Here is a 56,293-nt window from a genome sequence, read left to right as displayed (position 1 = left end):
TTCAGCCAGAATTGAAACGAGAGCCGTGAACGTTGATATTCCGGCAACGGCAGCGACCATAGCCACGGCACGGCCGGCTTCTGTCTGGGGCGTTATATCCCCGTACCCTATCGTGGCCATCGTTATGACTGCCCAGTAAAAAGCCGTGTAAAAGCCCACATTCTCAAAGTACATAAACAGGAACGCGAAAACAACCGCCAGCAGGAGCACAAGCGCCGCTATTTGGAGGAGGCGATTCCTGCTGACCTTGACCTTCATTCTGAGAAGTTTTCTGACCACCGGTACCGGAATCATGGTGTACACTACGATGCCTGCTTTAAAAAATTATCACTCATGCCCCTACACATCCACGGATGGACTCATTTTTCCAGTGGAAACAGAGGTCTTTTTCGATGCCCATCTGAAAGACCCCCCAGAGTTTCATTTCCACTGGAACCCAGTTTTGGAGATGGAAGGATTTAGTCAGAGGATTTATGGAAAGGGGAATTTATAAAGCATCTTACAAACGCCAAATCCATGGCTTTTAAATAGTGGCGGATTCCTATTGGACTAATTTTCATCATTTTCTATGATTGCATTATTTTTATGAACATTGTTCATGAAAATCTATAAATATCAGAAGTTGTAGAAAAGACGGGAGAGTTTCACCAAGAACACAAAACAGTTATGGGAGTAGCCAAAGCCGTGCTCCACAGGAAATGAAACTCCCTGGGGGTATTGTTTGTTAACCTACCTGCCGTGATGTTAACACATCTATTTTCCTAAAATGTCCAGAAGATTACTCTAACGTACTTGTGTGGATATCCATAAACGTGCATTCCTCCTTCAGTTGAAATGACCGAATGTATTCATAGATTCCTTTACGAATTGAAACTTCCAATGTATATTGCTGTACTTAGAACCCCTCTGCTTCCTGTGGAAACCTCCGCTTCGGGTGCAACGTTATTAACCCCTTTGACCAATTTGTGTTGGTGGTTCGCATGGAGGACATTGAGAATATGGTTCTGGAGTGGTTGCGGGCCGGCAACGATAAGGCCGAAGACATCGTTGACCTCCCCTGGTCAGTTAAGGAGATGAGGCCTGGTATGTACGTGGCGGAGCATCCAAGGATGCCTTTCTCCCTGCTGGTGGTCTTCTCGGAGGACTTTATCCACCTGCTGGTGCCGCTGGGTTTGGAGACGTTCTCCATGACAAAGGACGAGAAGCTCAAGGTGTATCACACTCTCCTGCGCCTCAACGACCAGGTGAACCTGATGAAGTTCACACTCTCGGGCATGGACGATGACGTTTACCTTCGCGTTGATCTGGACAAGAAGACCCTTGGCAAGGAGGAGTTCAACGACGCCCTAACATCTCTCCTCATAGGGCTGATGTCTGCCGTTTCAGAGCTCGGTCTTGAGGAGGCATTTGCAAGGGAGATTTTTGATCGCATCGTTGGGATGGTTCTGGAGAGGGTTGATCACGGTGCCAGCCGGGAGGAGCTGATGAGGTTCCTCACTGTCAAAGTTGGAATGAGCGTTGAGGACGCCAAGAACCTGCTCGACGAGGTATTCTCGGCCAAGAAAGAAATGGAGGAGCGGGGAAAGGACGTTGGCTACTTCTGATTTTTATCTTTCTGCTGGTTCTTCGGGTCCTGTTCATGGGTAGTTTGTGTACCCTGGTTGGGCTCTGTGGCTGCACAACTGTCATGCTCCCTAAGATGGTTCTGGTGGGTATCCTTGGAGTAGCCTGTGGGTGCAGAGAAAGGCGCCAGAGAGCTTCTCGGCGCCGCCCTTGGTGCTGTGATAGGGCAACTACGCGACAAAGAAGGATGATTTTGCCTTCTTTTTCCTGGTTATCTCCCCTATTTTCCGCTTGCCTTTTTACATCCACCTGTTCAACAAGGCATATAAACCCCTCGGCTCGATTATCTATGCTTTCCTCTGCATCCGGTGCTTCCTCTGGAGCACATGTTTGATGTTCAGGATCTCTTCGATAAAATTGGCTAATTGACAACTATGGGATATAGAATTATCACGTGTTCAACAAATAAGGGATTTCATGAATAAAAATCAACGATGGGGCTGGATTTCCAGTGGAGTGGGTGGTGCCCATGGACGACAGTTATCTTGATTCAATCTTTGAGAAGTACCTTCACGCCAAGAAGATCTTTAAGAATAAGGAGGTCCTCAGGCACAGCTACACGCCCAAGGAGCTTCCCCACAGGCGTGAGCAGATTGAGAACCTCGCTCATATTCTGGTTCCCGTTCTACGCGGTGAGACTCCCTCCAACGTTTTCGTTTATGGAAAAACCGGAACTGGTAAGACTGTAACGATCAAGTTCGTGACAGAGGAGCTCAAGAAAATATCCCTGAAGTACAATGTTCCAGTGGATGTTATCTACGTCAACTGCGAGATAGTCGATACTCAGTACCGTGTCCTGGCGAACATCGTGAACTATTTTAAGCTGGAGAGCGGTGTCGAGGTTCCCCTCGTCGGCTGGCCGACCGATGAGGTCTACGCCAAGCTCAAGGAGGTTATAGACGCCAAGGAGCGCTTCGTTATAATCGTCCTGGACGAGATAGACAAGCTCATCAAGAAGAGCGGCGACGATATACTGTATTCCCTCACAAGAATAAACACGGAGCTTTCCAGGGCAAAGGTCAGCATAATCGGCATATCCAACGACCTCAAGTTCAAGGAGTACCTCGATGCCCGCGTCCTCTCAAGCCTGAGCGAGGAAGAGGTTGTCTTTCCTCCATATGACGCCAACCAGCTCAGGGACATACTCATGCAGCGTGCCGAGAGCGCGTTTAACGAGGGCGTTCTGGATGATGGGGTCGTGCCCCTCTGTGCAGCTCTGGCTGCAAGGGAACACGGCGACGCGAGGAGAGCCCTTGATCTGCTCCGCGTCGCCGGCGAGATAGCCGAGCGCGAGGGGGCCAGCAAGGTAACTGAGAGGCACGTCTGGAAGGCCCAGGAGAAGATAGAGCAGGACACCATGGAGGAGGTCATAAAGACGCTCCCCCTGCACTCGAAGGTTCTCCTCTACGCGATAGTCCTGCTCGATGAGAACGGCGAGCTTCCGGCCAACACCGGTGACGTTTACTCGGTTTACAAGTCCCTCTGCGACCACATTGACCTCGAACCCCTCACCCAGAGGCGCGTCAGCGACCTCATCAATGAGCTCGATATGCTGGGCATCATCAACGCGAAGGTCGTCAGCAAGGGGCGCTATGGGAGGACCAAGGAAATCCGCCTGAACGTAACTCCTTATAAGGTGAAAAACATATATCGCCATGACCACCAGCTCCAGACCGTGCTCACCGTGAGCATGTCCCGCCAGAGGAGGCTGCTCTGATGGGTCTGATCGAGGATTTGATGTCCAACAACTATCTAATCACTCCATTGGCTTACTACCTTCTCGTTGACGCCTATAAGAGAGACTTCACGCTCGCGGAGCTCATAAAGTTTGCAAAGTCAAAGGGAACCTTTGTGGTAGACTCAGCACTGGCAAAGGAGTTCCTGTCATGGAAGGGTGTCTCTCCAATGGAAAGTTCCACAGAGTCTTCCCCCCAAGAAGCGCCTTCTATTGAAGGATACCTCTCGCCGGAGTCAACCCCCGCTGTGGAAATCTCTGAGGAATCATCTGATTTCGGCGAATCTGGTGTGTTGACTGGTTCTTCAACGGAAATGGGCAAATCAACGCCTTCTTTAGTTAGTGCTTCTCAAACGTCCATTTCCACTGGAACTGTCCTTGAAAGCAGTGAGGAAACCCATGAAATTTTGCAATCTGGAGGAGAAGAAGGCAGTTTTTCCGGGGGGGAGAGTTTCATTTCCACTGGAGATGTCGAGACCTCAGAGGTCGGGGGGGACTTCGAATCCGAAACCAAAGTTGAAGAGCCCATATTATCGGAGGCCTCAGATGAAAGCCTTCCCGTGGAAAGTGAAGCCGTCGTTGAGGAAGCTCCCCCCGAAAATGGCAACGGATACAATAACGGCTACGTTAACGGGGAGGAGAACGGAAACGGGATTAAACCCAAGGTGGTCTACGGTGACTATGGGGTGCCCATCGCATACGTGGGTGAGGAGGTTCCCGAGGAGGAGAAGAGCTACTCGGTCTACTCCGATTTCAAAATCTCGCCCAAGGCGGGCTTCCACTACCTGGCAAAGGAAATACCCAATGATTATGAGATAACTTTTGATGTGAAGAACGTTAAATTTGCCCTCCCCAAGGCCAAAAACGCCGCCGGCAAGGAGGGTGACCTCATAGTCAAGGTCTACTCCGACTACTTCAGGAGCAGGCTCAAGAAGATGCGCAGAATCCTCCGCGAGAACCCTGAGATTGGTGGGGTGATAGACATAGCCAAGCTGGGCTATGTGAAGAGCGACGATGAGGTGACGATAATCGGCCTTGTGAACAGCAAGCGCGAAACCGCAAAGGGCTTCATGTTCGAGGTGGAGGACAATACCGGTGTCATCAAGGTCTTCATAAACCGCAACAACGAGGAGAGCAAGAAGTTCTTTGAGATAATGCCCGATGCAGTGGTGGCCTTCAGGGGCCGCTACTCTGGACGGGGAATATTCTTTGCGAACAGGATTTACCTCCCGGACGTCCCCAAGTTCAAACGCGAGAAGCCGCCCCTTGAAGAGAAGGTGTACGCCGTTCTTCTCAGCGACGTTCACGTCGGTTCAAACAAGTTCTGCGAAAAGGCATTCATGCGCTTCCTGGAGTGGCTCAACGGCGACGTTAACAACAAGGCTGAGGAGGAGTTCGTCAGCAGGATTAAGTACATGATAATCGCCGGTGATGTTGTCGACGGCATCGGTATCTATCCCGGCCAGTACAACGAGCTCGCCATTCCTGACATCTTCGACCAGTACGAGGCACTCGCGAATCTGCTGAGCAACGTGCCGGATCACATAACCATGTTCATCGGCCCGGGCAACCACGATGCGGCCAGAACTGCCCTACCGCAGCCGGGCTTCTATGAAGAGTATGCCAGGCCCCTTCTAAAGCTAAAAAACGCGATCATCATAAGCAATCCGGCCGTGATACGGCTCCACGGCAGGGATTTTCTCATAGCTCACGGTAGGGGGATAGAGGACGTCGTCACGGCCCTTCCCAACAGAAGCCACCACCGGCCGGCGGAGGCGATGCTGGACCTGCTCAAGCTCCGCCACTTAGCCCCGACCTTTGGGGAGAAGGTTCCCATCGCACCTGACTCGGAGGATACGCTCGTCATAGAGTCCGTTCCGGATCTGTTCCAAGCCGGCCACGTCCACGTCATGCAGTACAAGATGTACAACGGTGTTTTCCTGATAAACACTGGAACATGGCAGGCACAGACCGAATTCCAGAAGATGGTGAACATCGTTCCGACCCCGGCGAGGGTTCCGATAATAGACATCGAGACGGCCCGGCTGAGGGCCGTTATCAGATTCGATGAGTACTGCGAGGGTGTCTGAAATGACCGAGATTTATTCTCCCGAGATGAAGGCTTACTTTGAATCTCTCCAGCGCGAGATAGACAGGGCCTACGAGATAGCGAGAAAGGCCCGCGAACAGGGTAAGGATCCCAGCCTGGAGGTTGAGGTTCCCCAGGCCACGGACATGGCCGGCCGTGTTGAGAGCCTCGTCGGACCCAAGGGTGTCGCCGAGAGAATCCGGGAGCTCGTCAAGGAGTACGGTAAAGAACTGGCCGCTCTGAAGGTGGTCGATGAGATTATAGACGGTAAGTTCGGCGACCTCGGAAGCAAGGAGCGCTACGCCGAGCAGGCCGTCAGGACAGCACTGGCCATTCTCACGGAGGGTATAGTCTCCGCTCCCCTGGAGGGAATAGCGGACGTTAAAATCAAACGCAACATCTGGGAAGATAACTCCGAATATCTCGCCCTCTACTACGCGGGGCCGATAAGGAGCTCCGGCGGAACGGCGCAGGCTTTGAGCGTCCTCGTGGGGGACTACGTCAGGAAGAAGCTCGGCCTCGACCGTTTCAAGCCCAGCGAGAAGCACATAGAGAGAATGGTCGAGGAGATAGACCTCTACCACCGCGCTGTTACACGCCTCCAGTACCACCCGGAGGCCGACGAGGTAAGGCTCGCCATGAAGAACATCCCCATCGAGATAACCGGTGAGGAGACGGATAAGGTAGAGGTTTCCCACAGGGACGTTCCCGGCATTGAGACCAATCACCTTCGCGGTGGTGCGATTCTCGTTCTCGCCGAGGGTGTCCTTCAGAAGGCCAAGAAGCTCGTCAAGTACATAGACAAGATGGGTGTTGACGGCTGGGACTGGATAAAGGAGTTCGTCGAGGCCAAGGAAAAGGGCAAGTCTGCCGAGGAAAAGCCTTCCGAGGATTCCAAGGCCGAGGAAGCGGGCAAAGCGGAAGTAGGGGAGAAGGTTGAGAAAGGCTTCTACTACGAGCTCTACGAGCGCTTTCGGGCAAACATAGCCCCAAACAAGAAGTATACAAAGGAGATAATCGGTGGTAGGCCCCTCTTCGCCGAGCCCTCAAAGAACGGTGGCTTCCGGCTCAGATATGGCCGCTCCCGCGTCAGCGGATTCGCAACATGGAGCGTCAACCCCGCGACCATGCTGGTCTTGGACGAGTTCATAGCCATTGGGACCCAGATGAAGACGGAGAGGCCCGGCAAGGGCTGCATAGTGACACCGGCAACCACCGTCGAGGGACCGATAGTCAAGCTCAAGGACGGAAGCGTCATACGCGTGGATGACTACAAGACCGCCCTCAGAATCAGGGACAAAATCGAGGAGATACTCTATGTCGGCGATGCTTTGGTGAACTTCGGCGATTTCGTCGAGAACAACCAGACCCTCCTCCCGGCCAACTACGTCGAGGAATGGTGGATTCAGGAGTTCGTCAGAGCTGTAGCCGAAACCTACGAGGTCGAGCTCAGGCCCTTCTCCGACAACCCGCGCGAGGCCGTTGAGGAGGCCGCTGAATACATAGAACTCGACCCGGACTTTCTCGAAAGTCTGCTGAAAGACCCACTCCGCGTGAGACCTGACGTTGAGGTTGCCATACACCTTTCAAAGGTTCTGGAGATCCCGTTTCACCCCTACTACACCCTCTACTGGAACACGCTCAAACCGGAGGAAGTGGAAGGGCTCCAGATGGCTTTGCTGGGAGCCCAAATCGAGTGGGACGAACACATGAAGAACAAGTTCGCGAGGAAAGTGGTCCTGGAGAACGACCCCCGGATCAAGCGCTACCTTGAGCTCCTCGGCCTCCCCCACAGGCTTGAGAAGACTGAGGATCGGAAGAAGGTCATAGTAATCGATTACCCGTGGAGCGCCGCCCTGTTAACACCCCTCGGCAACCTTGAATGGGAGTTCAAGGCCAGGCCGTTCTTCACCGTCATAGACATTATCAATGAGAACAACCGGATAAAGCTCCGTGACAGGGGAATAAGCTGGATCGGCGCGCGCATGGGCAGACCTGAGAAGGCCAAGGAGAGGAAGATGAAGCCGCCGGTTCAGGTTCTCTTCCCGATCGGCCTCGCTGGTGGCTCCAGCAGGGACATCAAAAAGGCCGCCGAGGAAGGAAAGGTAACGAGTGTTGAGATAGCCTTCTTCCGCTGTCAGGAATGCGGTCACACCGGGCCGGAGCACATCTGCCCGCGCTGCGGCACCAGAAAGGAACTCCTCTGGCACTGCGCCAAGTGCAACGTTGACTATTCCAAGAACGAGGCCGAGGGCTTTGACTTCCACTGCCCCAAGTGCGGAATGGAGCTGAAGCCCTACGCGAGGAGAACCATAAAGCCCTCGGAACTTCTCCGCGCCGCCATGGAGAACGTGAAGGTCTATGGTATCGACAAGCTCAAGGGCGTCCAGGGCATGACCTCCGGCTACAAGATGGCCGAGCCGCTGGAGAAGGGCATTCTCCGTGCCAAAAACGACGTCTACGTCTTTAAGGACGGCACCATTCGCTTCGACGCCACCGATGCCCCGATAACCCATTTCAAGCCGAGGGAGATCGGCACGAGCGTTGAGAAGCTCCGCGAGCTCGGCTACACCCGCGACTTCGAGGGCAGACCGCTTGAGAGGGACGACCAGATACTGGAACTCAAAGTCCAGGACGTCATACTGCCCTACGAGGCCGGTCGCTACCTCCTCAAGGTGACCCGCTTCATAGACGACCTCCTGGAAAAGTTCTACGGCCTACCGAGGTTCTACAACGCCGAGAAGATGGAGGACTTGGTCGGCCACCTTGTCATCGGCCTCGCCCCGCACACCTCGGCCGGAATCATTGGCAGGATAATCGGGTTCTCAGATGTGCTTGTGGGTTATGCACACCCGTATTATCATGCGGCAAAAAGACGCAACTGTGACGGAGATGAGGATAGTGTAATGTTACTTATGGATGCACTTTTGAACTTTTCACGTTACTATCTGCCAGAAAAGCGCGGCGGCAAGATGGACGCACCTCTGGTCGTTACCACGCGCCTCGATCCAAGGGAGGTTGACAGCGAGGTCCACAACATGGACGTCGTCCGCTACTATCCGCTGGAATTCTACAGCGCCACCTACGAGATGAAGTCGCCTAAGGAGATTAAGTTCATCGAGCGCGTTGAGGACAGGCTCGGTAAACCTGAGATGTACGAGGGGCTTAAGTTCACCCACGATACCGATGACATCGGCCTCGGCCCGAAGATGAGCCTGTACAAACAGCTCGGCGACATGGTCGAGAAGGTCGAGAGACAGCTCGCCCTGGCGGAGCGCATAAGGGCGGTCGATGAGCACCACGTGGCCGAGACGATAATCAACTCTCACCTCGTCCCCGACCTGAGGGGCAACCTCAGGAGCTTCACCCGCCAGGAGTTCCGCTGTGTGAAGTGCAACACCAAGTACAGGAGGCCTCCGCTGACCGGCAAGTGCCCCAAGTGCGGCGGAAAGATCGTTTTGACCGTCAGCAAGGGTGCCATAGAAAAGTACCTCCCCACTGCAAAGATGCTCGTTACGAAGTACAACGTGCTCGACTACACGAGGCAGAGGATATGCCTGACAGAGAAGGACATAAAGTCCCTCTTTGAAAACGTCTTCCCTGAAAGGCAGAGGACGCTGATGGGCTTCTCCGCCGATGTCTGCGAGAAGATGATAAAGGCCCGCACCGGCAAGTCCAACGGCAAAAACGGTTACCTCGACGAGCTCAAGGCGAACGGAAAGCTCAAGCAGAAGTCCAGGACGGAGAAAAAGAAGGAATCCAAGGCTTCCAAGCGCTCGGAGAAAAAGATAAAGCCATCACAGGGACTGGAGAAGGCGGTCAAGAAGGAAAAGTCTTCCATGAAGAAGAAAAAGAAGGGCATAAGCCTCGACGAGTTCTTCGGCTCTTAGCTTTTCCGTTAATCATATATACCATTATGCCGCTCTCTCTTTGATGGGAATGAATCCCGGGTTCAAATTGCTCCCCAGCGTGGCCTACCTGCGGGTTCAGAGGCAGGCGTTCATAGGCTATTCTATGCCCCTAGCCGGGTGGATAGGTGAGTATCTGGTGAACTACCAGCGGCTCCCGAGGCCGAACTTCCTTGGGAGGGCGATGAGCAAGATTGGTTTTCGTCTCGCCGGTGAGGAGAGGGATGAAAGATACATAACCCAGTTCTTTACCCGGGGGAGCGTTTCAATAAGCGCCAGCTGGGACGTTGAGAGGGAGAACCTTTTCCTCCAGCTCATACCGCTCCGCTCCAAGCTATCCCGCGGTCTGACAGTCAGGGCTGAGCACATAGAGTTCTACGACCAGTATGTGGTGAGCATAGAGCCCGCCGGCAAGCTACCGCCAGGAATTCGGGGGATTGGGATAAACGCCCTCATCCTCGATGATTTCTATCCGGTTGAGACCCCCTACTGGGGAATGCTCCACGAGGACTGGGAGGTCGAGCTCAACCTAATCGTCATGAAGGACGAGGTTTACGAGGGGCTGAGCCGCGATGAGTACCGCTGTCCGGTCTGCTTTTCCCCGCTCCATGAAGAGAACGGTGTCTTAAAGTGCTCTTCCTGTGGCTTCACCTACGCACCTGAGCACGACTTCGAGAGGGTTATTGAGGAGTTCAGCGTGGAGGAGTTTGTGTTCTGAATCTTTTGGAAAAAGCTTCACCAAAAGTCAGTAGCTTTCCTAAATTGACCACTTGGAGCTTGATTTCTCTAAATATTCTTGTGCTCCACACCGGGAGAACAAAGCTTGATTGCAAGCTCTCTTGTGGGTTTGCACTCTTCTGACGCCCTTCGGGCGTTTTGCAAGGCAAACCTACAAAAAGAACTCCTAGCAAGAGATTCTCCATGATCAAGGCCTGAATTAAGAGAAATCCCTTCCAAGGGGCATTTGGGAAAGAGCTACGAACTCTGATAAACCTCTATCGAGGAACTTTGAGTAGGCAAATTTCACTAAACTTTATAAGTCCCCTCTCGGCTTTTTCTATCGGGCAGCCCCGTGGTGTAGCGGCCAAGCATGCGGGACTTTGGATCCCGCGACCCGGGTTCGAATCCCGGCGGGGCTACCAATACAAACTTCGCCTTCGCGAAGTTTGATCAAGGTTCATAGCTCCTTCTCAAAATCCTATTCCAGAGCGTGATTGCTGTTAGATTGGTCTCTGGAGTGTTGGAATTCATTAAAGCCTACCCTTTTGTGAGGAGTTAACTTTCAACCGACGCCCGAAGGGCGTCAACGGAAAGAAACTCCTTTTAACTCGCAGGTTGAGAAGATTCCAAGTTAAGAGCGTCCTATCAAGAAGTAATCACACTCAAATACCCCAAATTTTCCAAGAGCTACAAACTTTTGGTGAAGCTTTTCCCAAAAGCTTCGGCGCTGGCGGAAAAATTCTAACTGCTTCTAAAAATGCTGATTTTTGAGTGTGCACTCTTTCAAAAAGGCGATTTTAAGTTGGATTTCTTCTTAACTGGCCAATTTTCAAGAAGTCTCTCAAAGTACGACGCCCAAATGGCGTCAAAAAGAAAAGCAGACTCCAAATTAAAGTCTCTGTTAAATGGAAATCCTCTCGAACTTGCAGAATTTAGAGGGGCACTCATCCAAAGAGACATTTTATCAGGCAGTTTCAACTTTGGTCAAGCTTTGCTTTGCAAAGGTTGTTTGCCTCTTCGAGTTTTTAGATCATCAAGACATAATATTATTTTCAGTGAGTTTACTCTTGTACTTTAGAATAGCCCTCTCGTATTGTCTAGAACAGAGCAAAATTCTTATAATTCGTGATTGTTATATCATTTCTGCAGCGTGAGACAAGTCTTTGGGGTGAACCTTTAATGGGTTCTACTGAGCTGGATCGTCTAGCTCAATACGCTGAATATCCAGATATGTTACTGACTATTCTAGATAGTCTTTCTCAAGAAATTCTGACGAAGCATGAGGCTTATAGGGACAGCACTATCTTGTTAGCCGCTCTTTATACTAAGATTCGTTCATCGGATACCTCTGTGTCTATTTTTTCTTCATTACCTGTTAGTGACAATTATTTGAATCTTCCCTCAAGACCTTCACTAGATAAGTTTTACTATGCTTCCATTTTGTATTTAGTTCGTGGAGATAGTAGTAAATTAAAAGAGCTTGTTCCAATTATCAGAAATCAAATTTTTGATATGCTTGAACGATCATCACATTTTAGAGTTTATGAGACATTGAAATATTGGGTAGGTAGATACTTGTTCTTAGATGTTATACTTAGATACAACAGAATTGACCTGGAACTTCTGACGGATTCTCTTCTTCACGAATTAATAAACAACAGATACCTAAAATCTATGCCTCTGGAAAACATCCTTAGATTATTTGGTAGTATCATATGGAAATTTGATTTTACCTCCTCACCAGAAACTGTTTTGCAAGTTTTAGACGATACTGATTTTGAAAATCTCCCGATCATGGCGTATTTATTGTGGAAGAAATACACAAAAACAAAAGATCCCTTATTTTTGGTGCTTCACTATACCGCAATAAAGAAAATTCTAGAAACTCTGAATAGCTCTATTTCCTTTGTTAGGATATCTAGTTTAGACGAGAGTATCATAGAAATTCTTTTTGAAATAGGCATCCTTTTGCACTATGTGGGATATGCCAACTCATTGTCTCTCCCAGAAACAGAGCGGAGGAAATATATCGCATCTATAGACAAAACTCTAGCATTAAGGATGATTGAGCAGTACATCAATGAAGCTCTTCTCGTAAGTATCGAAGATATAATACCAGAGTCAATTTTATCTTGGATTCCGAGATCTATTAAAGACTTCAAAATGCCCTTATGGACAATATTGCTTGGGAATGTTGTTATTGCAGTAATTTCAATATTTTTCCCCCGAGTCTATCAATCCTATTGGATGCCTTTGCTTGCTATATACTTTGGTTCAGTCGTAGTCATACTACGTTCACTTTACACTCTCAAAAATAAGATTACAAGTAAAGTCAAGGAGGTATTATAGATGAGACATACAGAATTTGGCACTACCCTATACATATCAGATATACCTTTTGAAAAGTTTCCCAACAAGGGAGACTTAAAAACCGCAGTATTTATGGATATGATAAGAATTGTGTCCTCACAGGACCCAGAAAAATTCCGGATAGATCTAGAAAACAGAACAGTAGATTATTATGTCACTAATGTTGGATGGGTGCGGGTTGTATATACTTTAAACTATCTTCCCCGTGACAGAAAGATACTGCTTAGTATATTTCCTGGATGGGCTAAACCGTACGGATCACAGCCTAGGAGATGGACTTCAGACCAGTGTCTGAATGTAGCTTTAGAATTTCTCCAGTTATGTGATACTTTAGGAGATACCTTTAGTGTCAATATTCACAGCTATGGCACGCTACAATTCGAAAGACAATACCTGGAAGATTATATTGATATTTCCAACTGGAGGATGTCTATCTTTAACAGATGGGAAACTACATTAAAAGACATTTTCGAGTACAAGGAAAACTTCAAAGAAAGTGGTATGTACAAGGTATACGTCTCTCTAATAAAATACAGCAAACATACTAATTATGTGTTTATCGTTTTCTCTGATGAAAATAATGGCATTCTTGATCAATTATTCGAAAAATTGAAACCCTTTGGAGAAATTGAAGGCCCATATCCTCCAAAATTATACAAAGTAGTATTAGAAAGCCATGCCCCAGCCAGAATTGCTGCAATTTTTGTTGGGGAGAAAGAGACAATCGGCTCATTATATAAAGATGCTAAAAAATATTTGGATGTCCATGGTATACCTAGCCAATTCATCTCCGTTGAAACAATAACTAACAAATTCAAGAAGTATCGCGGAGTTGTCCTGAACTTCTTAATTGAACTATTTACAAAACTAGGGCCAGCCAAACCCTTGACATTAAAACCACCGAAATCTTTCCAGGATATCACTGGTGTTCTCTGCTTATCAGACATTGAGATGGGAAGAGAGCTCCAGAAGTTGTTTGGAGCGTTGTTCCTATACGTAACACCTCAATCCTTAGAAGAAGAGATTCATATCTACGAGGACATTAACTATTCAATTACTAGATATGGCAGACTCTATTTTGAAGATGAGAACGATCTCAATACACTTACGGGATATGTGTATCACCTTTGTGGTCCAGACGCTATAAAAATGGATATTATTATAACAAGGCGCTGGAAAATAAAAGACATTAAAAAACTCGTTAGAAACCTAGAAGCTAATGGATATCAGATTAATAGAATATACTACGTTTCAACGAGAGTTGCAAGGTTTCTAGATGAAAGTTTGATAAATGACAAAATCAAGCGAGGTAAAATTGACTACAAAGTTCCTCCTAAATATCGCCCGTATCTAGGAAAATATCTCCACCATTACATTATAGTGAGCCCTAGGGCAGCATTTATTAGAGGAGCAACATCTCTCAAAATATACCCTAATTTATCCAGCGTGTATGTAGAACTAGTATGGCCTTATGAGGCTAGATTAACTTATGAGGATTTAGAAAAGGTCTTATGGCTAATCAAAAAAAGGGCGTATCGTTTCCAAGAGTTTTTTGTCACTAAAACTCCTGAGCCAGTATGGATATTTAGAACCAATTTACGAAAAATCTATCTGGGAGAGATCGACGAAAAAGTGAAAATCCCTCTTAGGTTGCTGATATAAATCTCTATTTCATTCTTGTTGTTTCTTACGAATTATCCCCAGATCCCGAATAGGGAAATAATAGGAGTTAAGATTAACAAGTTGAAATTGAAAAGCCTCAAACAATCAGCGACACCAGGTCCCTTATCGCCTTCTCCGGGTCTTTGGCCTTCGTAACCCCGCTCGCGAGGAGAACGCCGACGCTTCCGAGCTCAAGGGCCTTCTTGACGTCCTCGCCGGTGGAAATTCCCGCGCCCGTGAGAACCTTGACGTCCGGGTTGACCCTTTTAACGAGCTCAACTGTGTTGGTGATGACCTCCGGCTTGGCCTTGCTCACGGGGATTCCAGTACCTATCAGTTCGGGCGGCTCGACGGCGACGTAGTCCGGCCCGAGTGCCGCCACCGCCGCGCTGACCGCTGGGTTGTTGGAGCAGACCATCGTCATGAGCCCGACTTCCTCAGCACGCCTTATGCTGGCCTCCAGGTCTGCGAGAATCATCCTGTTCTCCGAGTGGTTGAGGAGCGTTCCAACAGCTCCGGCCTCCTTAACGGCCTCCGGAAGGACGTGGCCGGTGTGGCTTCCCGGCGTTATCGGGTCGATGTGCTGCGCAAAGACCGGAATCTCTACCTCCTGGGCTATTCTGTAGAGGTCGGCCAGCTGTGGCGCGACCACGATTGTTATCCCGGTTTCCTTCCACACCTTCTCAGCGGCCCTGGCTATCCTCAGAGCGCCCTCGCCCGTGGCCTGGGCGTAGGTCTTGAAGTTAATCGCTATAATCGGCTCCTTCAGCTTCGACATTGGTATCACCGTAGGTGTTACGTTTTTGTTCCTTAAACGCCTTTCCCTTCGGAGCTTTATTTCCAGTGGAGAGAGGCCTCCCGAAGGGGTCTATGAGGCCGGCCCTTATCAGGGACGAGCTGATTTTAGCCCCCAACGAACTCCTCACGAGGCCGATGGTGACTATTTCCAGGGGCTTCAGGCCTTTTTCCTTTCTCGCCCTGTTCACGATAAGCGCTCCCTTGTAGGTCTCCTCGCTCACGACTATGGCTTCGAGGCTTTTCATATCGCCGGCGAAGCCTATCGCGGTGTTTATCTTGATTATGCGGTAGTTGGAATAGCCGTTCACCTCGAAGAACTTGATTAAATCCTTCAACCGGATTTCATAGGGAAGGATTTTATCGGCGTGGGGCTTCTCCCTTATCATCTCGTCCGATGTAAGGCCGACGTAGACGTATTCCCCGACCTCGAAGGCTTTCCTGAGCAGGGCTTTGTGGCCGAGGTGGAGCCTGTCGAAGGTTCCGCCGACGACGACCTTTTTGTATTTTTTCCCCATGATGCTTTCTTAGGTGGCCGAACCAATAAGCTTTTTTATTCTCTGAGAAGATTCCCGTGGAGGTGGTTGAATGAGGCGGTTCATGGCAATCATTCTCATCGTTTTTCTCCTCACTCCGCTCATCGGTGAGGTCAGTGCGGTCGATGACCCGCAGCCCCTTTTCAGGATGGAGATGACAATTACCGTGGCCCCCGTGAAGGTTGAGAACGTCTCGACCTGGATGGGGACATTCAAGATATACGTGGTTCTGAAGGATCCCGGCTATCGGGAGTACTTTGACTATCTGGCCGCCAACAACAGCACGAAGGCTAACGAGGAGTTCAAGAGCTTCGTGAAGCAGCTGGTTTACGACAACATGAAGGACAACCTTGAGAAGAGGTTCGAGGCCGCCAACATGAACAGTACGATATACCTCCCCTCCGGAGGGCCTGTCAGGGTTCTCGACAACTGGTCAGCCGTCGTGACATTTGCCGTTGCGAACTTCCTTGTGAGCGATGGAAAGGTGCTCCGGTGTCCTGTGAGCGGCTTTCTGGACTTCGTGTACAAAGGACACGTCTTTGACTACAGCTGGGACAAGCTCACCCTGATTCTTCCCCGCGACTACCAGATAAAGAACCTGGCCCCCGTTCCGGACGACCTGAGCGATAACGTTGCCGTGTGGAAGGACGGAAGCTTTCTCCCCCTCATAGAGCTGTACACTCCCGTGTATTCCTACGTGCTGTTTCTGAACTCGACAAGAAAGGAGATTTCCCTCCTCTACGACCCGAACGAGGGCTACGTCCAGTTCAACGCGACCTTCACCGGCGCCAATGCGACTCCATCGATAGTAAACCAGCTCCTGGCGAGCTTCAAGGCCACGATGAACGTCATGAGCATAGATGCCAGGCAGGAGAACGGCTCGCTGGTTGTCATCGGAGTTGTACGGCCGGAGGTTGCCTATCAGGAGACGTCCTCTGAGAAGATATGGAAAGCCATGGTGAAGCTCCCCGGGGCGTTTGACAACATCTCCGTCGTCAGGGGCACTTACGTTCTAGCACCGGACCACACCCTGATAATAACCGTCACGGAGAAAAAATCAAACTACAGGCTCTACGCCTACGGGATAGCCGTTGTGCTCGTGATAGCGGCCGTCATCATCGTGAAGAAGAAGGGGGTCAAGAAGGAACCCAAGATATCCGAACGGGAGTCCGAGGAAGATTCTCCATCGGAAGCGGAAGGGCAAGGGCTGCCGGAGGAACTGGACGGCGGGGGTGAGTGAATGGACTTCTTCTTTTATCCCTCCAGCGTTGCGGTATTTGGCTCCTTCAAGAAGGGCGCCATAGCCTACGAAATCCTGAGGAACATCGTCGAAGGGGACTTTGAGGGCAGGGTGATCCCTGTAAACCCGAAGGGCGGAACCGTCGAGGTTGCCGGGAGGACCTTTGAAATCCGCGAGAGGCTTGATGAGGCCGTTGACACTGCCATAGTAGCGATCCCGGCGAAGTTCGTTCCAGCTCTAATCGATGAAATTGGCTCCCTCATCAAGGGTGCCGTGGTTATAAGCGCGGGCTTTTCCGAGGTCGGGAACAATGAACTTGAGCGTGAGCTGGTTGAAAAAGCGAAAAAGCACGGCGTCAGGATAATCGGTCCCAACTGCGCCGGCATCTTCGGCGTCCACGGGAGGTTCTTCGGCTCCTTTGAGGTTCGGGTTAGACAGGGGGGATTAGCCCTGATCAGCCAGAGCGGTGCCTTCGGCGGTGCGGCCCTGGCGATGGGCAACGAGGAGGGCATAGGCTTTTCCGCCTTCGTGAGCTACGGAAACGCGGCGGATTTAAACGAGAGCGACTTCCTTGAATACTTCGCCGACGATGATAACACCAGGGTCATAGCCCTCTACATCGAGGGCGTTAAGGACGGCAGGCGCTTTCTGAAGGCCCTTCACTATGCTGCGAGCAAAAAGCCCGTCATTATCCTCAAGGCCGGGAAGAGCGCGAGCGGAGCTAAAGCGGCCGCCTCCCACACCGGTTCTCTGGCTGGAAGCTACGAGATTTACAGAGCAGCGTTTAAGCAGGCCGGGGCGATTGAGGTCGAGGAGATGGAGGAGCTCTTCGACGCTGCAAAGGCCTTCGAGATGTACACAAGAGCCGGAAGGAGGGTCGCGGTGATCACGAACTCCGGCGGGCCCGGCGTTCTGGCTACCGATAAGCTCGAAAAACTTGGCCTTGAGGTAGCTAAGCTGAGCGATGAAACCACCCAAGAGCTCCGCTCCTTCCTCCCGCCCCAGTGCTCGGTCAGGAACCCAATAGACCTCATAGCCGACGCCGACTACGAGAGGTACAGGAGAACGATTGAAGTCCTCTGCCGGGACGAAAACGTGGATTCGCTCCTCGTTATCTGCGTGCCCCCCATCTTCCTGCCCAGCGAGGAGATAGCCAGGGCCATAATCGAGGCCGACTGCGGCAAGCCGGTCATCGTCAACTTCATGGCCGGGGAGCTGGTGAGGGGAGGGGTTAGGCTCCTGGAGATGAACGGAATCAAGAACTTCTCAACGCCCGAAAGGGCCGCCAGGGCACTCCACTGGCTCTCCCTTCGCTGATGCTTTTCTCCTTTTGGCATCCTGTGTTCCCTGGGAGCTCTAACCTTTTATACCATGAAGCCGGATTCATATTCGGTGGTGGGATGAAGTCATACAGGCTCCTCTATCCGATGAGAACTTACCTCGTTGTGGCAGGCAGAGGGGAGGAGACAAACGTCATGGCGGCGGACTGGGTTACCATAGTCTCCGCCAGGCCGTTCATGGTCGGTGTTGCCATAGCGCCGCAGAGACACACCTGGAAGCTCGTCAGGAAGTACCGCGAGTTCGTAATAAGCGTCCCCGGCCTGGACATGCTCGATGATGTCTGGATAGTCGGGACAAAACACGGCCCCTCCAAGCTGAAGGAGACGTCCATGGAGCTCGTCCCCTCGAAGGTCATTGAAACGCCGAGCATTGGGAACGCGCTGGCGAACATCGAGTGCAGACTCGTTGACGAAAGGGATTACGGCGACCACACGTGGTTCGTCGGTGAGGTCGTTGGCGGTTCCGCCAGAGAGGACGCCTTTAGGGGCGACAGCCCGAACCTTGGGGCGGGCTTCCTGGCCCATGCCTCATGGACTGACTTCGTGACCTTCGAGAAGAAGGTTTACCAACCGGGACGATAGCCCGGCAACTTTTTATACACTTCTCCAGACCCATATCACGATGATAGCCCTTGGTCTGGAGGGTACCGCACACACTCTCGGCATAGGCATCGTTACAGAAAACGAAGTTCTGGCCAACGTATTCCATACTCTCACGACGGAGAAGGGGGGAATACACCCGAAGGAGGCAGCTGAACACCACTCCCGCCTCCTGAAGCCCCTTCTAAGGAAAGCCCTTGACGAGGCCGGAATAGGTATGGAAGACGTTGATGTGATAGCCTTTTCCCAGGGGCCCGGTCTCGGTCCCTGTCTCCGCGTCGTCGCGACTGCCGCGAGGGCGCTGGCGATAAAGTACCGAAAGCCCATAGTCGGCGTCAACCACTGCATCGCCCACGTGGAGATAACCAAGATGTTCGGCGTCAGGGATCCGGTGGGCCTCTACGTCAGCGGGGGCAACACGCAGGTTCTGGCTCTTGAAGGCGGCCGCTACCGCGTCTTCGGTGAGACCTTGGACATCGGCATAGGGAACGCGATAGACACCTTTGCGAGGGAGCTAGGCTTGGGCTTTCCGGGCGGGCCGAAGATTGAGAAGCTCGCCCTTAAGGGTGAGCGCTACATAGAGCTACCCTACGCGGTTAAGGGCATGGATTTGAGTTTCTCTGGGATACTCACGGAGGCCGTGAGGAAGTACAGAACCGGCAAGTACCGCGTTGAAGACCTTGCCTACTCCTTCCAGGAGACCGCCTTCGCCGCTCTGGTTGAGGTGACGGAGAGGGCGGTGGCTCACACGGGCAAGGATGAGGTCGTCTTGGTCGGCGGCGTTGCCGCCAATAACAGGCTCAGGGAGATGCTCCAGATAATGACCGAGGACAGGGGTATATACTTCTTTGTTCCCCCCTACGACCTCTGCAGGGACAACGGGGCTATGATAGCATATACCGGGCTGAGGATGTACCGCGGAGGCGTTCGCTTCAGCATTCAGGACACCCTGGTTAGGCAGAAGTTCAGAACGGATGAGGTGGAGGTAGTATGGAGCTGATGGTGCCCATGGTGGTGTTCATCGCCGACGTTGTTCTGCTCGTCGTGATAGGATACGCGGCCCTCTACGCCTTCAGGAGGATCAACCGCTACGAAGGTCCTCTCAATCGGTTCATAGTTGTGACGGCGTTTTCACTTCTCCTGGCATCCATCGGCAGGGCACTGGACGTTATAGACGATTTTGTAATACCTCACGGGCTTTTGATGTCCACGGAGCAGGCGATGTACTTTTTCTCGATACTGGGGATAACCTACGGGCTGATGAACTACATCAGGAGTGTCGAGAGGAGAATCTTTCCAGTCCCCTCCGGGAAGGTGCTCGATGGAAAACTGCCCCCGGGCGGTTTCATGTACCTGGGTGAGAAGGAGGATGAGGTGCTGGAGTTCCTCGGGAGGTGCGAGCTTCCTGCCATGGTTGTTACGAGAAGCCCGTGGAAGTACGAGGGCATCTGCGAGCATGTCCAGCCCCTCTGGATAACACAGGCCAGTGAGAGCGGCGTCGGCCCAACGAGGCTCCACGTGATACTGGACAGTGCCGTGAAGTTCTTCCAGGGCGGCGGAAAGCTCGTGGTGATAGACTGTCTTGAGGTTCTGGTTCTCTACAACGAATTCCACTCGGTGTTCAGGTTCCTCTCAGCGCTCAAGGATTACGCTATTGGGACAAGTTCCACGGTTCTCCTCCTCGTTGGGAGCTCCACGCTGGATGAAAAGGAGATGATGATACTGAAAAGGGAGTTCGCCCCAGTAAAAAGCCTGAAAGAACTCCTCAAAACTTCCCCTTGATTTTCATTGTGTACTTCGGGTACACCTCGTTGGTGAAGCGGACGAACTTGGCCCTCCTCGGGGAGAGCTTCACGGTTATCTCGGTTTCCGGTTCAAGGTACGTGTAGAACTGGCCGTCGATGGCAAGGATGACCTCCCTGGTTACTGCGATGTTCCTGATGTCTATCGTGCTGTACGAGGGCACTATCATAGGCCGTGAGCTGAGGGCTATCGGTGCCAATGGGGCTATGACCATCACGTCCAGCCTTGGGTCCACGAAGGGCCCGCCCGCGCTCATTGCGTATCCCGTGGAGCCCGTCGGTGTTGAGACTATCAGTCCGTCGGCCCTTATCTCGTCAGCCAGGCCCCCGTCTATGTAGTACTTGAGGTGGATTATCTTTCCGGGGATTCCCGTCAGGACGGCCACCTCGTTGAGCGCATCCGGCACGACGTTTTCGCCGTTTAGGTACGTTCTCAGTTTTATGCGTTCATCGAGGTGGTAGTCCCCTTCCAGAAGCTTGCTGAGGGCAAAGAACGCCTCGTGAGGCTCGACTTCGGTGAGGAATCCTAACGTGCCCATGTTGATTCCGAGGATGGGTATGTCCTTCTTGGTTCTGTGCTCCACCCTCAGTATCGTCCCGTCCCCTCCTATGACGATTATGAAATCAACGTCGAAATCCTCAAGCGGACAGACGTCCTCTTCCTGAAACTCGGGGAGATGTCTGTGGGTCTCGCTGTCGACGCATACCTCGTATCCGCTGACCTTAAGGAAGTCGTAGACCCTGTAAGCCAGCTTGAGGGCCTCGGTCTTATCCCGTCTGGCAACTATACCAAACTTCATAGCCCCTCCCTTTCTGCGGCTTTCTCGGTCTTCTCATATCCATAAAGAACATGCCGGGATTCACCAGAATGTCCGCTATACCCCTGGCACCGGTTCCGGTTTATGAGTGCACCTGTTACCGGAAAGGCTCCGATGAAGAACGATATCTTTTTCCGGTCCATAATGCACACCGCTAACCGTTATGTTGAGGGTTATCGTTTATATCGTTGTCGTTTTTTGACTGGAGTTTCTTCTCCTCGCTGATCTTGATGCCGAAGTGGGCCATAACCGAGGCGCCGATGGCCGTTGGCGCCCAGTACGAGACAAGCCTCTCAAGAAGCGTTGCGGTCACCGCTATCTCCTTGTTTATGCCCAGAAGAACGTAAACGGCGGAGTTTATGACCTCTATTATTCCTGCACCACCGGGTATTATCATGAACATGCCCACCACTATGCCGATCATCTGGACGACCATAACGTCTAGGAGGCTTATCGGGTTGTTTATGCTCATGAAGATGAAGTACGAGCGGAGCAGGACGAGGAACCAGAAGGCGAAGGAGTAAATCAGCGAGAGTGTGAAGGCGGTTTTGTGGCGTATGAGAACCTTGAAGTTTTCTTGGAACTGGGGGACGCTCACCTCGACGGTATGGACGAACTTCTCCTCGTATTTGGCGGCTTTTTTGGGCATTATCCTTCCGAAGAGCCTGTATAACCAGTAAAGGATTTTCTTGGTCTTCTTCTCGCTGAGGAGAATTCCGACCGTGGCGAGGGTTATAATGGCGAAGAAGACGTCGAGGAGGAAGAGGGTCATGGTCAGTGAGAGGGAGCCGAGGTTGTAAACGTAAACCGTCGCAAGGAGTAGCATGACTACAACGGGGATGACGTCCATAATCCTGTCCATCATTATGGTGGCGAACACGTGTCCGTAGGGCTGTCTCGTGTGCTTTGAGATGTAGTACATCCTGACGGGCTCGCCGCCGCCCCTGGCGCCGGGGGTCACGTTGTTTATGAAGATGCCCACGAAGAGTCCCCCGATTATGGTTCTGAAGGGCGCATCTATCCCGAGGCTCTTGAGGAGAACGCGCCAGCGGAGCGCCCACATGATGACCGCCGCAACATACGCCAGAATCGCGAGCATGAAGTAGTCCAGCCTTGCACCCTTCAGTATCTTCATGACGTCCTCTAATCCCGCCCACCAGACCAGGAGGAGTATTATGAGCAGGCCGAGGCCCAGGAGGGAGTACTTCTTCCACTCCATGGCTACACCTTCCTGAACCTGGCTATGAAGAAGCCCTGGGTCAGGTGCCTGTTCGGGTAGAACCTCTGAACCTCATCAATACCCATACCGCTCGAACCTATGAAGATGCTCTGCTCTTCGAGCTTTAAACCTTTGCCGAGTATGTACTTCACGTTGGCCTCGTTCTCCTCGTAGCTCAGCGTGCAGGTGGAGTAAACGAGAACGCCACCTTTTCTGAGGGATTTTATGGCGGCGTTGATGAAATGCCTCTGGTAGCGTGCGGTCGCCTCTATGTCTCTCGGCGTCCTGCTCTCCCACAGCTTCGGTCTTATGCCGAGGGCGGTGCACGGCGCGTCTAGGAGTATCTTGTCCGCCTCGATTCCCAGCTCCGGAAGCTTTCTGGAATCCATGTGGATTAGCTTGACGTTCTTCACGCCGAGCCTTTTGAGCTCCTCCTCCATCTTTTTGAGCCTGTTTCTGGACTTGTCCATCGCTATTATCTCGCCCCTGTTTTCCATGAGCTGGGCTATGTGGCTCGTCTTTCCCCCGGGGGCGGCGGCCATGTCAACTATCAGCTCCTCCTCGCTCGGCTCAAGGACGTGAGCCACAACCATCGAGGGCAGGCTCTGGGCGTAGAAGAGACCCTCCCTGAAGGACTCCAGTTCACTCAGACTCGGCAGTTTGAACTTCGGCAGGGTGACCTCGACGGCAAGTCCCCTCGTCGAGACCACCATCTCCTTGGCGCTCATTCTGGCAACGCCAATCCCGACGAGAAGCCCCCTCGGGTCGCGTATCTCAACCTCATCGCCGGGCTTGATTTTTTTGTCGGCCTGGAGGACACCGGGGGCGTAGAGCATGGCCCCTTGGTAGACGCTCTCACTGGCGAACTTGTTGGCGCGGACGACCGGCAGGCCGGGCTCGTAGTCATCATCAAAGTTCGGGCCCTCGCGCTCGAAGTATATTCCCTCCTTGAGGTAGGGGCTCCTCTTCGGCTTCAGCCCTTCCCTCCTGAGGATGCTCATTAGCTTCTGCCTGCTCGTCTTGAGGGTGTTCACGCGGATGTAGTACTTCTCCACCGGCGTCCTGAGGGAGGCCATTATCTCCTCGGCCTCGCTCCCGAAGAGCCTCCGGTAGTACTCCCTCAGCTCCGGGGGGAAAGCCTCGGCGTACATGGGGACACCTCAGAGATCGAAGATTTCGAAGCGCTTACCGGCCTCTATGAGCTTCATGAGTCCCTTTTTCAGCTCTCCAGCGCTTTCAAAGTTGGCTTCGAACTGGAACAGCTTTTCGTCGCTGGCGGCAATCTTTTTGAGTATCCCCTCCGGGGAGGCCTCTCCGTCCCTGCGCCAGTTGTAGATGTCGCTCAGAAAGTCTTGGGCGCCGTATATGAAGCTCCTTGGAAAGAGCTCGATGAATCTCCCAATGAACTCGGCGGTTATCCTCTCTTTAGGAACGGCGACGACGAAGTAGTAGCTCTCAGGGGTGGCGCCGACTTCGATCTGGGGCTTTACCTCGAAGGCCGGGTGCGGGTACTTCATAAGCCTCCACTCGCCGTCGAGGAAGATGTACGCCCCGAAGGCCTCTTCAACGTCCTCTACCCTGAAGCCCTCCTTCGGGAGTTCAAGCTTGAGCTCCTCGTTGAGGGTGAATATGCTCTCCCACATCTCGTTCAGGAACTCGTGAATCTCTCTCACGTTCATTTTTCTCACCAGAAAATGGAAAAGACGGGAGCCTTAAAAACCTTCATCCGGAGAGGAGGTTCTCCAGCATGGTGTTTATGCCGCCCATGATGTCCGTCTTCACGGTCTCTTCGTAGCTCGCTAGCTTGATGCTGTAATCCCGGCCGAGAACCGTTATGTCCATGTATATGTTGGCCCTGACCTTGCTGACCTCGCCGTTCTTTATGTGGGCGGCCCAGACCCCGGGGAGGACGTCCTCCTCTATGAAAGTCTCGACATCCAGTGTTGCGTAGCCCTTGGGCGGCAGAACCACCGTTTCTAGGGTCTTTCCGTAGCCGATCTTCACGTCGTTGACGTACATGTCGAAGCTCACGTTTCCGAGGGGGATTCTGTAGGGGTTTGGGTTGTAGAACTTCATATGGGCTATCAGTACCGCCTTTCCGTCCCGCTCCCCTGCCCAGTCAAAGGTCGTTTTGACCAACGCAGGGCTCTTGACGAGTCCACCCGCGAGTTCCTTGCTCTCCGCCGTGAAGTTGAGGTACGCGAGGATGTCCTCACTGATACTTTGCTTTATGTCGGCGTTGATGGGTATCACCCTGAGGAGGCTTCCCCTGAGGCGGAACTCGACCTCCCCCCTCTGGCCGTTGTCCAGGTAGGCCACCATGGAGCGGACAAGGTTTTCGTTGTCTATGACTATGGCCATGCTGATGTCTGACTTCGTCGCGCCGTAGTCGAACCTCGCGACCCTGGCAACGGGTATTCCCATAAAGATCAGGCTTAGGTTCTCTATCTCCGCAGGAACGAGCAGGGGCTTGCCCAGCTTTGCATCGACCCATATCTCGGTCGTCTTTTCATCCACATAGCCCCAGCTGGCGTGAACCGTTGGGTTGGCCGTCACGGCGGCATAGGCCACGTAGCCTGCCCAGGCGATGATTATCAGCACTGCACCGAGTATCATCAGCTTCCAGTTCATTCATTTCACCGTATCCCTTCATTCTTCAAAGTGCGTTTAAATGTTTCCAAAGCCGGGGCGGTGGGTCATTTGGACCTCTTCCTGTAGGTGTAGAGCACAGCTATAACCACGAGCACGCCAATGACTACGGCGAGGTTTCTCAGGTTGGTCTGGGTTTTTGTGTTCTCCTTCACTGTTACGGTCACGGTTCTCTCGAAGACGTAGACGTTGTCGTCCCCCTGGGTGGGGTCTCCGACGGCCCTTATGCGCAACTGGATATTGTAGTCCTTGGGAATCGCATCCCTGTCTATCCTGAGCACGATTACCCCCTCTCCCGTTGCTCCTGGGGCCAGGTCGCCGATGTAGTCCGTTCTCTTGTCCAGACTGAAGGGCTGGTCCGCCTTCACGACCCCCTCGATGAGCACGCTGGTGGCCTTCTCACCGCCGGTGTTCTTCAGCTCGACGTACACGTTGACGGTCTCCCCCTGGAGCGGCTCCGGGTCGAGGCGCACTCCGACGACCTCGATGTTCGGCTTGGTGCCTATTATGATTGGAACCTTGAGCGTGACGTTCTTCTGTATGCCGAGATCGTTGGTGTAGGTCACGAGCAGGGGTATCTCGTAAGTTCCAGAGCTGGCGTTCTCTGCGACGTTTATCTTGAACGATGACTGTGCGGACTCGCCCTTTCCAAGGCTCCCCAGCCCAATGACCTGCTCACTGCTCTCGCTGAGCGAGAAGGGCCACCTGGGCATGGGCTTGACTATTATCGTCCTGGCGGTTCCGGTTCCAACGTTGTCAATCTGGAAGTCGACTTCGACGTTGTCCGTTCCGGGGATTATCTTGCCGGGCGACGTTGAGACCTTTGAGAGGATCAGCTGGGCCCTCCCGGTCACGTCTATTCCCACCAGCCTCTCGTCGGTTATCTCCTTCTCGTTCGGCTCCGTGAGGTACTTCAGCTCTATCCTGAGCGGGTATATGCCGTTCTCCAGCCTGTCGTTGGCCTTGATTCTGAACTCAAGGGTGACTTTCTCCCCGGGCTGAAGCTGGGCCACGTACTTAACGTTGTCTTCCCCAATGGGAAGGAAAGCCTCTATGTTCTGCTTGGCGAGCTGGGCCATTATCTGGTTGAGGGCGTCCTGCAGGTTCTGGCTCAGTTGCTCGCTCCCCTGAACCGGAAGTTGCGAGAGAGCAGAGAGGTCGACGTTCTTTATCTCGCCCTGTACCGGCACTTTGTAGGAGCTTATCTTCAGGCTGAGTGCTTTAACCGGCTCTGCTCCGGTGTTCTCAATGGTAAAGCGCACCGTGAATGTGTCTCCAGGGCTTATCTCCATGGGTTCGGTCTCGACCTTTGTTATCTCGACGAAGGCTTCTCTGGGCTTCTTGACTGTGAGCGCCACGAAGTTGTAGCTCTGCACCATGCGCATGTTTGCCCCCAGGCCGGTGAAATAGACGACCCCAACGTAGAGGGGGTACGTTCCAACGTCGGCGTTGGGGTTTATCTTTATCCTGAAGGTTAGAGTCGCGTTTTCCTTGCCTTCGAGGTACTCAATGTACTGCACGGCGCTTCCCTCTGGATAGAAGACGCTCTTCGAAAGGCCCGTCTGGCTTAGGGCCATCGAAACTGCGCTCGCTATTGAGGAGCTGTCGTTGAAGCTCATCGGTGCGGGCGTAACGAAGACGTTGATGTAGCGCACCTTCAGGGCCCCCTCGTTCCTGAGGTGAACCTTAACGGTAACCGTGTCTCCCGGCTGAACAGTGCTCGGCATCTCGACGTTTGAAATTATCATCCCCGGAGCGGTTGCGGCCCTCCATTCGGGGGGCCCGCTTATGCTCATCCTGACACCGTTCGGATAGACCTCGTTGATCGTCACGTAAACCGTCTGGTTGTCAACGCTGACCTCCACCGTTTCCCCTTCCCGAACTGGGGTTACGTCGGGGTACGTTATCTCCATCAGGACGTCTTCCTTTCTTATTCCAAGTTCGGGGTGTTCCTCGATGGTCTTCATAACGGCCTCTCCTATCTCCTCGGGCGATGCCGAGTTCAGCCACTGATAGAACCCATAGGCGTTGGCTATTAGGCAGGCGTTGAATTCGGCGCTGTTGTTCACGTACCGCTCGCACTGGGTCACGTCGTAGCCCATGGTCTGTGCCATGGCCATCAGGAACTCTGGGTCGAGGAGAAGGCGCTGTATCTTGTTGGGGTCAGGCACGAGTATCGTCTTGTATTCGGCGTTGAGTATTCTGCCGTCCTTCATTATGAGGAGGAAGGCGTAGTAGTCACCGCTTCCGTAGTCCTTCTGGGTGTCAGTAAGGGTCACTATGAGCGGGCCAACGAGAATGGCTTCACCCTTGCTCAGGTAGCCCTCAAAGAGAGGACTTCCGGTTGATGCGCTCACGCTCCCGGAGAGCATCGCGGTGATGAGCATCAGGGCAAGTATCAATCCGGTCTTTTTCATTCTCTACCACCTCCAATATTTCTCCCGTAAAAGACCTGCAGCAGCGCGGGGGTTACGAGGTAAGCGGCAAACATTGATGCAAATATTCCAAATGCGAGCGTGGTTCCGAAGTCGTGTATGGTCGGCAGCTCGCCGGCGAGCAAAGCCAGAAAGCCGCCGGCCGTTGTCAGGGCTCCGGCAAGTATGCCGGGCCCGACGCTCTCAACAGAGGTGACTATCGGCCTGGGGTTGCCCTCGTTCATCTCCTCAAGGAAGCGGTGGGTGAGGTGCATGCCGTAGTCAACGCCCAGACCGACTATCATTGAGATGACTCCGGCCAGACTCTGGGTGAACGGTATTCCGGCCCATCCCATGAAGCCGACCGTCCATAGGGCACCCAGAAACATCGGTGTTATCATCGCAATCGAAACCTTGGGTCTCCTGAAGAGGAGGAGCACTATCAACACGACAAAGGCGGTTCCGTACATCGAGATGCGGTTTATCTCGACCTTCGTGAGCTGGTCGAGTACGTAGTTCAGGTATATGTCCCCGGTCAGCGAGAGACTCACGCCCGGCGGGAACTCGGTCTTCTGCGCTCTCTCCGTTTCCTCCTCAAAATAACGCATTATCCTCCTGAAATCGTCCATGCTGGCTCCTCCAAAGTCGCCCTTGAACTTGATGATGGTCATGGAATAGTCGCTTGAGACCAGACTGGGGCCCTGGCTCTTCTCCAGGGCGCTCTTTATCTTCTCCCCGTCGTTCGGGATGTAGCCGTACTGCCGGTGAACCACGTCCGCGATGCTGTCCGAGTCGAAGACGCCGTTGTAGTAGGAGTCCGCCTTTATCTGGTTCTCGAATAGGTAGATGTCCCTGACGATGGTCGGGTTCCTGACGTCGTCGGCCTTAACAAGGACGTACAGCTCGTCCTGACCGCCGAAGTCGCTCCTGATGTCCATGAGAGCCTCTATCTCCGGCATGCCCTCTGGGACGAACTTTTCAAGCCTCACCTCCGTGGTCACCTGAGTTATGCCGTAGCCGAAGAAGAGGGTTATCAGAAACACCGCCGCCAGGAACGTTGCGGGTTTTTTCCTTATGGCCTCCCCGAGGTCGTGGAAGATCCTGCCCACCGCGCCCGAATGAGAGCGAACCTCCGGCACCACGTAGTGGCCTTTCAGCCGCTTCATTATGTCCTCCTCCAGGATTATGACCGCGGGGGTTATCACGACCGCGTTGAGCGCCGCGAGGCTTAGGCCCAGGATCAGCGCGGTGGCCAGGTGGTGGAGCATCGGGAGGCTTGAGAGGTACATCGCGGCAAAGCCCGCTATTGTCGTAAGCGCCGCCCCCAGAAGGGCTTTTCCGGTCTCTGCAACGGCCTCCTCGGCCGCCTCCTCTATGCTCCTTCCCCTCTTCCTCTCCTCATAATAGCGGTTGGTCACGTGGATTCCGTAGTCTATTCCCATTCCTATGAGCATCGCACCTATCGTTGTTGTGGCAAGGTCTAGGGGGATGTTCATCAGTCCCATGAACCCGAGCGTCATCGTAACGCCGAAGACGAGGGGAATGAGTGGGATGGCGGCCTTTACCGGGGAGCGGTAGAAGTACAGGAGCAGGGCCATTACGAGGATGAAGGAGATGGCCATGGTCTTGTTGAGGTCGCTCTGGAGGAGTTCCAGTATGCGGTATGTTATTCCTATGTTCCCGGTCTGGATCACCTCGACGTTCTTCGGGAACTTGACGTCGTTTATGTCCTCCTCTATGCCCTTGTAGACCCTCACGAGGGTCTCCGTTTTCTTCTCCCTGCTTATCGTCACGGCTATTATCGTGGTCGTGTAGTCCCTGCTGACGAGGCTGTACCTCTCCTCCGGCGGGAGCATGTCCAGGACGAACTTTGCCTCCTCCTCCGTCTTTGGAAGCCTCCCCAGAACCTGCATATAGATATCGGCGATGCTCATGGTGTCAGTTACGTATTCCCTCCCTCTGAGCCTCTGCTCAAGTTCGTAGATTGCCTCTATGACCTGCGGGTCGCGGATATCGTAGACGCCTCCGGGCTCTATCGAGTTCACCTTGACGACTATCAGCGTGCTGTCCCCGCTCTGGAACTCGTTCTGAAGGATGGTGTAGTCCGTTATGGCGGGATGGTTTTCGGGGAGCATGGTTCTCAGGTCGCTCTCAAAGCGAAGCTTCTGTATTCCGTATACCGAAACGACCAGCAGAAACACCGCTATCAGTGCAAAGGCCACCCTGTATCTCACGATGATCCTTGCGGCACCCCTCAGTGGATTCATGGTTTCTCCCCCAACTTTCGGAAACTTCCGAAAGTTTTAAATAAGCAAAACCTTAAAAACCTTTTGTCAGTTGATTGATGCAGTCCCTTTCGGCGATGGTATAAAATCGGGGTGTTGGTGATGGGGATCGAGGAGGCCAAGAGGATAATTATGGACCATTTTGCAGGGGCCGCCAGGAGGTTCGGCTTCAACGAGCTTTACGGTTACATCTACGGTGTCCTGTTCCTTGCGAGGGAGCCCATGAGTCTGGGCGAGATTGCAGAGGCGACGGGGTACTCTCTCTCCCACGTGAGCACTGCCCTCAAGTTCATGGAGCGCATAGGGCTCGTGGTGAGAATCAAGAAGCCCGGTGACAAGAAGGCCTACTTCCGGGCCACAAAGCTCCTCAAGGACTGGAGGCAGGCCGCCTACTACGCGAAGATAATGGAGGACATACAGCAGACCAGGGCGAACCTGGAACGGGCCCTTCGGGAGCTTGAAGGTGAGGAAGGCGAGGAGGCGGAGTCAATAAGGCAGAGCATCGAGTTTGCAATGCGGAGGAATGCGCTCGCCGAGAGGATTCTGAGGTTTCTGATTGAGCACGAGGACGAGGAGGTCTTGGAGAGGCTCATCAACTGTCTCGAATCCGGCTGAAAGCGGTAGCTTTAAAACCGGCCTTCAATAATCAGACCGGGTGAAATTATGGCGATGTCACTCTCATCACTGCTGTGGGCGTTCTGGTATATACTGCCCGCCTACGTTGCCAACGCTTCACCGGTGTTGCTGGGGGGAGGTTCCCCTATAGACGGTGGCAGAAAATGGCGTGACGGACGGAGGATTCTCGGCGACGGAAAAACCTGGAGGGGCTTCCTTGGTGGCCTGACGTGCGGCACGCTGACGGGGCTTGTCCAGTACTTCATCACCCCTGGGTTTTACGGGGACCTGAGAACGGCCGCCCTGCTCGCTTTCCTCCTTGCCCTGGGTGCTCTCTTGGGAGACTTGGTTGGCAGCTTCTTCAAGAGGAGGGCAAACCTCCCGCGCGGTGCCCCTGCGATAGGCCTCGACCAGCTTGGATTCCTCATAAGCGCGCTTGCGCTTGCGTATCCGGTTAAAACCCTCGGCTCAGGCCAGATAATATTCCTTCTCCTTGTCTCGCCGTTCATACACTGGGGCGCTAACTACTTCGCCTACCGGATGGGCTGGAAGAGCGTGCCGTGGTGATTAGTGCTCTGTCAGATTTTCCGTTTTTTGCTAACTATTTTAGCAATGCATCAAATTTGAATAGAAAATTCTTTTAAATTTCAACAAAACGTTTTGGTATTTTGGTGACGTTCCCACGAGAAAGTTAGCGGGATTATGGTTAGTAATCCTGATTTTGGGCATGACGGTAAGTGCTGGAATGTCAAACAACTACGCGGCAGCAGTAACGAGCAACGACCCGTACGAGGCTTTCTGGGATATCCTAAACAGGGAGGCCGAACTTGTAGTTGAAGTTGAAAACGGTAATCTCAGTCTTGCTACAGAGTTGATTCAAAACTCCCGTTTGGGTGCGGATAACGCGGCAAACGTTTCAGCCTTAATCTGGGTGGTCTCATTTTCACTGTAACTTCCACTTCAGTGACTTCTACCGGAATAGTCACCACTGAGACGACGTACTACTGGCCTAACGCGCTTAAGGCTTACGAGCTTATCGGCAACGTTTACACGCTGGTGAAGGCAAGAAACTACGGTAATACCAACGTTGAATTGGACTGGATTCTTAACCAGAAAGTCGCAGAGTTAAGGGAGGCCTTGAAAGTCATTGTCATTGAGAGCAGCACAAGTATAACTCCAATTGAGCCTATAATTAAGGATCCAATAGATCCGATAATACCCTCTCCACCAGAGCCAATTCTGCTGCCTGATTCCTCCACTACATCATCCATTGAAAGCACGAGCACACTTTCAACAACTACACTCCCAGAAAGCACCACTACCACAACTCAGCCCGATGAGATTACGCTGTTGGCCCTTGATCCCAACAACGAGGAAGGGCGCTTAGTGGTTGATAGCGTTGATGTGGAAGCGGTTGAGGTAACTTCAGGTTATGCCACTTACAGGGTTGTAGTTCACCTTCATGCTGAGGACAACGCAGTCTCAAACGTGAATGTAGAGTTTCAAGGAACTGAGTTGAGTGACTCCAAGTCTGTGGGCTTCTTGTATCCTGATGATAGCCTTGTAATGGAAAGTGCCGTCAGTGGAAAGGTGTATGGTAGCGGTCAAGTGACGGTGAGTGGGACTGTTAAGATAACCTACACTCCCAGTTCTGGCCCAACACCGAATAATATAGAGCTGGCAAGTGAGGAAAGGGAGATAATGGCGAGCTACTCAAAGACGATAACGCTGGAGGATGGCGTTGATCCTAGCAAGGTTTATGTAAGCGTTTTGACTCAAGATGAAAATGGTGATGGAGTCATTACTGCAGGGGAAGACGTTGCCTTCAAGGTTGTCGTGAAGAATGAGAACAGTAATGCTAATGTTGCAGGATCCTGCAGGATTGACGTGAGGTACCCAATAAGCAGCAGCGACACGAGCACGAGGAGTTTTAGCGTTAGCGTTAACGCTCCCGCGGGTGTGAGTGCAACGGAAACTTTTGGTAGTGTTCATTATGCCTGGTCTGGAACCTTCACGTACACTGGAGAGTGCAGTTTTGGCCAGTACACAAAAAGCTTCAGCGGAAGCGTGACAGTGGAGGAGGGTGACTCCACGGATCCCATTGTTGTGAAGATGATTGATGTTGTTCCAACAAGTTGGCCAAGTACGGCTCGTCTTGGTGGTTCTGTTGAGTTCAGTGTGGATTTGAAGAATACGTATCCAGTAGACAAGTCTGTGAAGGTTAAATTAGAAGTTGATGGGGTTGTTGTTGACGTTGTTGAGACCACTGTTGCTGCAGGTAGTTCCTCGGGAGTGATCCTTATCTGGGATGTTCCGGATGACTTCTCAGTGGGCGAGCATACTGTAAAGATAGAAGCCTGGTCAAGAAACATCGGCTCAGATGATCCCTGGAACCCAGAGGACAGTGGAACAGACTCCATCGAGGTTAAAGGCGTTGAAATCGTGAATATCAATTGTCCTCAAAGGGCAGGCCTTGGTGAGACTATTGAGTGCAAGATATACCTAAAGAACACACTTGATGAAAGAGTTAGCATAAACACCAAGAAAGTCATCTTAACTGGTTATCCCTATGACGAGTATCTCCACAAAACCAGAACATTCAGTATCGAGTATCCTATTCAGAACTCTATCAATATAGATCCAGGCCACACTGAGGTTCTGCTGGTAGCTCCTATTAAAATCCCAGAAGACAAAACACTACTGGACTATAGATATATGTATGATTCTACAACAGGCACCTCCTCGTTTAACTGGGAAGATACAAATTACACCCTCACTATTCGAATAGACATGCCATATCCCCAGAAGGACATGAACATTGACAAACCTATAATGCTCTATTACTTTGGAAGTCCTCTTATGAAAAAAGAGGGTAAGATATTAGAAGGTACATTTTTGTCAGGAAGTGCCTCAGTTATAGGAGCATCCGTAGCGCTACTTTTAGGATTGGGCCCTATAGGAGCGACTATAGTAGGTGGGATGATTTTAGTTACTCTGGTATATATATCAGTAAGGGGGTGATAAGAAATGACCTTTGGGGATGCTTTGTTTGTGCTTGATGTAGTTTTTTATCCGACAGTAATAGTGATTGGGACAGTTACCATGATTGTCAATTTAAAGCGTGGAAAAGTTTACATGGCGAAGAGAGCTGCACTCACATTGCCACTACTCCTAGCGTACTGGTCATGGTCCAGAACATTGGCACCTTACGCAACACGCTTTCCTAGTTATGCCCTAATTTTTGTCGTGGTCACGGTGTCAGTCTTAGCATACATAGCAACACTACCAAAACTTTACCCACAATGCCCTAAAGAGCAGTAAAAGTTTGTTCTTTCGTTTTTATCCAAAGTTATATATCAAAACCGACGACATTCAGGAAAGAGTCTCCGAGGAGGAAGATACGTGAAGTTAATTCTTTCTTATTATGCCTATCCACCGGAATTGAAGTGGCAGTTGCTCCCACTAGTGTTAACCTTTTAGTGCTGCATGTTTGAACAATAATTCTCTTGGATAAATAAAGATAAATAAGGAGGAGATAAATAAGGAGGAAGGCCTTCCCAAGGCCACTCAACATCCTCCTAGCAAGTTCGAGGAGGTGAGAGCACGGGAAGCGTTATTTTAACATGGACTGCTCAGGCTGGAGACCACGACTGGAGGATAGAAGTCCGGGAAGACGGAAAACTGGAAGTTGAGATAATATTTAATAACAACCTTGCAGGGATATTTACAGCAGATTATTTCCTCTCTCCTGGCGGGAGCTACTATAAATACCTATTGACGCCAGGGGGCCAACCAGCGATTTATAGGGTAGCAGTGAAGCTTTCAACAGGACAAATGATCACATATGATATTTGCTTGCTGCCTAATACTGTAGATGTGACTGGATATGAAATAGTTGGAGGTTCCTTATCTGGAGCGGGCGTTATTCTAGCATTTTTAAATATCGATGTTGGAACCCTACTTACTGCAGGTGGGCTTTATTTCTACCCTAGCATAGAGGCACCTTCCCCTCTAGGAGCCACTGAAACAGACAACAATTTGATTGGGGGTGGTTTAAATGGCCGTTAGTCTCGAAGGCTTCTCTTCCTTTCTTTTAATCGTCATCTCTCCATTCCTCTTGCTTTCGCTGGCAGTGTTAGTCAGCGACAGGGATATTATTCGCAGAACCAATTTCTGGGAGGGAGCCGCAAAAATATACACTTGGGCGATTATATTGCCAGCGTGCTATCTGGCGTTTGTCTTTACCTTCCACATGATGGTCAGGTACTATCTGGTCGGTGCAATTATCTTCGTCATTCTCACTGTAGGAGCGTTGTACCTAACCGGTAGCCTCAAAGGTGACCCATGCAAGGTGAGGGGAATTTCCAAGCATGACTACATGCTGGCGGGAATACTAGCAACAGTGTACATCTTGATTCCAGCAGCCATCATCCTCCTCAAAAAAGAGTTCTCCATTGGTTCGGCCATCTACTTTGCAATAGCAATTCTTTACTTCGGGTATTCCTTCAAGCTCCTTAGGGAGGTTCACAGAAGTAATAAAATTCGTGGAGCTCAGAAACGATGTGACGAGTAATGAGAGGAGAGTACCGGTGGACCTAAGTGACATAACCCCCGGAACACCAATAGCGATTAAAGCATACTTAAACCAGGTGAAAGAGCAAAACGGCATTAACGCTTAACTTGGAGAGACTTGAATTTGGTGGTAAGATGATATAATCTTGACGATGAAGAAGGGGACATCCCATCCAGTGAGGGACATAGCTTAACGTCCGGGGAGTTGGAACCTTGACCTTCTTATCCAGCAACCCTTTTTAACTTCCCCTCCAACTTTTTTCGGTGGTGTGGATGAGGATTAAGGTTCGCTACTTCGCCAGGTTCCGCTCCCTCGTTGGCATTGGGGAGGAAGAACTCGAAGTTCCCGAGGGCACGACCGTCGGCGAGCTGATAAGCCTTCTGAAGGAGAGGCATCCCGTTCTCAGGGAGGAGGTTTTTGCGGAGGACGACGACCTAGCGGATGTCAACATCTCCCGCAACGGCAGTTATGCCAGCTTCGATGAGGTTCTGGAGGAAGGAGACGTCGTGGCGCTGTTCCCTCCGGTAAGCGGTGGTTGATATGCTGAGCGAGAGTGAACTGGAGCGCTACGACAGGCAGATTATGATATTTGGAAAGAAAGGCCAGGAAAAGCTGAAGCGCTCAAAGGTCGCGGTCGTCGGCGTCGGGGGTCTCGGAAGCCCGGTTGCCTACTACCTGACCGCTGCGGGCGTTGGCACTCTTCTCCTGGTAGACGAGCAGACGCCCGAGCTGAGCAACCTCAACAGGCAGATACTCCACTGGGAGGAGGATATAGGGAGGAACCCGAAGGCGGTGTCCGCGAAGTGGAAGCTTGAGCGTTTCAACTCCGACGTGAAAATAGAGACCTTCGTCGGAAGGCTGACGGAAGAGAACGTTGAAGAGATACTGGGCGGCGTTGATGTGGTAGTTGACTGCCTGGACAACTTCGGAACGAGGTTTCTCCTCGATGACTACGCGGGAAAGGCAGGGATGCCCCTCGTCCACGGGGCCGTTGAGGGAACCTACGGGCAGGTGACGACCATAGTCCCCGGAAAGACCAAGAGCCTGCGGGAGATATTCCCGAACGTAAGGGAAAAGAGGGAGAAGTTCCCAATACTCGGGGCCACCGCTGGGGTCGTCGGCACCATTCAGGCGATGGAGGTAATAAAACTGCTCACCGGGATAGGTGAGCCCCTCCTAAACAAGCTGCTCATAGTTGACCTGGCCTTCAACACCTTCGACGTTGTCGAGCTCAGGTAGGGGGGTTTACTTCCCTCTTCTCGTTTATGGACGTTATTTGTATGGTCTCGCTCCACGAACCGTTCTGAGTTATCGTCATCTTCCCTATCGTGGGGTCGTCTATTGATGTCTTGGTGCTGACTGAGAAGCTTATTCTGCCCCCGATGAGCCTGCCGTTCTCAAAGTACAGCTCAAGGACGCCGTCCTTCACGCTGATCTCCGTGTCGGGGGTCGTGGCGAAGTACATGGTTGCCAGGGGCTTCACCTCGTAGCCGTTGAGGTAGTACCTGAGCACGAGCCTCCCGTCGTTCTCCCTTTCGTCGGGGGTTCTTTTCAGGTACTCCCTGGCGAGGCTTACGATGTTGTACTTCCAGACGAATTCAGCTGTGGTCGGGTCGTCGCTCTTCACCCACCCAAGGGGGGTGCGGATGTAGGTGACGTTGTTGACAACGACCCTTGATGTGTTGGTGGAGGCACCGTCCTGGACGCTGATTGTCGTCGTGTTCATGCTGGCACTCCAGGATTCAAAGTCCAGGTAGCCCCTTTCGATTATCCTCAGAGTGACGTTGTCCCTCTGGGTGACGTTTTCCTGCGTTACCACCACCAGCATTGAGATTGTGGCGTTGCTGACGTAGGTGTACTGGTTCACAGCTGAGACCCACTGGAGGAGTTCGTCCGTGGTGAGCTCCCTGGGGGTTTCGGTTGGGGGCTGGCTGGTGGTTGTCGGGACGCTCGTCGTGGTGGTTGCTGGAGTTGTGGTTCCGGAGCTGGAAGGGGTCTCGGTGCTCGACGTCGTGGTATCGCCGCCGCCTCCGAGGCAGCCCGCGGTGAATCCGATGACCAGAACCAGAACGAGAACGAGGGCATATTTTTTCATACCTTTCACCCACAGACCCTCTGGTGGAGATCACTTAAACCTTTTCGTTAACCCGGCAGGTTTTAATTTGGTTGGGTATAGTCTTTAGGGGGATGGAAGATGAAGGTCAAGATAACGAAGGAGCCCTTTGACCTTAACGAGGCGCTGAGCTACTTGGTTGTCCCCGAGGCAGGGGGCTATGTCTTCTTCCTTGGCAAGGTCAGAAACGAGAACCATGGGAGAACAGTGAGGAAGCTCATCTACGAGACCTACGAGGAGATGGCCGTCAAGGAGATGGAAAAAATCAGAAGTGAGGCTGTTGAAAAGTTCCCAATCCTGGACATGCTGATATGGCACCGCTACGGAGAACTCGGGGTTGGGGAGGACACCATACTGATAATCGCGAGTGGGAAGCACAGGAAGGAGGCCTTTGAGGCGTGCATCTGGGCCATAGACGAGGTGAAGCGCCGCGTCCCGGTCTGGAAGAGGGAGGTCACCGATGAGGGGACGTTCTGGATTGAGGGTGACCGCCTGGTTCCCGAGAAGTGATTTTCCATTTTTTGCAAACTATTGTTAGTAGTGTGCAAAATCGGAATAGAAAAAGTATATATACAATTCTGCCCCTTTCTTCTATGGTGAGGGTTAATGGAGAGGGTAGCTTACGATGCGTCTCATACCGTTGATGTGGGAACGGCTCTCAACATAGTCTCTATAGGGAAGCCTCCGTGGAGCAACAGCTCTCACAACGGCAGACTTGAACGTCTCATTGTGCAGCTCGGTGCCGGAAGCGGCAAATTCTCCGAGGTTAGAGGCATACCCCGCTCAATAGGCTGTATAGGGAACAGCTCCTTCATTCTCCGGAGGGAACCCCTCAGTCCCGAACGGGTGAGGGAGCTCATCCGGGAGTTCAGGGAGATGGGTGGAAAGGAGCTCTGGCTCACCAACTATGACCGGGTCGAGTACCTGACCAGCGTTGCCATGTACGCCTCAGAAATAGGCGTCCCGGAGGTCTACGCAGTCGTCAAGCTTGAGGATGTGGAATCAGTTGAACCCGTCGATGGGATACGCTTCATCGCCGAGCTCGAGTACTCGCCGAAAAACGTTCAGCGGCTTGAGGCCCACAGCTGGCTCCACGGGGCGCTCATAATGGTGCAGAGTTCACAGTTGAATGAGCTTATGGGCCTCAAGACCACCTTTCCCGGGGAGGTTTACATCGACCTCCTCTTCCCGGGCTCCGCTAGAAAGCTGGACTTTAACGTCATAGAGGTCAGGAGGATACTGAATCCCACCGTCGAAAGATACCACGACTGCCTGGCAGGCACGATGGCAGTAACGGCGGACGGCTACGCACTCCCGTGCCCGCTCCTCAGGAACTACGTTGTTGGAGACCTGAAGGAGCTGGGGATAAAGAAGGTTCTGAGGAAGAAGAGGCTCAAGACCTTCTGGAAGATGACAAAGGATGACATAGGGGCTTGCAGTGCCTGTCCGTTCAGGTACATCTGCCACGACTGCAGGGCGCTGGAGTACCAAGCTACCGGCGAAATAGACGGCCTGGAATACTGCCAGATAGTATTTTAGAAGTCCAGTATGGACCGGTAGCCCTTTCCGTCTTTTCTCACCCTTCGTGAGTACCTGGTTATTCCGTTCCTATCGTTCAGTTCCTTGAAGGTTGAGTCAAAATAGTTGATTAGAATCTTGTCCACATAATTGCTGAACTCAAGTATCTTTGTTCCCAGGTCCTCCTTCGAGGAGAAAAACCACTCTATGGCATATCCCCTCCCGGGGAGCACCCCAATGGTGATTTCGTATTCCTTGAATCTCTCTAGGACTGATTCGTCGAGCGTTTCCGCTATTCCAAGAACGCTCCTGTCGTGGATGTTGTTCTCCAAAGCAGGATCGAATCCAACCAGAATCCCCATACTCTTAAGCCGGTTTATCATGAATTTTACCGTGGGGCGGCTCTTCCCGAGCCTCTGTGCTATCTTGGTTATTGGGGTTCTCGCGTCTAGGTTCAAAATGTCCATCAGTACAGCATAATCGTAGCTCAAGTTCCATTCCCCGAAGTTGTCGTCCCCGCTGTAGGGGTAGGCCCTGACCTCGTAGTACTCGTAGTCGTCGGAGTACTTTGACAGCATCTCGTCTATCCTGTCCTTCTGGTCGTCTGGGATGTGGAGTATCGCCGACAGCCCGTTCTTGAACCCGAATGCGGGATTAACGTACGCCACAAAAGGATTCTGGGTCATTCTATAACCCGTCTCAAGTATGCTATCCGAAGGGACGCTCAGAAACGCCAGATAGCTCCTGAGACCTATTATCCGGATGTTGTAAACGGCACTAACGGAGATGTACTTGCCGTAGTACTTGTCGTACAGCCTCTTGAGGCGGTAGTAGTCTATTCCCTCCTCCTCGGCTATTTTTTTCAGGCTGTCCGTGGGATGCCTCACCAGAACCTCCACGAGAAATTCGAGCTCCTCCATGACAGGCTCGCCCATTTCACCTCACCATTATACCCCACGGAAAAAGTTATATCGTCGATGTATATTAAACTCTTCCGGTGGTGAACATGGTAAAGATAGACGTAGTTGATATCGAAAAGCCGGAGGGCGTTGAGGTCATAATCGGGCAGGGGAACTTCTCAATATTCACGGTTGACGATCTGGCCAAAACGCTCCTCACAGCCGTTCCGGGCATAAAGTTTGGGGTAGCGATGAACGAGGCCAAGCCCCAGCTGACGAGATTCACCGGCAACGACCCGGAGCTTGAAAAGCTGGCAGCAAAGAACGCCCTCAAGATCGGAGCCGGCCACGTCTTTGTTATACTGATGAAGAACGCGTTCCCGATAAACGTTCTCAACGCCGTCAAGAACCACCCCGCCGTTGCCATGGTCTACGGAGCCAGCGAGAATCCCTTCCAGGTCATAGTTGCCGAGACCGAGCTTGGCAGGAGCGTTCTCGGCGTCGTCGACGGTAAGGCCGCCAACAGGATCGAGGACGAGGAAATGAAGAAGGAGCGCAGGGAGCTCGTTGAAAAGATCGGCTACAGGATAGACTGAAACATTTTTATTTCTCCGTTCCCCTTTCTCACCCGGTGGTTTCATGAGGCTGGCCTTCATCACTTCTAACCCCGGAAAGGTAGAGGAAGCGAAGAAGTACTTCGAGCCACTCGGCGTTGAGGTCTATCAGCTCCGGATGGAGTACCCGGAGATACAGGCGGACAGCCTGGAGGATGTTGCCCTGTTCGGAGTTGAGTGGCTTGCCAGAAAGCTTGAGGGACCGTTCTTCCTCGATGATTCAGGGCTGTTTATAGATGCCCTCGGCGGCTTCCCGGGAGTGTATTCTGCCTATGTTTACAGAACTCTCGGGATAGACGGAGTCCTCAAGCTGATGGCGGGCGTTGAGAACAGGGAGGCTCACTTCAGGAGCGTCATCGCATACTGGGACGGTGAGGCCCACATCTTTACCGGAAGGGTCGATGGTGAGATAACCACGGCTCCGAGGGGAAGCGGCGGCTTCGGTTTCGACCCGATATTCAGGCCTCGGGGATTTAACCTGACTTTTGCCGAAATGACAACCGAGGAGAAAAACGTGATCTCCCACAGGGGGCGTGCCTTAAAGGCCTTTGCTGATTGGCTAAAGGAAAACCTTAAATAAGGCCATCGTTCCAAAGTTAACAGTTATAATTGAACGGATGACGAAGGGGGTCGCGATGGTAGCATCACTCGATAGCACCGATTTGAGGCTGTTGAAGGAATTGAAGGAGAATGCCAGGGAGAACATAGCGAGCCTCAGCAAGAAGCTTGGGATACCGAGGACCACCGTTCACTACCGTATCAAAAAGCTGGTCGAGGAAGGGGTGATAGAGAAGTTCACGGTCAAGCCCAACTACAAGAAGCTCGACCTTGGGACGACGGCTTTTATACTCGCCCGCTACGAGCCGGACTCCGGCCTGAGCCAGAGGGAGGTTGCCGAGAGGATAGCGGCCCTTGAGGGTGTCTACGAAGTCCACATAATAGCCGGCGAATGGGACCTCCTCATAAAGGTACGTGCTCCGAGCTCAGAGGAGGTCGGAAAAATAGTCGTTGACAGGCTCCGGGAGATAAAGGGGGTCGGCCAGACGGTTACAATGGTGTCCTTTGTTACAGTGAAGGAGGAGCTTTGAAGCTACCGGGCGATGATTGGCGTTCTCCTTTCTGATTTTATGATGATGCGAGGTTTCCTGAGCCCACCACCGTGGCGCGCTACACCACGCAGCACTCGTAGATTATCTCGACCTCCCTCACGCTTTTTGCCCATTCGATGACCTTTCTTGGAGGGTTCGTCAGCCTGTCAATGCCGGCCAAAACCGCACCCCTGTCGAACTCAAGGCGCCACCTGCCCAGGGGCCGCATGCAGCCTATGCTTATCTCCCCGTCGAAGCGTTCCCGGGCGTACCTCACAACCTCTAGGCTCTCCTCAACTCCAGGGGCGGACACGTTCTCCATCTCCGTTCCCCTGGTTGGGATGAGCACATCGAGTACTATAACGTCTATGGGGTACCCCACCAGCAGGTCTATGGCCCTGTACTCCCAGTGGATTTTTCCGAAGTCGAGACCTATGGTTATGTGGGGTGCAACCCTTACCCCTGCATCAGTGAGCAGGTCGAGGATCCTGAGGTAGTCTTTAACTGTCCTTTCTATCTTGTGAACGCGCCTTATGACGTCGTCATCGCCAACGAAGTCAAGGGAGACCACATCGACGTATTTAACCCACTTCAAATCGCCCTCGTCTATGAAGCCCACGTGGGCGTTGAGCTTCAGGCTCGTTCTCTTCTTTATCTCCCTGATTTCACTGGCGTACTTGTCGAGGGGCACCTTCAGGCGGGAGTCCAGCCCCCCGCTCAGCAGACAGCCGGTGTAGCCTTCCCTCTCAAGGCTGACGCAGTAGTCCACCAGCTCTCTCCGGGTGGGCTTTCTCATGCTCTCAAGGTAGTGCTTCCCGCAGTGGGCGCAGTTCAGCGAGCAGTAGTTTCCGGTGAGCGAGATTGATGGAAACTTGATTCCTGGAATGTAGATTTTGAGCTTTTTCATTTAACTCACCTCAGAACGGGGGTTGTAGGGGGCGTAGCCCCCTCCGGTGTTTAAAAGAGGAGGAAGGGTCTGGGAAACGTAGTTTCCCGGTTTATGTGGGGCGAAGCCCCACGTTCGGGGGGAGGGGGTTGGCAAGGACGTGGGGGGTGAAACCCCCCGGTCCTGCGAGGGGAACCTGATTCCTGGAATGTAGATTTTGAGCTTTTTCATTTAACTTCCCCCTTGGGGTTGTAGGGGACGTGGCTTCTGGAGTTTTTCGGTCCCCTCATTCAGTTTCCCTCCCATCTCGGGAGTCCGCCCTCCCGTTTAAAACCCTGACTGGACGTTTCTGTCTCCTCGAAAGTCAGGAGGAACTTGATGTAGAACAGCTTTCCAAGTATCGCGAGAACCGTGAATGATCCGAGTATCGGCGCGGTCAGAACCGCGAGGAGCCACGTTAATTCTCCTGCCCTTGCAAGGGCGGGCAGGAAGGGTATTGCCGCCATGAGGAATATCACGATCGAGTTCAGCCTGGAGAACCAGAGGCTGGTCTTAAGCCCCCTGATTTTCCAGAGGACGCTGTTCCTTATTCCGACGGCGATGTAGTTCATCCCTGCACCCATGAGCGTCACGACGGAGGTCACCACGAACTCCCTCGGGCCGAAGGGAAAGATGTTGTCTATGACCGCTGAGTAGGTGTAGACTGCCGATGCGAGTATGAGAACCCATGAAACTGCCCTTAGGAGGTACGCTACCGTGAACCTCTTAACGGCCCACCTTCCGAGCCTCTTCCTAACGAGCTCCGTCATGCCCACGTAGTAGAGAACCGTCGAGGCGCCGAGGCAGGCTATAGAGGCGTTGTAAGAGCTTGTGGATAGAAGGGCCGCGAGGAGGAGAAAGGCCTCTGCCAGAACGAGGAGCGGTCGGGGTTTTATGGGCATCTCAACCTTCATCTGCTCCACCAAAATTAAGGAAAAGGGCTCAGAAGAACGGGTTCCTGAACTTCCTGCCCGGATAGACCGCTATTCCCTCAAGCTCTTCCTCTATGCGTATGAGCTGGTTGTACTTGGCGTTCCTGTCGCTCCTCGCTGGAGCGCCAGTCTTTATCTGGCCGGCGTTGAGGGCAACGGCGAGGTCAGCTATGGTGGCGTCCTCCGTCTCTCCCGAGCGGTGGGAGACGACGACGCCGTAGCCGGCCCTAAAGGCTGTGTATGCGGCGTCGATGGCCTCGCTCAGAGTTCCAATCTGGTTGACCTTGAGGAGGAGCGCGTTTGCCGCTCCCATCTCTATGCCCTTCCTTATCCTCTTCGGGTTGGTGACGAAGAGGTCGTCGCCGACTATCTGTATCCTGTTTCCGAGTTCCTTGGTTATCATAACGAAGCCTTCCCAGTCGCCCTCGTGGAACGGGTCTTCGATGGAAACTATCGGATAGCTTGAGACGAGCTCCTTGTAGAGTTCGAGAAGCTCGGCGTTGGTGTACTCCTTGCCGTTGACAACGTACTTGCCGATGTCCGGGTGGAAGAACTCGCTTGAGGCAGGATCCATGGCGAAGGCTATCTCGTCGCCCGGCTTGTAGCCTGCCTCCTCTATGGCCTTTATGAGGAGTTCGAGCGGCTCATGGGGCTCCTTCAGCGGCGGGGCGAAGCCGCCCTCGTCGCCGACGTTGACCGCGTCTTTGCCATACTTCTCAGCTATGACTCCCTTGAGGACGTGGTAGGTCTCGGAAACCCACCTTATGGCCTCCCTGAATGAGTCGGCCCCAACGGGCATTATCATGAACTCCTGGAAGTTCAGCTCGTTGCCGGCGTGAACGCCGCCGTTGATGACGTTGCTCATCGGGACGGGCATGACGTAGGCGTTGGTCCCCCCGATGTACTGGTAGAGCGGAAGTCCCAAAGCGTTGGCGGCGGCCTTTGCAACCGCCAGGGAAACGCCAAGAATGGCATTTGCACCGAGGTTGCTCTTGTTCTCCGTTCCGTCGAGTTCGAGCATGAGGCTGTCTATGTCCCTCTGCCAGGTGACGTCCATGCCCACTATCTCGGGCGCGATGATCTTGTTGACGTTCTCAACGGCCCTCCTAACGCCCTTGCCGTGGTACCTCTTCCCGCCGTCGCGGAGCTCAAGGGCCTCGTGGGTGCCGGTTGAGGCACCGCTCGGAACTGCAGCGCGCCCCATGCTTATCGGTGTGTATACCTCGACCTCGACCGTCGGGTTGCCCCTGCTGTCGAGTATCTCCCTGGCAACGACTCCGGTTATCTCAAACGGGTTCTCCATCTCAATCACCTCGGGTGATATTCTTTCCGGGGCATATAAAGGTTTTAGCTTCAATCCCGGCTGAAGCTATGGATAGGTGTATATATTTCCGCCGCGTAGTTTTATCGGTGGGACTATGAGGCGGGTGATGGCTTTCCTTGTTCTCCTGATGTTCATGGTAACGCCCCTTGTCAGGGCGTGCATGAGTCCGGCCGATGCGTACGCGGTTGAAGTCGTTCTCAACAAACCCGGGATAAATTACAACCTCTGGCGTTTTGATGCTGCACATAACGTCCTCTCCACGAACGGCACGTTCATCTTCCGTTCTCACTACGATAAGAGGCTCTACGTCCTGGTCTGGAATGCCAGCGATGGGCTTCACGTCCGGGTTGGGATACCCATCGAGAGGAAGTCTCAGACGGTCTCGGTGGCTTCCCTGAACGTCTCCCTCCTCATCACAGAAGGGGCACTGGGGAAGCTCAGGGCCGAGGGCTGGAACATCACGGGCAACAAGACCTTCGAGAGAAACGGGGTGAGGATTTCCCTTTCCCCCGACCGTGGTGGTGAGTGCACATCCGATGCTGACTGTGCCACCGGCGGCTGCTCGGGGGAAGTCTGCGCCCCCAATGAGGTGGCATCTAAGATCGTAACACCCTGCGTGTACAGGGCGTGGTACGACTGCCTCGGAATGACGACCTGTGGCTGTCTCAATGGAGTCTGCACATGGAAGCCCAATCCCCAGTTCGAGGCGTGCCTGCGGGAACGTGGAGTAGACCCTGCAGACGTGGTGCGCGCCGGGCAGTTCGAGCTCAAGGTCGAAGCGATGAACAAATCGGACGGGGAGGTAAGCGCCGCCGTTAGGGACTTCCTTAATGCCTTTGGTGTTTTCTGCGATGTTTCCCTCACACTCGTCAAGACCTCGGTGGTGAGGCCCTCCCCAGCGGTCGACCCGTCGGAGGTTAACGCCTCCGCCGCGTTGCTGGCCGAGCTTGGCTGGCTGGCAGACAACGGCGTAATCAACGTGAGCGAATCGGATATCAACGCCATTGTGAAAGTTGCCAAGTGGGGCTTTGCGGGCTACAACTTGAAGATAGGGTGGTACGAGACCGGGAACGGGAGCTACGCATGGATGCCGTACGGAGAAAGCAAAAACCCCGAGCTGGTCAGATGCTCTTCGGGGACGGCGCCCGTGTACGCTCTTCCGAACGGGACGGCTTACTTTGGCCCCACGGTAACGGCGCCGCCGACGGACTCTCAAACGTCCCCCGAGGGCGCTCAGGGAATATGCGGGCCGGCATCTGTGGTTATACTGCCGCTGCTCCTCCTTCTCTTCAGGAGGAGGTGACTTTTCTTTCCTTTCGTGTGGGTTGGATGTCCCGCATGTCGCTGTCTTTTGTCCACCCTATGCCGGATAACTTCAAAAAATTGCCGAAGATCCAATTAAACCCTGCAGATTTTCCGATAAATTGCCCATTTTTGAGGAGAAAAAGTCTAAATACCTTCATGGAAAGTAGGTATTGGTGATGATTATGGGTGATCATTTCGATATTGCTAAATATATCGACCATACGAATCTCAAACCATACGCTACCACCGATGACATAGTTAAGCTCTGTGAGGAAGCTAAGGAGTATGGCTTCTATGCCGTCTGTGTGAACCCCTACAGGGTGAAACTGGCAAAAGAAGTCCTTAGGGGCTCGGACGTGAGGGTCGCCACGGTCATAGGCTTCCCTCTCGGCGCAACACCGACTGAGGTCAAGGTCTTTGAGGCGGAAAAGGCCTTGGAGGACGGCGCTGACGAGCTGGACATGGTCATCAACATCGGCGCTCTGAAGGACGGGGACTACGAGTACGTCAAGAGGGACATCGAGGCGGTAGTCAAGGTCGCCCACGAAAGGGGCGCGATTGTCAAGGTCATCATCGAGACATGCTATCTCACCGAGGAGGAGAAGGTTAAGGCCTGCGAGCTGGCAAAGGAAGCGGGAGCGGACTTCGTGAAGACCTCAACGGGCTTCGGAACAGGTGGGGCCACCGTCGAGGACGTAAGGCTCATGAGGCAGGTCGTTGGCGAGGAAATGGGCGTCAAGGCCGCCGGTGGCATCAGAACCTACGAACAGGCCCTGGCGATGATAGAGGCGGGCGCGACCAGAATCGGAACATCGAGCGGCGTAAAAATCGTGGAGGGGGCGCGGAATGCAGGGGATTGATGAGATAAAGGACATCCTGGCGAGGGCCATAGCGGAGCTCCGGGAGGAGGGCCTTGAACCGGATATCCTCCTTGTCGGCCCGGCTTTTCTTGAGCACTCCGTTGAACTCCTCAGGGACTGCAAGCTCAGGATATACAAGATTGAAGAGCTGGGATACGATGCCGTGGTAGCTGATTCCAAGTATCTGGGACAGATAAAAAGGGCCTCAAGGAGAATATCAGTTGAGCCCCTCCTCAAGGAAAGTGAGATGTGGGAAGAACTGAAAAAGCTGGAAGTTTAGATGAGGTCCGCGACCTCGGGGTACCTCTTCTTTATTATCGTTGCCAATCCCGTTCCGACTATTATTCCAGTGACTGCCTGAACGATGTTCCCCGGAACTTCCGTCAGGGCCGCTGGGACACCGAACATGTAAGCCTCGAAGAGGAAGTAGCCGGAGACCATTATCATTCCACCGACGATTCCGGCTATGACTAGGGTCGAGACGTTGTCGCTCCTCCTGGCGAGGTACCCTATGGCCAGTCCCTCAAGTCCCTTGACGACGAGGGTTATCGGTGCCCATCCCGGGTAGCCGCCGATGATGTCTCCAAGGGCCGAACCAACACCGCCGGCGAAGACTCCGACGACCGGCCCGAAGACCATGGCCGAGAACATGACCATTGTGTCCCCGAGGTTTATGTAGCCCCCCGTTGCAGGAGTCGGCACCTTTATCACGTTGGTGGCTATGGCAACCACTGCCGCGAGGATTGCCGAGAGGGCTATCGTGGCAGGCGCCTTGTACTCCTTCCTCTTCGCCCAGATGTACGCGAGGAAAACGACCACCGCTCCCCCGAGTACATAGTGACCGTACGGCTTGAGCATCTCGGTCAGATCCACCACTTTCACCACCGCCAGAATTTCAAGTTTAAACTTTAAAAGCTTGTTGCTGCGGTGGTAACCGTTTACTATGACCTGAAAACAAGTGGACAATAAAATGAGGAACGGGAGGGAATCAGCCGAGAGCTTTCTTGAGGCTCTCCTCGAATATCTCCATCGCGACGTCTATTTCCTCCTTCTGGATGGTCAGCGGCGGTATGAACCTTATGCTGTTGTCACCGCAGCCGAGAAGGATAAGACCCCTCTTGACGGCCTCCTTGACGATCCTGTCCCTGAGCTCTGGGTTCTTCTCCTTGGTGTCCTTGCTCTTGACGATCTCGACGGCCTGGGCCAGTCCGAGGCCGCGGGCATCGCCGATGACTTCATAGCGCTCCTCGAACTCCTTGAGCCTCTTGTGGAGGTAGTCTCCAACCTCCTGGACGTGCGGGAGGAGCTCCTTGACGATCTCGACGACCTCTATTCCGGCCGCTATAGCGACGGGGTTGCCTCCGAAGGTCGAGGCGTGCCTGCCCGGCTTGTCAAAGGCTATCTCCGCCCTGTGGACAACACCGGCGAGCGGAATTCCACCGCCTATTGCCTTACCGAACTGGATGGTGTCAGGGGCAACGCCGAAGTGCTCGATGGCCCAGAACTTGCCCGTCCTTCCGACGCCCATCTGAACCTCGTCGTCCGCTAAGAGGATTCCGTAGCTGTCGGCGAGCTTCTTGAGTTCCTTGAAGAAGTTCTTCGGCGGGACGACGTAGCCGCCCTCACCCTGTATCGGCTCGAAGACTATGGCACCGACCTCGTGCGGCGGGACGTGGCGGAATACGTACTCCTCGATGAACTCGATAACGCGGTTGACGAGCTCGTCCGGCTCGGCGTAGCCGTCGATGTGCCAGGGGTTCCTGTATGGGTTCGGGTAGGGGATGTGCTCAACTCCCGGCATCGTCGGGAAGAACCTGTCCTGCTGAACCCACTTGCTCGCCGTCAGGGAAAGAACGGCCTGGCTTCTTCCGTGGAAGGCGTGGTAGAATGCTATGAACCTCTTCCTGCCGGTTCCGTACTTGACGAGCTTCATCATGGCCTCGTTGGCCTCGGCACCACTGTTCTGGTATACGACCTTCTTCGGGAAGTCACCGGGGGCGAGCTCGGCGAGCTTCTGGGCGAGTATGACTGCGTTCTCGTAGAAGAAGTCGTTGAGCGCGAAGTGGGTGAACTTCTCTGCCTGCCTCTTGACGGCCTCGACGACCCTCGGGTGGGCGTGGCCGACGTTCAGCACGCCGACGCCGCTTCCGAAGTCGTAGAAGGTGTTTCCATCAACGTCGTAGACAAGGATTCCATCTCCGTGGTCGATGACTATCGGAAGGGTCTCGGGGTCCTGTGTGGTAACTGCGAGGGTCTCGAAGTTCCTCTTAATGACCTCCTTGGCCTTGGGTCCGGGGAGCTCCTTAACGTTCGGTCTAACCACCATGTGCATCACCGGGAGAAGGTCGAGCTTTTCCTATATAACCCTATGTTCATCAATGAACATCTTTGACCGAAGAATTTTCGAGAGAACGGGAAAATTTCCCTATTTGGAGGAACTTTGGAAAGGGGAAGGTCGAGAGAAAAGAACTAGGGGGAGTGAAAATTCACTCCACGACCTTCGAGTTCCACTCCTCAAGGAGCTCCTTGGCGGAGTTGGCCGCTATCGCTCCCTGGCCTACCGCTACCGCTATCTGCTTGAAGACGTTGGTTATGTCTCCGGCGGCAAAGATGCCCTTGACCTTGGTGCGCATGTGCATGTCCACCGGGATGTAGCCGTACTCATCGGTTATGCCGAGGTGCTTGACGAAGTCCGTCTTGGGCTCGTAGCCGATGAAGATGAAGACGCCGTCGACGGCCATCTCCGTCTCCTCGCCGGTGACGCGGTTCTTCAGCTTGACGGCCTCGACCTTGTTAGTTCCCTTAATTTCGGTCACGACGGTGTTGAGTATAGTTGGAATGCCGCTCTCCTTAAACCTGTCCTGGAGTATCTTGTCCGCCCTGAACTTGTCCCTCCTGTGAACGAGGGTCACGTCAACGCCTATGCTCTTGAGGTACAGTGCCTCCTGAAGTGCCGTGTTTCCACCGCCGACGACTATCACCTTCTTGCCCTTGAAGAGCGGGCCGTCGCAGGTGGCGCAGTAGGAGACGCCCCTTCCTGTCAACTCCTCTTCGCCGGGAACGTGGAGCTTCCTCGGTGCTGCTCCAACGGCTATGATTATGGTCTTTGCTTTGTACTCCTTGCCGTTCTTGGTTCTGACCGCGAACTTGCACGGTCCCTCGTAGTAGGCGCACTCGGTCGGGTCTATCCTCTCGACCTCGTCGAAGACAATATCGACGCCGAGCTTCTTCACCTGCTCGTGCATCCTGTTAGTGAGTTCTGAACCGCTGATTCCCTCGGGGAAGCCGGGGTAGTTCTCTATTAGGTCGGTCAGCGCCATGTTTCCTCCGAGGTCTTTGCTGAGTATCAGGGTCTCAAGGCCGAAGCGCGCCGCGTATATGGCCGCGGTGAAGCCGGCGGGTCCGGCACCGATGATCAGCACGTCCCAGGTCTTGTTTTCATATTCGCCTCCGCGTGAGAATCCTCCCAGGCTGAACATCTCTCCCACCTCCGGTTCTTAACCTTGGGTTGAACACTTAAAAACATTGCGGGACAATCATGTGTCAATCCCGGACAAAAAGGTGTCAGCTAAAGGAGGGAAATCTCCCTGTCGAGGACGAGGTGTAGGGTGTAGCCGCTGAACGCTACGAAGCCGACGTAGAGTCCCTCGCCCGTCGTCATACCCAGGCCGAAGTTCACGAGGGCGTAACCCAGAACCCCATATATGGCCGCGAAGAGGAGGGAGTGCACTATCCCCCTGTGCCTGGGCATTACCGCTGTGAAGCCGTACCAGGCTATGAGTCCGGCCAGCGCCCCGATTCCCCACGCGGCGGCAACGTTGAGCGGTTCGCCCCCAAGGTTTATGGAGCCGAGGCTCTGCACGAATACCGCGCTCCCAACTGCCACGGCCACTATGGGCTTCGTCCCCCTGTGTATCAGCGCGTTGGGGTGGTCCATGTCCGGCAGATCGGCCCCCAGGACGTATAGTGCGTAGCCTATCACCATTGCGGCCGTGCTGAGGACAAAGGGGACTCCCGCGTAATCCCTGAGCATGAAGGCGAGAAAAACGGTGAGCGGGTATGAAACTATGCCGCTCAGGAGGTGGGCGTCGTAGTTCGGCATGGACTATCACTCTTCGACCTCTTCCGTCTCCTCGCCCTCCTCAAGGAACTTCCTCACGTACTCGGGGACTTTGTAGTTGCCCTTGGGGTCTCCGACCAGGAAGCCGAGCCTTATGAGCTCGTTGAGCTGGTCGTAGACCTGTATTCCTGGCCTCTTGACGATCTTGGCTATCTGGATGTAGCTCACCGGCCCGCCGTTGAACTCGTGGACTATTGCCTCCACCAGATCCTTGTACTCCTTCGGAATCCTCGTGAGGTACTCCTCAAGGCTCTTCGGCTCCTCAAGGATTGTCGTGACAACGTAGTCGTCTATCGGGTCAAACTTGTGCTTCGCAGCTTCGCTGAGCACGTAGTGGAGGAGCCTCAAAATCTGCCTGGGGTTGCCCTTCCCGAGTTCATGGATGAGCTTAACGGCCTCCTCGGTGAAGGGATAGAGCGGGTCGTCGGTGTCCCTTATCCGTACCCTGTTGAGTCTCTTTTTCACCAGCTCGTAGGCCTCGTCTATGCTCATCGGTCTGAGCTTGAACTCGTAGTGGAGGCGCATGAAGAAGGCAGGGAAGATCTTGGAGTACTCCTCGTAGGCTTCAGGTACACAGGCGAAGGCAACGATACAGCCCTGGGGCATGTTGCTGATGAAGTGCCTGAGCATCTCGAAGAACTGTATCTTCTCCCTCTCGCTCGCGGTCTGCATGTTCTCCAGCTCATCCAGGAGCAGGGCGCAGTAGGGGTATTTTCCCATCTGTTCGGTCAGGAGTTCGGCTATGTCCCTGCTCTTGTACTCGTCCCGGTTGCTCAGCATCTTCTCAAGCCTGTCTATGAAGCCGAGCTTCCTTGAGAGGTTTTCGAGGAATATGTTGGTCCTGCTCCTCGGGGGTTTGAGGGCGTAGAAGATGTCGCGCGTGAGCTTGAGGATGTCGTTCGTATCGACCTTGACGTATATGGCCTTTCCCCGGTTCTCCTCTATGGCCTTGGCTATGGTCTTGAGCCTCTGGGTCTTGCCCATCCCGAGGGGGCCAACGATGCTGAGGGCTATGGAGCTCTTGTTTCCGATGACCTCGGAGATTATCATCTGGAGGCGCATGTCTACCTCCTGATAGACGTGAATGCTCTCGACGTCGGTTATCCCCTCACTCGCAAGCTGCTCAAAGGGGTTTCGAGAAAGGCCGTAAACTTCGTATGACTGGTAGGGATAAAGCTTAAGGCCGCCGGCTTCCATTTTAACTCACCGCATAGTTTAGGAACGCGAAATATAAAAAGTTGTCCATCGGTGAGCGGAGATGACGATTCTTCTCGTTACGACTCCACAGGGACGTGAGGGCGACGCCATACTCGAACTGGAATGGGCGCTGGAGAGGGTCAGGGTCAGGGGTACCGACTGGAGGGGAGTCCTTCTGGCCGAGACGCCCCTGTCAAGGGGGGAAGCCATAGACCGGCTGAGGAACTTCGAGACCCAGGCGATACAGCGTGTTGTCCCCCTCGACCTCGTCGTCCCGGCCAGGAGGGAGGAGATTGAAAGGGCAGTCCTTGAAGTGGCGAGAAAGATAGACGGCACCTTCGCGGTACGCGCCAAGGTCAGAGGGAACAGGGGGCTGTCCCAGAGGGAGCTTGAAGTAAAGCTGGGTTCGCTTATAGTGGAAGCCTTCGGCCTAAAGGTCAACCTTAGCGACCCGGACTACACCGTCGCCGTCGAGGTGCTGGGGAAAAAGGCCGGGATCGGACTGGTGGGGAGGGGCGAGCTGCTTCGCTTTGAGGTGAAGGGGTGAAGCCTAAATAGTATGAGGCCCAATTCATAAGTATGAACTTCAGGCATGTTTCGTACATAGTGGTGGCCCTGGTGGTGGCATCGTCTCTCCTTCTCGTCCTCAAGCCATACCTCCTCTGGAGAGGGGTGGGTGAGACCCTCTCGGGCGAGGTCATAGCCCTGCCCGAGCCGAGGCTGGACTCGGACGTCAGCGTCGAGGAAGCGATAGCGAGGCGGAGGAGCATACGCTCCTACAGGGACGAACCCATAACCCTAAACCAGCTCTCCCAGCTCCTCTGGGCGGCGCAGGGGATAACGGCCCGGCGAACCCGGTTTCGAGCCTCGCCCAGCGCGGGGGCGACGTATCCCTTCGAGGTCTACGTGGTGGCCGGAAACGTCGAAGCCCTTGCCCCGGGAGTGTATCGCTACGACCCCTTCAACCACACCCTTGTGTTGGTGAAGGCGGGGGATTATAGGAAAGCCCTCCAGAGCGCGGCCCTCGACCAGCGGTGGGTCGGGGACGCGCCCCTCAGTATAGTCCTCGTGGCATTCTACGGAAGAACGACCTCCCGGTACGGGGAGCGCGGGATAAGGTACGTGCACATGGAGGCGGGACATATAGGCCAGAACATCTACCTCCAAGCGACCGCCCTGAACCTCGGAACCGTCGCAGTTGGTGCCTTCTATGACGAGGACGTTGCGGAGATACTGGGCACCGACGGCGCTCCCCTGTACATCTTCCCGGTGGGTGTTCCAAATGGTTAGCTTCGACCACTACACCCTTGGCTACCTGAGCTTTGCCTTCATGAGCCTCGCCATGCTGAGCGGGGCATTTATCTTTATCTCCAAGCGCAGGGACGCGTGGATAAAGGTTCACGTGGTCATAAGCATAATCGCCTACATCCTCATGTTCCTGACGATATGGCTCGTTAGATGAACCTAAAGCTTATTTAGGGGAGGCGCCCTATCGCTGTCCGATGGAAATGTACGAGGTCGATGAGATAGTTGAGTTCCTCTCAAGGCTGAACTACAGGGAGGCCCTGGCCTACTGGATAGAGGGCGAGAAAAAGGAGGCCGAATTCTACCGCGAGCTCGCCATACGGGCGAGAAACCTCGGACTGGGCGGGGAGCTGGTGAAGACATTTGAAAAGCTGGCGGAGGATTCCCTGAACCATGCGTCCGAGCTTGAGATGAGCTTCAGGGAGGCCTATGGCGAGGTTCCAGGGAGCGACCTTCCACCCATTGAGGTTCTTCCGGTTCTCGATAGGCTTGAACGGGCTGACCAGCTCCCTGAGGTCATCCGAGCCGCCATGGAGAGCGAGCTGATAGCCCATGAGTCCTACAGGCTTCTGTCCGAGAGGGTTGACGACCCCGAGCTGAGGGGGCTCTACCGGAAGCTTGCCGATGTTGAGTGGAGTCACTACGAACTGCTCCGCCAGAGATACAATGAGTTGGTAAAGGAAAAAGTCTGAAACTCCGAAATCCGATTCAAAAGTCCTTCCATTTTTGAGATATCCTTTAAGGGGCAGCCAATTATTTCAAACGCCTTTTATAGACGGTTGTGCCAAAGCCCGTATAAAACCCCCCGCGTACATTGGATTGGGGTGAGTGGGATGGTTGATCTTGAGGGCGTCTCTCTCCTGGAGGAGCTTCCCCTGAGGGAGCTTCTCGCCTACTGGATATCCCTTGAAGGGGACAAGGCCCTTCTTTACGAAAAGCTGTCCGAGAAGGCGAAGGGCATGGAAATTGAGGGTGCCGTCTGCGACATGTTCAAGCTCCTCTCTCAGGAGGCGAGGCGGCACGAAAGAAAGCTCAGGAACCTTTACACCCGGAACTTTGAGGAAGATATCCCCACCGTTAGTGGGCCCTCCCTGGAGGAGCTCTCCGACATAAGGGAACTTGAGAGCGAAAACGACGTGTTCGCGGTTCTCAAATGTGCGCTTGAGCTTGAGGAGGTCTCGGAGAGGATATACTCCATTCTGGCCGAAAAGGCCGACGACGAAATTATGAAGGCGGTGTTCCGGTACCTGGGCTCTACCGAGAGGCTCCACGAAAGGGCGGTAGAATCCCTCATCAGGGATTACAGGTACCACAATGGAATAAAAGAGGGTGTGAAGGCTTAGCTCACGCTAGCCTTCGGACTCCACTGCCTCCTTCACTTCTTTTTTGAAGAGCTCCTTGGCCTCGGGCGGCTCCTCGATGAGGTTGTCGCTGTACTTGTCGTAGTCCGCCAGCAGGAACTCCTCGCTCATCCTGAGCGCCTTCACCGCTTTCTTCTCTCCCGGGAACTTCTTGCCGGGACAGACATCGACGCAGAGGGCGCAGAACATGCACCTGCTGACGTAGTGCCTTATCTTCTTGAGCTCCGGAACCCACTCCATGGCGTTGGCGGGGCAGACCATTATGCACAGCCTGCAGCCGATGCACCTCTCGGGAGTGTAGACCAGCTTGCCCCTGAAGTCCTCGGGAACCGGAACCGGCGGGTTTATCTGGACCTCACCCTTCTGAACTTTTTCTATCAGCTCCGTTACGTTCGCCGGGGCGTGCTTGACCGGGAACGGGTTTGTGGCTGGTTTTTTGACGAATTGCTTTAGGAGGACGAACATCATCTTGTTAACCATGCTTCACACCCCCAGCCATACCAGCGCGAGTCCCACGAGGGCGATTATGTTGACGTAGACCCAGAACACCCTGGATGCCTGCTCTATCCTGAACCTGGCGAAGGACGTCCTGACGAGCGTTATGGCCAGCAGGTATATCACCAGCACCTTGAAGAGGAACCACAGCGCCTCGACGACGTAGTATGCTGTCCCTGTGAGGCTTAGGTTCAGTATGCTCGTCAGCGTGAACGGGAAGAACAGCACGACTTCTAAGGCAGCCATGGCAAAACCCCTGACAGCGTCGGAGAGGTAGAACAGTGCCAGGTTCCTCCCGCTGTACTCCGCGAGCATTCCCTCACAGATTTCCGTCTCGGCCTCGGCTATGTCGAAGGGCAACTTCGCCAGCTCCGCGGGTGTGACCGCCAGAAGCGCCACCAGGAGCAGCAGCACTCCCATGGCGGCGAGCGGACCTGCGACGCCCCACACCGGGGTGCTCGCTATGGTGGTCAGTGAGAAGCTCTTGTAGACGAGCGCGAAGCCCACTATGACCGTCGCCAGCGGCATCTCGTAGCTCATCATGAGCACCATTTCCCTCTGCGCACCCACCGAGGAGAACGGGCTTCCCGATGCGAAGCCGCCTATGGCCATTGCCAGGGACTGCAGCGTGAGCAGGTACAGGATGACGATTAAGTCGCCGTAGCCTTCCAGCGGGGCCTTGAGCACTCCGAAGGGTATGTAGAGGAGCAGGGTCATTGAGGCCGCGAAGGAAACTATCGGCATGGCGTTGAATATCCACGCCACAGCGTTCTCCGGAACTACGGTTTCCTTGAGGAGTAGCTTTCCGACGTCCCAGAAGGGCTGCCTTATCGGCGGGCCTATCCTGGAGGTCAGCCTCGCCGAGAAGCGTCTGTCTATACCCTTGTAAACCAGCCCGAGAAAGACCCCAAGGACTGGGAAGGTGAAGGCGTAGACGAGTGTTTCGAAATTCACTCTCTCACCCCCAGCTCTTCCCTAAGCTTCCTTGTTTTTTCGACCGCCTTCCTGTGGAGAGTCGCCGGGTCGATTATCCTGCCGTCCTCGTCCCTCACAACGGCTATCCTGTCGTTACAGCACATGCACGGGTCGATGTAGGCGACTACTATGGGTATGTCCGCCACCTCCGCCCCGAGGAGGAGCGGGGCCCACGTGTTGATGTTGTTGTAGCTCGGCGCTATGACCTTCCACACCGCCGGCCCGTCCCTCTTTCCGTCGAACTTGAGGTAGTGTATGACCTCACCGCG

General features: G+C 53.5%; 56 protein-coding genes, 1 tRNA gene and 1 pseudogene (2 of these 58 only partly in view). 34 read left to right on the top strand and 24 right to left on the bottom strand.

Features of this window, described 5'->3' with window-relative positions; genetic code table 11:
• Positions 1-294: the 5' end (the start) of a TrkA family potassium uptake protein gene (locus F7C11_RS09495; protein WP_297092931.1), read on the bottom strand. Its footprint begins 723 nt before the window's first position; 294 of the gene's 1,017 nt are visible here — the first part of the coding sequence; its start codon is at positions 292-294; the stop codon falls past the left edge of the window.
• A 686-nt stretch (positions 295-980) separates the two neighbouring features.
• Between F7C11_RS09495 and F7C11_RS09490 the strand changes: the two genes are divergently transcribed.
• From F7C11_RS09490 to F7C11_RS09455, 8 genes are all read left to right on the top strand, one after another.
• Positions 981-1,604 (top strand): DNA-binding protein, encoded by a 624-nt coding sequence (locus F7C11_RS09490; protein WP_297092965.1) that lies wholly within the window; start codon positions 981-983, stop codon positions 1,602-1,604.
• A gap of 488 nt (positions 1,605-2,092) precedes the next feature.
• On the top strand, positions 2,093-3,340 hold the full coding sequence (locus F7C11_RS09485; protein ID WP_297092930.1) for an ORC1-type DNA replication protein: 1,248 nt from the start codon (positions 2,093-2,095) through the stop codon (positions 3,338-3,340).
• Positions 3,340-5,448, top strand: coding sequence for a DNA-directed DNA polymerase II small subunit (locus F7C11_RS09480; RefSeq protein WP_297092929.1), 2,109 nt, complete (start codon positions 3,340-3,342; stop codon positions 5,446-5,448). Before F7C11_RS09485 ends, F7C11_RS09480 begins: the two co-directional genes overlap by 1 nt.
• Position 5,449: 1 nt before the next feature.
• The gene (locus tag F7C11_RS09475) at positions 5,450-9,337 is read left to right on the top strand and encodes a DNA-directed DNA polymerase II large subunit (protein WP_297092928.1); all 3,888 of its coding nucleotides are present in this window, start codon (positions 5,450-5,452) and stop codon (positions 9,335-9,337) included.
• Between the two features lie 49 nt (positions 9,338-9,386).
• Positions 9,387-10,073, top strand: coding sequence for a hypothetical protein (locus F7C11_RS09470; protein WP_297092964.1), 687 nt, complete (start codon positions 9,387-9,389; stop codon positions 10,071-10,073).
• A gap of 348 nt (positions 10,074-10,421) precedes the next feature.
• Positions 10,422-10,497: transfer RNA gene (locus F7C11_RS09465), tRNA-Gln, on the top strand.
• A gap of 757 nt (positions 10,498-11,254) precedes the next feature.
• Complete coding sequence (locus tag F7C11_RS09460; protein ID WP_297092927.1) at positions 11,255-12,424, top strand: hypothetical protein; 1,170 nt, start codon at positions 11,255-11,257, stop codon at positions 12,422-12,424.
• Entirely contained in the window at positions 12,425-14,107 is a 1,683-nt protein-coding gene (locus F7C11_RS09455; protein ID WP_297092926.1) for a hypothetical protein, read from the top strand.
• Positions 14,108-14,204: 97 nt separating this feature from the next.
• Here F7C11_RS09455 and tpiA read toward each other — a convergent pair whose 3' ends face one another.
• Entirely contained in the window at positions 14,205-14,885 is a 681-nt protein-coding gene (gene tpiA / locus F7C11_RS09450; protein WP_297092925.1) for a triose-phosphate isomerase, read from the bottom strand.
• A gap of 70 nt (positions 14,886-14,955) precedes the next feature.
• Positions 14,956-15,420 (bottom strand): annotated as a pseudogene (coaD, locus tag F7C11_RS09445) (phosphopantetheine adenylyltransferase); the annotation flags it as partial.
• Between the two features lie 70 nt (positions 15,421-15,490).
• Here coaD and F7C11_RS09440 point away from each other — a divergent pair.
• The 5 genes from F7C11_RS09440 (at position 15,491) to F7C11_RS09420 (ending at position 20,400) form a co-directional block, all read left to right on the top strand.
• Positions 15,491-16,678, top strand: coding sequence for a hypothetical protein (locus tag F7C11_RS09440; RefSeq protein ID WP_297092924.1), 1,188 nt, complete (start codon positions 15,491-15,493; stop codon positions 16,676-16,678).
• On the top strand, positions 16,679-17,995 hold the full coding sequence (locus F7C11_RS09435; protein ID WP_297092923.1) for an acetate--CoA ligase family protein: 1,317 nt from the start codon (positions 16,679-16,681) through the stop codon (positions 17,993-17,995).
• Between the two features lie 83 nt (positions 17,996-18,078).
• A complete protein-coding gene (locus F7C11_RS09430) occupies positions 18,079-18,600 on the top strand; it encodes a flavin reductase family protein (protein WP_297092922.1) in 522 nt (173 codons plus the stop codon).
• A 40-nt stretch (positions 18,601-18,640) separates the two neighbouring features.
• Positions 18,641-19,618, top strand: coding sequence for a bifunctional N(6)-L-threonylcarbamoyladenine synthase/serine/threonine protein kinase (locus tag F7C11_RS09425; RefSeq protein ID WP_297092921.1), 978 nt, complete (start codon positions 18,641-18,643; stop codon positions 19,616-19,618).
• On the top strand, positions 19,609-20,400 hold the full coding sequence (locus F7C11_RS09420) for a DUF835 domain-containing protein (RefSeq protein ID WP_297092920.1): 792 nt from the start codon (positions 19,609-19,611) through the stop codon (positions 20,398-20,400). Before F7C11_RS09425 ends, F7C11_RS09420 begins: the two co-directional genes overlap by 10 nt.
• Here F7C11_RS09420 and F7C11_RS09415 read toward each other — a convergent pair.
• From F7C11_RS09415 to F7C11_RS09380, 8 genes are all read right to left on the bottom strand, one after another.
• Positions 20,384-21,220 (bottom strand): NAD(+) kinase, encoded by an 837-nt coding sequence (locus tag F7C11_RS09415; protein WP_297092919.1) that lies wholly within the window; start codon positions 21,218-21,220, stop codon positions 20,384-20,386. The two genes, F7C11_RS09420 and F7C11_RS09415, sit on opposite strands and share 17 nt — an antisense overlap.
• Positions 21,217-21,381: a hypothetical protein gene (locus F7C11_RS09410; RefSeq protein ID WP_297092918.1), complete on the bottom strand. Its 165-nt coding sequence runs from the start codon at positions 21,379-21,381 to the stop codon at positions 21,217-21,219. The genes F7C11_RS09415 and F7C11_RS09410 overlap by 4 nt, the downstream gene beginning before the upstream one ends.
• A gap of 11 nt (positions 21,382-21,392) precedes the next feature.
• On the bottom strand, positions 21,393-22,457 hold the full coding sequence (locus F7C11_RS09405) for a lysylphosphatidylglycerol synthase transmembrane domain-containing protein (RefSeq protein ID WP_297092917.1): 1,065 nt from the start codon (positions 22,455-22,457) through the stop codon (positions 21,393-21,395).
• A 2-nt stretch (positions 22,458-22,459) separates the two neighbouring features.
• Entirely contained in the window at positions 22,460-23,608 is a 1,149-nt protein-coding gene (locus F7C11_RS09400) for an RsmB/NOP family class I SAM-dependent RNA methyltransferase (protein WP_297092916.1), read from the bottom strand.
• 9 nt (positions 23,609-23,617) lie between these two features.
• Positions 23,618-24,136, bottom strand: a complete 519-nt coding sequence (locus F7C11_RS09395; RefSeq protein ID WP_297092963.1) for a DUF3201 domain-containing protein — start codon at positions 24,134-24,136, stop codon at positions 23,618-23,620.
• 43 nt (positions 24,137-24,179) lie between these two features.
• Entirely contained in the window at positions 24,180-25,088 is a 909-nt protein-coding gene (locus F7C11_RS09390; RefSeq protein ID WP_297092915.1) for an LEA type 2 family protein, read from the bottom strand.
• Positions 25,089-25,153: 65 nt separating this feature from the next.
• A complete protein-coding gene (locus tag F7C11_RS09385) occupies positions 25,154-27,523 on the bottom strand; it encodes a COG1361 S-layer family protein (RefSeq protein ID WP_297092914.1) in 2,370 nt (789 codons plus the stop codon).
• A complete protein-coding gene (locus tag F7C11_RS09380; RefSeq protein WP_297092913.1) occupies positions 27,520-29,787 on the bottom strand; it encodes a hydrophobe/amphiphile efflux-3 (HAE3) family transporter in 2,268 nt (755 codons plus the stop codon). The genes F7C11_RS09385 and F7C11_RS09380 overlap by 4 nt, the downstream gene beginning before the upstream one ends.
• A 120-nt stretch (positions 29,788-29,907) precedes the next feature.
• On the opposite strand from F7C11_RS09380, the gene F7C11_RS09375 reads away from it, so the two are divergent.
• From F7C11_RS09375 to F7C11_RS09340, 8 genes are all read left to right on the top strand, one after another.
• Positions 29,908-30,420: a GbsR/MarR family transcriptional regulator gene (locus F7C11_RS09375; RefSeq protein WP_297092912.1), complete on the top strand. Its 513-nt coding sequence runs from the start codon at positions 29,908-29,910 to the stop codon at positions 30,418-30,420.
• Between the two features lie 54 nt (positions 30,421-30,474).
• The gene (locus F7C11_RS09370; protein WP_297092962.1) at positions 30,475-30,987 is read left to right on the top strand and encodes a CDP-2,3-bis-(O-geranylgeranyl)-sn-glycerol synthase; all 513 of its coding nucleotides are present in this window, start codon (positions 30,475-30,477) and stop codon (positions 30,985-30,987) included.
• Between the two features lie 178 nt (positions 30,988-31,165).
• Complete coding sequence (locus F7C11_RS09365) at positions 31,166-31,372, top strand: hypothetical protein (RefSeq protein WP_297092911.1); 207 nt, start codon at positions 31,166-31,168, stop codon at positions 31,370-31,372.
• A gap of 104 nt (positions 31,373-31,476) precedes the next feature.
• Complete coding sequence (locus tag F7C11_RS09360) at positions 31,477-33,441, top strand: hypothetical protein (protein ID WP_297092910.1); 1,965 nt, start codon at positions 31,477-31,479, stop codon at positions 33,439-33,441.
• Positions 33,442-33,447: 6 nt separating this feature from the next.
• Entirely contained in the window at positions 33,448-33,741 is a 294-nt protein-coding gene (locus tag F7C11_RS09355) for a hypothetical protein (protein ID WP_297092909.1), read from the top strand.
• A gap of 736 nt (positions 33,742-34,477) precedes the next feature.
• Complete coding sequence (locus F7C11_RS09350; RefSeq protein ID WP_297092908.1) at positions 34,478-34,993, top strand: hypothetical protein; 516 nt, start codon at positions 34,478-34,480, stop codon at positions 34,991-34,993.
• A 272-nt stretch (positions 34,994-35,265) separates the two neighbouring features.
• Positions 35,266-35,532: a ubiquitin-like small modifier protein 1 gene (locus F7C11_RS09345; RefSeq protein ID WP_297092961.1), complete on the top strand. Its 267-nt coding sequence runs from the start codon at positions 35,266-35,268 to the stop codon at positions 35,530-35,532.
• Between the two features lies 1 nt (position 35,533).
• Positions 35,534-36,232, top strand: coding sequence for a ThiF family adenylyltransferase (locus F7C11_RS09340; protein WP_297092907.1), 699 nt, complete (start codon positions 35,534-35,536; stop codon positions 36,230-36,232).
• Here F7C11_RS09340 and F7C11_RS09335 read toward each other — a convergent pair.
• Positions 36,225-37,088, bottom strand: coding sequence for a hypothetical protein (locus F7C11_RS09335; RefSeq protein ID WP_297092960.1), 864 nt, complete (start codon positions 37,086-37,088; stop codon positions 36,225-36,227). The two genes, F7C11_RS09340 and F7C11_RS09335, sit on opposite strands and share 8 nt — an antisense overlap.
• A 99-nt stretch (positions 37,089-37,187) precedes the next feature.
• Here F7C11_RS09335 and F7C11_RS09330 point away from each other — a divergent pair, with 99 nt between their 5' ends.
• Positions 37,188-37,616, top strand: coding sequence for a molybdenum cofactor biosynthesis protein MoaE (locus F7C11_RS09330; RefSeq protein ID WP_297092906.1), 429 nt, complete (start codon positions 37,188-37,190; stop codon positions 37,614-37,616).
• Positions 37,617-37,712: 96 nt separating this feature from the next.
• Positions 37,713-38,645, top strand: a complete 933-nt coding sequence (locus F7C11_RS09325; RefSeq protein ID WP_297092905.1) for an SPASM domain-containing protein — start codon at positions 37,713-37,715, stop codon at positions 38,643-38,645.
• Here the strand turns inward: F7C11_RS09325 and F7C11_RS09320 are convergent.
• Positions 38,642-39,559: an Lrp/AsnC family transcriptional regulator gene (locus tag F7C11_RS09320; RefSeq protein ID WP_297092904.1), complete on the bottom strand. Its 918-nt coding sequence runs from the start codon at positions 39,557-39,559 to the stop codon at positions 38,642-38,644. The two genes, F7C11_RS09325 and F7C11_RS09320, sit on opposite strands and share 4 nt — an antisense overlap.
• A 71-nt stretch (positions 39,560-39,630) precedes the next feature.
• On the opposite strand from F7C11_RS09320, the gene F7C11_RS09315 reads away from it, so the two are divergent.
• The 3 genes from F7C11_RS09315 to F7C11_RS09305 are packed head-to-tail and all read left to right on the top strand — an operon-like array spanning position 39,631 to position 41,225.
• Positions 39,631-40,119 (top strand): adenosine-specific kinase, encoded by a 489-nt coding sequence (locus tag F7C11_RS09315; protein ID WP_297092959.1) that lies wholly within the window; start codon positions 39,631-39,633, stop codon positions 40,117-40,119.
• A 43-nt stretch (positions 40,120-40,162) separates the two neighbouring features.
• Entirely contained in the window at positions 40,163-40,717 is a 555-nt protein-coding gene (locus tag F7C11_RS09310; protein WP_297092903.1) for an XTP/dITP diphosphatase, read from the top strand.
• Positions 40,718-40,772: 55 nt separating this feature from the next.
• Positions 40,773-41,225, top strand: a complete 453-nt coding sequence (locus tag F7C11_RS09305; protein WP_055430137.1) for an Lrp/AsnC family transcriptional regulator — start codon at positions 40,773-40,775, stop codon at positions 41,223-41,225.
• Between the two features lie 79 nt (positions 41,226-41,304).
• Here F7C11_RS09305 and F7C11_RS09300 read toward each other — a convergent pair whose 3' ends face one another.
• The 3 genes from F7C11_RS09300 to eno form a co-directional block, all read right to left on the bottom strand.
• A complete protein-coding gene (locus F7C11_RS09300) occupies positions 41,305-42,132 on the bottom strand; it encodes a radical SAM protein (RefSeq protein ID WP_297092902.1) in 828 nt (275 codons plus the stop codon).
• 269 nt (positions 42,133-42,401) lie between these two features.
• Positions 42,402-43,064, bottom strand: a complete 663-nt coding sequence (locus F7C11_RS09295) for a hypothetical protein (RefSeq protein WP_297092901.1) — start codon at positions 43,062-43,064, stop codon at positions 42,402-42,404.
• Positions 43,065-43,092: 28 nt separating this feature from the next.
• Positions 43,093-44,385 carry a phosphopyruvate hydratase gene (gene eno / locus F7C11_RS09290; RefSeq protein WP_297092958.1) on the bottom strand — a complete coding sequence of 431 codons (1,293 nt, stop codon included), beginning with the start codon at positions 44,383-44,385 and terminating at the stop codon, positions 43,093-43,095.
• Between the two features lie 115 nt (positions 44,386-44,500).
• On the opposite strand from eno, the gene F7C11_RS09285 reads away from it, so the two are divergent.
• The 3 genes from F7C11_RS09285 to F7C11_RS09275 all read left to right on the top strand — a co-directional run bounded on the left by F7C11_RS09285 (position 44,501) and on the right by F7C11_RS09275 (position 46,851).
• Complete coding sequence (locus F7C11_RS09285; RefSeq protein ID WP_297092900.1) at positions 44,501-45,709, top strand: CGP-CTERM-anchored Cys-rich protein; 1,209 nt, start codon at positions 44,501-44,503, stop codon at positions 45,707-45,709.
• A 184-nt stretch (positions 45,710-45,893) separates the two neighbouring features.
• On the top strand, positions 45,894-46,571 hold the full coding sequence (gene deoC, locus F7C11_RS09280) for a deoxyribose-phosphate aldolase (RefSeq protein WP_297092957.1): 678 nt from the start codon (positions 45,894-45,896) through the stop codon (positions 46,569-46,571).
• Positions 46,558-46,851, top strand: a complete 294-nt coding sequence (locus F7C11_RS09275; protein ID WP_297092899.1) for a family 4B encapsulin nanocompartment shell protein — start codon at positions 46,558-46,560, stop codon at positions 46,849-46,851. The genes deoC and F7C11_RS09275 overlap by 14 nt, the downstream gene beginning before the upstream one ends.
• Here F7C11_RS09275 and F7C11_RS09270 read toward each other — a convergent pair.
• The 5 genes from F7C11_RS09270 to F7C11_RS09250 all read right to left on the bottom strand — a co-directional run bounded on the left by F7C11_RS09270 (position 46,848) and on the right by F7C11_RS09250 (position 51,888).
• Complete coding sequence (locus F7C11_RS09270; RefSeq protein ID WP_363316525.1) at positions 46,848-47,456, bottom strand: ECF transporter S component; 609 nt, start codon at positions 47,454-47,456, stop codon at positions 46,848-46,850. The genes F7C11_RS09275 and F7C11_RS09270 overlap by 4 nt on opposite strands.
• A gap of 103 nt (positions 47,457-47,559) precedes the next feature.
• On the bottom strand, positions 47,560-48,897 hold the full coding sequence (locus tag F7C11_RS09265; RefSeq protein WP_297092955.1) for an ornithine aminotransferase: 1,338 nt from the start codon (positions 48,895-48,897) through the stop codon (positions 47,560-47,562).
• 160 nt (positions 48,898-49,057) lie between these two features.
• Positions 49,058-50,050: a thioredoxin-disulfide reductase gene (trxB, locus tag F7C11_RS09260; protein ID WP_297092898.1), complete on the bottom strand. Its 993-nt coding sequence runs from the start codon at positions 50,048-50,050 to the stop codon at positions 49,058-49,060.
• Positions 50,051-50,139: 89 nt separating this feature from the next.
• Positions 50,140-50,673, bottom strand: coding sequence for a metal-dependent hydrolase (locus tag F7C11_RS09255; RefSeq protein WP_297092897.1), 534 nt, complete (start codon positions 50,671-50,673; stop codon positions 50,140-50,142).
• Positions 50,674-50,679: 6 nt separating this feature from the next.
• Positions 50,680-51,888, bottom strand: a complete 1,209-nt coding sequence (locus tag F7C11_RS09250; RefSeq protein ID WP_297092896.1) for an ATPase — start codon at positions 51,886-51,888, stop codon at positions 50,680-50,682.
• Positions 51,889-51,949: 61 nt separating this feature from the next.
• Between F7C11_RS09250 and F7C11_RS09245 the strand changes: the two genes are divergently transcribed.
• The 5 genes from F7C11_RS09245 to F7C11_RS09225 all read left to right on the top strand — a co-directional run bounded on the left by F7C11_RS09245 (position 51,950) and on the right by F7C11_RS09225 (position 54,536).
• Positions 51,950-52,435 (top strand): THUMP domain-containing protein, encoded by a 486-nt coding sequence (locus F7C11_RS09245; protein ID WP_297092895.1) that lies wholly within the window; start codon positions 51,950-51,952, stop codon positions 52,433-52,435.
• A 32-nt stretch (positions 52,436-52,467) separates the two neighbouring features.
• A complete protein-coding gene (locus F7C11_RS09240) occupies positions 52,468-53,178 on the top strand; it encodes a SagB/ThcOx family dehydrogenase (protein ID WP_297092894.1) in 711 nt (236 codons plus the stop codon).
• Positions 53,171-53,350, top strand: a complete 180-nt coding sequence (locus F7C11_RS09235) for a hypothetical protein (protein ID WP_297092893.1) — start codon at positions 53,171-53,173, stop codon at positions 53,348-53,350. Before F7C11_RS09240 ends, F7C11_RS09235 begins: the two co-directional genes overlap by 8 nt.
• A 40-nt stretch (positions 53,351-53,390) precedes the next feature.
• A complete protein-coding gene (locus F7C11_RS09230) occupies positions 53,391-53,885 on the top strand; it encodes a ferritin family protein (RefSeq protein WP_297092892.1) in 495 nt (164 codons plus the stop codon).
• Between the two features lie 141 nt (positions 53,886-54,026).
• Entirely contained in the window at positions 54,027-54,536 is a 510-nt protein-coding gene (locus F7C11_RS09225; RefSeq protein WP_297092891.1) for a ferritin family protein, read from the top strand.
• A gap of 6 nt (positions 54,537-54,542) precedes the next feature.
• On the opposite strand, the gene F7C11_RS09220 is transcribed toward F7C11_RS09225, so the two are convergent.
• The 3 genes in view from F7C11_RS09220 to F7C11_RS09210 are tightly spaced (at most 3 nt apart) and all read right to left on the bottom strand, a layout consistent with a single transcriptional unit that may run on beyond the window.
• Entirely contained in the window at positions 54,543-55,034 is a 492-nt protein-coding gene (locus F7C11_RS09220; RefSeq protein WP_297092890.1) for a 4Fe-4S dicluster domain-containing protein, read from the bottom strand.
• Positions 55,035-55,037: 3 nt separating this feature from the next.
• Positions 55,038-56,003, bottom strand: coding sequence for a respiratory chain complex I subunit 1 family protein (locus F7C11_RS09215; RefSeq protein ID WP_297092889.1), 966 nt, complete (start codon positions 56,001-56,003; stop codon positions 55,038-55,040).
• Positions 56,000-56,293, bottom strand: the 3' end of a protein-coding gene (locus F7C11_RS09210; protein WP_297092888.1) for a nickel-dependent hydrogenase large subunit. The gene runs 945 nt beyond the window's last position; the window shows 294 of its 1,239 coding nt (coding positions 946-1,239); the start codon falls outside the window, past its right edge — the gene reads right to left on this strand; the stop codon is at positions 56,000-56,002. Before F7C11_RS09210 ends, F7C11_RS09215 begins: the two co-directional genes overlap by 4 nt.

The organism is Thermococcus sp. (assembly GCF_015521605.1).
GTDB lineage: Archaea > Methanobacteriota_B > Thermococci > Thermococcales > Thermococcaceae > Thermococcus.
The sequence above is the reverse complement of the archived record's forward strand: the minus strand, read 5'-3'. Positions and strand labels throughout refer to the sequence as shown.

Bases quoted from the DNA above. Each gene is read 5' to 3' on its own strand.
- F7C11_RS09490 (WP_297092965.1), top strand. From the start codon at position 981: ATGGAGGACATTGAGAATATGGTTCTGGAGTGGTTGCGGGCCGGCAAC.
- F7C11_RS09485 (WP_297092930.1), top strand. From the start codon at position 2,093: ATGGACGACAGTTATCTTGATTCAATCTTTGAGAAGTACCTTCACGCC.
- F7C11_RS09480 (WP_297092929.1), top strand. From the start codon at position 3,340: ATGGGTCTGATCGAGGATTTGATGTCCAACAACTATCTAATCACTCCA.
- F7C11_RS09475 (WP_297092928.1), top strand. From the start codon at position 5,450: ATGACCGAGATTTATTCTCCCGAGATGAAGGCTTACTTTGAATCTCTC.
- F7C11_RS09470 (WP_297092964.1), top strand. From the start codon at position 9,387: ATGAATCCCGGGTTCAAATTGCTCCCCAGCGTGGCCTACCTGCGGGTT.
- F7C11_RS09460 (WP_297092927.1), top strand. From the start codon at position 11,255: ATGGGTTCTACTGAGCTGGATCGTCTAGCTCAATACGCTGAATATCCA.
- F7C11_RS09455 (WP_297092926.1), top strand. From the start codon at position 12,425: ATGAGACATACAGAATTTGGCACTACCCTATACATATCAGATATACCT.
- tpiA (WP_297092925.1), bottom strand. From the start codon at position 14,885: ATGTCGAAGCTGAAGGAGCCGATTATAGCGATTAACTTCAAGACCTAC.
- F7C11_RS09440 (WP_297092924.1), top strand. From the start codon at position 15,491: ATGAGGCGGTTCATGGCAATCATTCTCATCGTTTTTCTCCTCACTCCG.
- F7C11_RS09435 (WP_297092923.1), top strand. From the start codon at position 16,679: ATGGACTTCTTCTTTTATCCCTCCAGCGTTGCGGTATTTGGCTCCTTC.
- F7C11_RS09430 (WP_297092922.1), top strand. From the start codon at position 18,079: ATGAAGTCATACAGGCTCCTCTATCCGATGAGAACTTACCTCGTTGTG.
- F7C11_RS09425 (WP_297092921.1), top strand. From the start codon at position 18,641: ATGATAGCCCTTGGTCTGGAGGGTACCGCACACACTCTCGGCATAGGC.
- F7C11_RS09420 (WP_297092920.1), top strand. From the start codon at position 19,609: ATGGAGCTGATGGTGCCCATGGTGGTGTTCATCGCCGACGTTGTTCTG.
- F7C11_RS09415 (WP_297092919.1), bottom strand. From the start codon at position 21,220: ATGAAGTTTGGTATAGTTGCCAGACGGGATAAGACCGAGGCCCTCAAG.
- F7C11_RS09410 (WP_297092918.1), bottom strand. From the start codon at position 21,381: ATGGACCGGAAAAAGATATCGTTCTTCATCGGAGCCTTTCCGGTAACA.
- F7C11_RS09405 (WP_297092917.1), bottom strand. From the start codon at position 22,457: ATGGAGTGGAAGAAGTACTCCCTCCTGGGCCTCGGCCTGCTCATAATA.
- F7C11_RS09400 (WP_297092916.1), bottom strand. From the start codon at position 23,608: ATGTACGCCGAGGCTTTCCCCCCGGAGCTGAGGGAGTACTACCGGAGG.
- F7C11_RS09395 (WP_297092963.1), bottom strand. From the start codon at position 24,136: ATGAACGTGAGAGAGATTCACGAGTTCCTGAACGAGATGTGGGAGAGC.
- F7C11_RS09390 (WP_297092915.1), bottom strand. From the start codon at position 25,088: ATGAACTGGAAGCTGATGATACTCGGTGCAGTGCTGATAATCATCGCC.
- F7C11_RS09385 (WP_297092914.1), bottom strand. From the start codon at position 27,523: ATGAAAAAGACCGGATTGATACTTGCCCTGATGCTCATCACCGCGATG.
- F7C11_RS09380 (WP_297092913.1), bottom strand. From the start codon at position 29,787: ATGAATCCACTGAGGGGTGCCGCAAGGATCATCGTGAGATACAGGGTG.
- F7C11_RS09375 (WP_297092912.1), top strand. From the start codon at position 29,908: ATGGGGATCGAGGAGGCCAAGAGGATAATTATGGACCATTTTGCAGGG.
- F7C11_RS09370 (WP_297092962.1), top strand. From the start codon at position 30,475: ATGTCACTCTCATCACTGCTGTGGGCGTTCTGGTATATACTGCCCGCC.
- F7C11_RS09365 (WP_297092911.1), top strand. From the start codon at position 31,166: ATGTCAAACAACTACGCGGCAGCAGTAACGAGCAACGACCCGTACGAG.
- F7C11_RS09355 (WP_297092909.1), top strand. From the start codon at position 33,448: ATGACCTTTGGGGATGCTTTGTTTGTGCTTGATGTAGTTTTTTATCCG.
- F7C11_RS09350 (WP_297092908.1), top strand. From the start codon at position 34,478: ATGGCCGTTAGTCTCGAAGGCTTCTCTTCCTTTCTTTTAATCGTCATC.
- F7C11_RS09345 (WP_297092961.1), top strand. From the start codon at position 35,266: ATGAGGATTAAGGTTCGCTACTTCGCCAGGTTCCGCTCCCTCGTTGGC.
- F7C11_RS09340 (WP_297092907.1), top strand. From the start codon at position 35,534: ATGCTGAGCGAGAGTGAACTGGAGCGCTACGACAGGCAGATTATGATA.
- F7C11_RS09335 (WP_297092960.1), bottom strand. From the start codon at position 37,088: ATGAAAAAATATGCCCTCGTTCTCGTTCTGGTTCTGGTCATCGGATTC.
- F7C11_RS09330 (WP_297092906.1), top strand. From the start codon at position 37,188: ATGAAGGTCAAGATAACGAAGGAGCCCTTTGACCTTAACGAGGCGCTG.
- F7C11_RS09325 (WP_297092905.1), top strand. From the start codon at position 37,713: ATGGAGAGGGTAGCTTACGATGCGTCTCATACCGTTGATGTGGGAACG.
- F7C11_RS09320 (WP_297092904.1), bottom strand. From the start codon at position 39,559: ATGGGCGAGCCTGTCATGGAGGAGCTCGAATTTCTCGTGGAGGTTCTG.
- F7C11_RS09315 (WP_297092959.1), top strand. From the start codon at position 39,631: ATGGTAAAGATAGACGTAGTTGATATCGAAAAGCCGGAGGGCGTTGAG.
- F7C11_RS09310 (WP_297092903.1), top strand. From the start codon at position 40,163: ATGAGGCTGGCCTTCATCACTTCTAACCCCGGAAAGGTAGAGGAAGCG.
- F7C11_RS09305 (WP_055430137.1), top strand. From the start codon at position 40,773: ATGGTAGCATCACTCGATAGCACCGATTTGAGGCTGTTGAAGGAATTG.
- F7C11_RS09300 (WP_297092902.1), bottom strand. From the start codon at position 42,132: ATGAAAAAGCTCAAAATCTACATTCCAGGAATCAAGTTTCCATCAATC.
- F7C11_RS09295 (WP_297092901.1), bottom strand. From the start codon at position 43,064: ATGAAGGTTGAGATGCCCATAAAACCCCGACCGCTCCTCGTTCTGGCA.
- eno (WP_297092958.1), bottom strand. From the start codon at position 44,385: ATGGAGAACCCGTTTGAGATAACCGGAGTCGTTGCCAGGGAGATACTC.
- F7C11_RS09285 (WP_297092900.1), top strand. From the start codon at position 44,501: ATGAGGCGGGTGATGGCTTTCCTTGTTCTCCTGATGTTCATGGTAACG.
- deoC (WP_297092957.1), top strand. From the start codon at position 45,894: ATGGGTGATCATTTCGATATTGCTAAATATATCGACCATACGAATCTC.
- F7C11_RS09275 (WP_297092899.1), top strand. From the start codon at position 46,558: ATGCAGGGGATTGATGAGATAAAGGACATCCTGGCGAGGGCCATAGCG.
- F7C11_RS09265 (WP_297092955.1), bottom strand. From the start codon at position 48,897: ATGGTGGTTAGACCGAACGTTAAGGAGCTCCCCGGACCCAAGGCCAAG.
- trxB (WP_297092898.1), bottom strand. From the start codon at position 50,050: ATGTTCAGCCTGGGAGGATTCTCACGCGGAGGCGAATATGAAAACAAG.
- F7C11_RS09255 (WP_297092897.1), bottom strand. From the start codon at position 50,673: ATGCCGAACTACGACGCCCACCTCCTGAGCGGCATAGTTTCATACCCG.
- F7C11_RS09250 (WP_297092896.1), bottom strand. From the start codon at position 51,888: ATGGAAGCCGGCGGCCTTAAGCTTTATCCCTACCAGTCATACGAAGTT.
- F7C11_RS09245 (WP_297092895.1), top strand. From the start codon at position 51,950: ATGACGATTCTTCTCGTTACGACTCCACAGGGACGTGAGGGCGACGCC.
- F7C11_RS09240 (WP_297092894.1), top strand. From the start codon at position 52,468: ATGAACTTCAGGCATGTTTCGTACATAGTGGTGGCCCTGGTGGTGGCA.
- F7C11_RS09235 (WP_297092893.1), top strand. From the start codon at position 53,171: ATGGTTAGCTTCGACCACTACACCCTTGGCTACCTGAGCTTTGCCTTC.
- F7C11_RS09230 (WP_297092892.1), top strand. From the start codon at position 53,391: ATGGAAATGTACGAGGTCGATGAGATAGTTGAGTTCCTCTCAAGGCTG.
- F7C11_RS09225 (WP_297092891.1), top strand. From the start codon at position 54,027: ATGGTTGATCTTGAGGGCGTCTCTCTCCTGGAGGAGCTTCCCCTGAGG.
- F7C11_RS09220 (WP_297092890.1), bottom strand. From the start codon at position 55,034: ATGGTTAACAAGATGATGTTCGTCCTCCTAAAGCAATTCGTCAAAAAA.